The following is a 55,477-nucleotide window of genomic DNA, read 5'->3' as shown; positions in this document are numbered from 1 at the left end:
ACGGTCGGTTGACCCGCGCCCTGTGCCCCATTGCCCCCAACTCCCGCCCGAGGAAGGTGGATTCCGTGCACCCCACGAGACGGACCGCGATCGTCACCGCGACCTCGGTGCTGTCGGCCCCCAACTCGGCTCGTGTCGAGGGCAGTTCGACCCGCCCCGGCTCGCACTGGGTGAACACCTGGACTGCGATGCCCCAGCTCACCGAGCCCGGGAACCTGCCGCCCGCACCCTTCACCGGGACCAGATCGGTCCTGGTCGACACCACCGTGCGACAGACCCTCCGCGTCACCACGGGAGGCCGGACCCTGCGTCTGCGCTTCTCCAACGCCTACGGCGACACCCCGCTGCCGCTCACCGCGGTGACGGTGGCGCTCCCGCTCGACGGCAGGGCGGGTGCGAGCGCGATCGTGCCCGGCAGCGGCAGACCGGTCACCTTCGCCGGGCGAGCGTCGGCGACCGTCCCGGTCGGTGCCCAACTGGTCTCGGATCCCGTGGACCTGGACCTGCCCGCCGCATCCGTCCTGACCGTGACGGCCTACCTGGCGACGGGCCAGCCCTCACTCGCGCTCACCTCGCACCCGGGCTCGCGCACGACGTCGTACCTCCAGCTCGGAGACCACGCCCAGGACGAGGACCTGCCCGGTGCGACCCCGGTCGACCACTGGTATCTGCTGAGCGACGTCGAGGTGCTCGCCCCGCGCACCACCACGGCCGTGGCGATCCTGGGCGACTCGCTCACCGACGGCCGCGGCTCCACGACCAACGCCAACGACCGCTGGCCCGACCAGCTCTACGACCGCCTCCGGGCCCACCCAGCGACGGCCGCCGTGGCGATCCTGAACCAGGCGGCGGGCGGAAACCGGGTCCTCAACGACGGCCTCGGCCCCAACGTCCTCGCCCGTCTGGACCGGGACGTCCTCTCCCGCAGTGGAGTCACCCGCCTCGTCGTCTTCGAGGGCGTCAACGACATCGGCACCGCCGACCCGACCCCGGCCGCCCAACACCAGGTGACCGAGGACCTGTTGGCGGCCTACGACCAGATCGTCGTCCGCGCCCACGCCCAGGGCATCCGCGTCTACGGCGCGACCCTGCTCCCCTTCGGCGGCAACACCTACGACGACCCGGCGGGTGAACGCGAGCTCTCCCGCCGGGCGGTCAACACCTGGATCCGGACGGGCGGACACTTCGACGCGGTGCTCGACTTCGACCGTGCCGTACGCGATCCGGCCGATCCGCGCCGCCTGTTGGAGTCCCTTCAGGTGGGCGACTGGCTGCATCTCAATCCTGCGGGGTACGGCGTGCTGGCCGCGACGGTCCCCGTCGGCCTGCTGCGTTAGACGACCGGCTCCTTCGCGGCGGCGGGGGACGCGGCCGAACTGCCCTTCACCGAAAGGTGGTTGAAGACCAGGTTCAGCACGATCGCCGTCAGACAGCCCGCGCTGATACCGCTGTTCATCACCGTCTGGAACCAGTCCGGGAACTGCGCGTACACCGTCGGCACACCGACCGGCAGCATGCCCACGGCCACCGAGACGGCGACGACGGTGAGGTTGTGGTTGTCCTTGAAGTCGACCTGGGCCAGGGTGCGGATGCCGCTCGCGGCGACCGTGCCGAACATGACCAGACCCGCGCCGCCGAGCACCGGTGCCGGTATCGCCGCGACGACCGCGCCCAGTTTGGGCAGCAGACCGAGGACGACGAGGATGCCGCCGGCGACGGCGACGACCCAGCGGCTGCGCACCCGGGTCATGCCGACGAGGCCGACGTTCTGGGCGTACGCCGTGTAGGGGAAGGTGTTGAAGATCCCGCCGAGGACGGTGGAGAGACCGTCGGCGCGCAGACCGTCCGCGAGGGAGCGCGGCTCGATCCTGCGGTCGGTCATCTCGCCCACCGCGATCAGGTCACCGGTCGTCTCGGTCATCGTCACCAGCGCCACCACCAGCATCGACACGATCGCCGAGGCGTGGAAGGTGGGCGTGCCGAAGTGGAACGGGGTGCTGATGCCGACCCAGTCGGCGTCCCCGACCCCGCTGAAGTCCGTGAACCCGAACACCACCGCGGCCACCAGCCCCACGGCCATGCCGATCAGCACCGCGATCCGGCTCAGGAACGCGGGCGCGAACCGCTGCACACCCAGCACGACCACGAGGACGAAGGCCGCGAGCGCCAGGTTCTTCGGCTCACCGAAGTCCTTCGAACCCTGGCCGCCCGCCGCCCAGTTGCCCGCCGCCGGCAGCAGCGACAGACCGATGATGAGGATCACGGTGCCGGTCACGAGCGGCGGGAAGAAGCGCAGCAGCTTGCCGAAGACGGGTGCCAGGAGCGCGATGGCGAGCCCGGCGACGATCACGGAACCGTAGATCGCGGGCAGTCCGCCGCCCGTCGTACCGATCAGCACCATCGGCGACACGGCCGCGAACGTACAGCCCTGCATGATCGGCAGCCGTACCCCGAACCGCCAGAAGCCGATGCACTGGATGAGCGTCGCGATACCGCACACCAGCAGGTCGGCGGTGATCAGATACGCCAGATCCGCGGCCGACAGCTTCATCGCCCCGCCGACGATCAGCGGAACCGCGACCGCACCCGCGTACATCGCGAGCACGTGCTGCAGCCCGAAGGCGGCCAACTGCCGTACGGGTGGGACTTCGTCGACGGGATGCACGGGTGTGGTCGTTGCCATGGGCACTCCTGAGCGGCGGAGGGGGCGGGGGACGGGGAGGGGGAGAAACATGTGGACAGCACGAGACCGTAAGCGCCTTGAACAGTTTGTTGATTTCTGAGGTGTTGCCGCCGTGTGTCATGCCCATCCGTTATGCGCGCGACGCACGCACCGCTTCCCGAAGGGCCTCCCAGCCAGGCAGTTTCACCACACCGCCCCGCCCGAGCGAGGCCCCCAGCTCCGCCTCGGCCCGCTCGATGGCCTCCCACCCGGCCCACTCGACCGGCTCGATCCCCTCGGCGCGCAGCACGGTGAGCGGGTCCTCGGACGTTTCAAGCCGTACGAGTGTGGAGGCGTCCTCCAGCAGGGACGTCACCGTCTCCTTGGCGTCCGGGCGGTTGGTGCCGATGACGCCCGTGGGACCCCGCTTGATCCAGCCGGCCACGTACTCACCCGGTGCGGCCGTCCCCTCGTGCAGGACGCGGCCCGCCCGGTGCGGCACGACACCGAGCTCGGCGTCGAACGGCAGCCCGTCCAGCGGCACCCCGCGATAGCCCACCGAACGCAGCACCAACTGCGCCTCGATGTCCACCGGTTGACCTGTGCCCCGCACGCCGCCGTGCCCGTCCGGCGCGGTCCGCTCGAAGCGCACCGCGCCCACCCGCCCCGCGTCCGCGAGGAGTTCGACGGGGCGGAGGAAGAAGCGGAGATGGATACGGCGGGCGGCTCCCGAGGGAGGCAGGGCCGCCCAGGTGCGCAGCGTCTCCACGTTGCGGCGTTGCGCGGCGGGCAGGGCTGAGGGGTCCAGGGAGTCCGGGTCGAGCGCCAACTCGGCCGGATGCACCGTCACTTCGGTGTCCGGCAGACCGCCCAGCTCGCGCAGCTCCTTGGTGGTGAAGCGGGCCTGCGAGGGACCGCGCCGGCCCACCATGTGGATGTCCGTCACCCCGCTCGCGGCCAGTGCGGTGAGCGCCGCCTGCGGGATGTCGGTGCGGCTCAGCTCGACAGCACCGCGCGCCAGCATCCGCGCGACGTCCACCGCGACATTGCCCACGCCGATGACGACGGCCGAGCGCGCGCCGAGCACGAAACCGTCGCCGGTGGAGTCCGGGTGGGCGCTGTACCAGGACACGAACTCGGTGGCCGACCAGCTGCCCGGCAGCTCCTCGCCCGGAATCCCCAGGTGACGGTCGGTCGCCGCGCCCACGCAGTACACGACCGCGTCGTACAGCTCCCGCAGCCGCGCGACCGGCAGTCCGCCGGGTCCCACCGGCACCCCGCCGAGGAACCGCACCCGCTCGTGCTCCAGCACCGTCCGCAGGTTGTTCTGCAGCGACTTGATCTTCTCGTGGTCCGGCGCCACGCCGTAGCGCACCAGGCCGTACGGGCACGGGAGCCGGTCCAGGACGTCGACCAGCACCCCGGGCTCCCGCTGTACCAGGCTCTGGGCGGTGTAGACCCCGCTCGGCCCGGAACCGACGACGGCGACACGCAGCACGGCGGAACTCCTCACCCGTCGGACACACAGGAGATCGGCGAATCGTCAGACCGCTGGCAACTCCAGGGTCCCACCACCGGGGCTCCGCTGACAGGGTGCCGTGCGGACCCGTACACGACGGGGGCGCGCGTGTCCGTTCGTATGGAATGTGATCATGCGGTTACGTTGCGTATGTGCTAGAAGCATCCTTTGTTAATCTTTCCGATCGCTGCCCGGAGGACGGTGCGGTGTCCGTGTGGCCCGCGTGGGAAGTGCAGGAGCGCGACGGTGCCACCTCGTGGTTCCACGTCCGGCTCGCCTTCACCGACGGCGCCCGGGTCGACGCCCTCGCCGTGGTCTCCGGCCAGGGCGTCTCCGTCGAGGACGTGCGCGCCCAACCGGCCCTGTCCCTCGACGACTTGACGGTACTGGCCGACTGGATCGAGGGACCGCTCTTCGAGGCCTGCGGCCTGGAGCCGGGGCCCGTGTACGAAGGGGAGGAGGGAGTTGAACCCGATGGAGCGCGCCGGGCCCGGCCGCCGTGGCCGCGCGGCATCGAGGGGCGGTGGCTGGTCGCCCAGGAATACCGCGCCGCCCAGGAGGAGGGGGTCGATCCCGTCCTGGCGGTGATGTGCGCGACGGGACACAGCCGGCGCCGCTCTCTCCGGCTCATCTCGCAGGCGCGCGACGCGGGATACCTGACGCCTCGTCATGCGAGGCGCTGAGCGGGATGGTTGGTGCGGTCTAGGTGGCGGAGGGCTCGGTGGGGTGGTCGTCGGCCGGCTGGTCGTCCGTCGCGAAGAAACGTGAGAGGTCCGTGTCGGCCGCCGCGCGCGGTGTGCCGTCGTCGGGCGGAATCCCCAACTCCCAGTCGAGTCCGTACCGTTGGAACAACTCGGTACGCAGCACCGGTATCGGCATCGGTACCCCGGGCACGAGCGCAGCATAGACCGCGCCCATGAGGAGAGCCCGCAGCATCGGGTAGTCGGACGGGGTGCTCCCCGATCCGTACCGCGCGATCGTCTCCCCGAGCAGCTCGGCCAGGCGCCGCTGCTCCGGGCACTGCACGAAGCCCTCGCCCTGGAGCAGCCCCGCCATGTGCTGGCGCATCAGCACGGGCCGGTCGTGCGCGAGGCCCAGAATCGCGTCGATCGCCCGCGCCATGCGCTCCGGTCCGTCCGTGGTGCACGGCTCGCGCTCCAGCGCCTCCTCCAGCGTGCGGTGCATCAACCGGTGCACGGCGGACTGCACCAACTGGCGTTTTCCGGGGAAGTAGTACGACACCAGCCCACGCGCCGAGCCGGCCCGGTCCGCGATGTCGCCCAAGGTCGTGGCCTCGAAGCCGCGCTCGCTGACCAGTTCGACCGCCGCCTGCAGGAGCCGCTCCCGGGAACGCCGTCGCAACTCTTCATTGACCGAGGCGCTTCGCGGGGACATGCTGTAACTCCTGCGTTGACTGGCTATCAGCCAACTATACTCAGGACGTACGGGTCCCCGTCACGAGGGCCCGTCGAATGCTGCCGTCCGTCTGGGGCGACGCGGGGGATCGTCTCAGGCGGGCGGCTCCTTTTCACCCCAATGGTTACCTTGGGCGACCTTTGGTCCGGCGTCCGGCGCCGCCTTCTCGCACATCTGTCGCACGGCACGTGATCCGTCCCTAGAGTGGGCACCGGTGACGAGCCGAGGAGGCGCACGGGTATGGACCAGGACCAGCAGATTTTCGCGCGGATCAACGAGATGGTCGACGACGAGCGCAAGCTCCGGGAGGCCCTCGCCTCCGGCACGATCGACAGCACCACGGAGCACCAGCGCCTCGGCCGGCTGGAACGCGAACTCGACCAGTGCTGGGACCTGTTGAGGCAGCGCCGCGCCAAGGTGGAGTTCGGCGAGAACCCGGACGAGGCACGGGTGCGTCCCGAGTCCGAGGTGGAGGGGTATCAGGGGTGACTTCGGGGGCGGGGGTGGCTCCTGGGCTTGTGGAGCCGCCCCCGGCTCAGCCCTGACCGACCATGTCGAGCACGGGGCGCAGGGCGTCCGGTCGTTCGGTCACCGGGCGGTGGTCCACGAAGTGCACCCCGCAGCCCAGGGCCGCCGCCCCACTGTCCGAGTGCCGCTCGTCGCCGACCATCAGCACGTCCTTCGGGTCGGCCCCGAGCGCCTCGCAGGCGACCGCGAACAGCCGCGGGTCCGGCTTCTGGATGCCGTGTTCGTACGACAGCGCGTACGTGTCCACGTAGATGTCGAGGCCGTGCTCCCGGAACACCGGCCGCAGATCCCAGCCGATGTTGCTCACCACCCCCACCGGGATGCCACGCTCGCGCAGGGTCCGCAGTACGAATTCCGTGTCCGGGTACGGAGTCCAGGCGGCCGGCGTCATGTGCCGGTCGTACAGCGCGTCGTGCAACGCCGGGTCGGGGAGCGGGACTTGGCGGGAGACGCCGGTGAACGCGGCCCGGTGCTGTTCCGCACTCCGGTCCCGGACCGCCCACATCTCGTCGAACTCCGCCGGCAGCCGCTCCGGTCGCGCGCCACCCGGCTGCGCCCCGGCCGACTCCAGCGCCCGCGCCGCCTCGGCCAACTCCGGTTCGGGCAGCGCGACCCCGGTCTCCCGCAGTACGGCACGCAGCCAGGACTCGGTGGACTCGATACGGAAGAGGGTTCCGGAGAAGTCGAAGAGGACGGCATTCATGCGGTGATCTTACTCAGCCACTCACTCACCCCCACCGCCGTTCGTACACCCCGACAGCCACCGCCACCACGAACGCACCGAGCACCCAGCCGCCCAACACGTCCGACGGCCAGTGCACGCCGAGCCACACACGGGTCAGCCCCACGCCCACCACGGAGATCACGGCCAGAGCCATGGCCGTACGCCACACAGCACGTCTGGCGTCGTAACGGTGGAGCAGCCACAGCAGGAGGCCGCAGACCACCGTGGCCGTCATGGCGTGGCCCGAGGGGAAGGCCGCGTAGTGGGCGGAGTCGACGGGGTCGGGCCACACCGGGCGGGGGCGGTCGACCAGGGCCTTCAGGGTCTGCTGCAGCACTGTGCCGAGCGCACATGTGGCCGCCAGCCAGAGTGCCGTCCACCACGCGGAACGCCGCCACACCAGCCACACCATGGTCGCCGCGCATACGAGGCGCAGGGTGAGCGGGTCCCAGACCCAGTCCGTCAGGATGCGGCACATCTGCGTCACTCCGCGGTCCTCGACCGCCCAACGGTGCGTCCTTTCGGCGATCCGGACGTCGAGGTCGATCAGCGGACCCCACTCGACGGCGACCAGGGTGAGGAGCAGCGCGGAACACAGGGCCAGAGTCGGGGCCAGGACGACGCTGGTGTGCCGCTGAGCGGGGTGGGACGGACGGTGCATGGAACGATCCTCACCGATCTGTGCCGTTCCATGCCGGTCCACGTCGACCTCAGCCGAGCGCCCGCAGCCCCGGTACGAACGCCACCAGCACCGGAATCACGGGCACCAGCGCCGCCGTGGCGGTCAGCCCCAGACGGCGTGTCGTCGTGAGCCGGTCCTGGGGTGTGAGCAACCGGTGCACGCGCTGCGGGACATGGGCATGCGGGGTCGGACACGGCCCGAACACCCCACGGTCCTCGTTGAGTTCGACGAGTGCGAGCGCGGTGGTGAGGCGGCCGAAGCGGCGGGACGCCATGTCGTCGGCGGAGAGTTCGACCAGGCGGTGCATCTCGTCGCGGAACGCCGCGAACACCGGAACCTGCGGGAACCCGGTCGCGAGCGCGGCCGAACAGTGCAGCAGCCAGTCGTGCCGAGCCTGTGCGTGTCCCTGTTCGTGGGCGAGCAGGGAGTCCAACTGCCGCCCCTTGAGCCGGCGCAACGCGGCTGTGGTGATGACCAGTTGAGGTGCGGGACCGGACATCCACCACGCGTCCGGCCGCTCGCCCTCCAGCACGACCAGGGGCTCGGCGCCCGGCTCCTCGCCGGGCAACAGCGGTGCGCGCACGAGGAGTTCGGCCCTTCGTCGCCGACGCCGCGACCGGGCCCGCAGGACCTCACGGACCAGCATGGCCACCGTCCATGCGCCGCCGCACGCGAGGGCCACCGCGGTCGCCGCCGCCCAAGGCCCGGTCGTCACAAGGGGATAGGCGTCCAGAACGGCGTGCGGGGCGTTGGCGAAGACGTGGCCGCGCACCGCCTGCCAAGCGGCGGCGGCACTGAGCGTCATCGACAGGGCGCAGCACAGGAGGACGGCCGCCACGACGCACTGCCACACCCACAGCGCGAGCACCGGCTCATGGTCCGGCCAGTCGGCCCGGGCGAGCAGCCGTGGGGCGACGACGGCGGCCAGGGCGCCGAGCAGCAACAGTGCCGCGGGGACCATCATGGGAGCACCCTATGAGCGCCGCGGTGATCAGGGGTACGGCTTGTTACGGCAAAGTGACGCAGACCACGATTTCGTACAGTGCGCGGATCTCCGGCGCACTGGGCCCTCGGGTCCCCGGGCCCTCAGAGCGTCAACAGCATCGCGACCATGGCGATCCCCATCGACAGCCGGCACGCCCGGGCCAACTCCGGTCGGTCGCCCCACCCGACGCCCCGGGCAACGTCTCCGCCTCCGCCGACGGCCGCGCCGGTGACGGGCACCAGCCGTATGCCCGACAGCAGCACGTATCCCACGAAGTAGAGGAGCAGCACGCCTGTCACGAGCGGGACTCCGGAGCCTTCGTGCTCATGGTGGTGCGCGGGGGAGGTGCCCATCACGAGCGCCATGTAGACCATGGCGGCGGTGCCCAGCAGATGGTGCACATGATGCGGGCTTCTGCGCGCGGTCCACAGGGCGCGCAGCGCCGCCGCGCCGAAGACCGCCGCGTACCCGGGCCAGGCCCACGACGGCGGTGTGAACACCGCGGCGGGCACGGCCATCGCGGCCGTCCCGAAGCCCATCAGGGCCTCGCCGCCCGCGGCCCGCCGCTGTTCCTCGACGGGGCTGCGCATCCGCAGCAGGCAGTAGGCCCCGGTCGCCGCACACAGCGCGACCAGCAGCCAGCCGGGCGAAGCCGGTCCGTGCACGCGCATCCCCCCGTTCCGCCCTGACTCTCACTCTTCGTAGACGGTCGGTCACAGGTTGCCCGTGCCGCACGGGGCGCAATCGAGCGCAACGGTGTACATGGGGAGCACTCGGCGGAGTGCGGCAGGTCGGAGGCGTGTTCGCGCAACTAATTCACAAGTAAAACACCTGCTAAACTTGTTTTCCATGAGCAGTGCGACCCCCGCCCCACGGGCACCCCGAGTCCGACGCCTTCCGCTCGCCGGTGTGCTGCGCCTCGGCCGGCCCTCCGACATCTGGTTCAAGCCCGCGCTCAGCGTGGTCGCCTCGGTCGCCCCGCCCAACCTGACCCTGCTCGCCCTGGGCCGCCTCGACCTGGCGATGTACACGATGGCCGGCTCCCTGTGCGCGCTCTACGCCCACAACAAGCCCTACGCCGCCCGGGCCCGCGCCCTGTGCCTGGTGGTGCTCGGGATGATCGGCGGTCTCGCCGTCGCACTGGTCACCGCGGCCCTCACGACGAACGCCGTTGTGCTGGTCACGGTCGGCGCCGCCCTGGCCGCCGTACAGAAGGGACTGTGCGACGCGACCCGGATCGGCCCGCCCGGCAACGTCGTCCTCACCTTCATCAGCTCCGCCTCGCTCTTCGCACCGCAGACGCTCGCCCAGATCCCCGGCCACCTCGCGCTCGCCGCCGCGGCGGGCGTCTGGGCGTGGCTCGTGGGCATGGCACCCGGCCTGGTCCGGCCCCACGGCCCGGAGCGCCGCGCCACGGCCCAGGCGCTGGACGCCGCCGCCGTGTACGCGGCCACCCACGGCACCGGCGACCGCCACGGCACCGGCGACGGCCACGCACGCGCGCGTGCCGCCACGGCGGCGGCCGTCCAGGCGGCCTGGCAGTCCCTGCTCGCCACGGGTGCCCGCACCGAGCCCCGCCGCGCTCTCGAACGCCTCGTCGTCCGCGCCGAGGTCGCCCTCGCCGCGCCCGCGGACGCCGACCCGGAGTCGCTGCGCACCTGGGCCCGCGAACTGCGCGGCAGGGGACCGGTCCCGCGGACCGACGCCCCGGTGGACGCCGTAGCCGAACTGCTCGGAGTGGACGCCGAACTCGGCGCCCCTGCGCGCCCGTTGTGGACCAGGCTCGGCCCGCTCGCGCCCGTCGTGCTGCGTACGGCGACCGGCTGCGCCCTCGCCGGCTACGTCTCGCTGGCCCTCGGTGTCGGCCGCCCCTACTGGGCCCTGGTCACCGCCGCCTCCCTCTACCAGGCCAACCTCGCCCTCACCTGGAGCCGGGGAGTGCAGCGGATCGTCGGGAACCTCGTGGGCGTGCTCGTCTTCGCCGGGGTGGCGCCGCTCGCGCACGCGCATCCGGCGGCACTGGTGCTGTGCTGCCTCGCGTTCAACTTCGGCGCCGAGGCGCTGATCGGCCGCAACTACTGGCTCGGAAGCGTCTGTGTGACTCCGATGGCACTGCTCATCACCGAGTTCGCCCGGACCCAGCAGCCCGGGGAGCTGATCACCGAGCGGGTCGTGGACACCCTTGTCGGCGCTCTGGTCGGCCTCGTGGCCGCGGCCGTCGTCACCAACCGCCGTGCGACCGACCGAATCGAGGAGGCGCTCACCACGGTCGAAGGAGCGCGCGAGCAGGCCGCGCGCCTCCTGACCGAGTCCGCTCCCGCTCCCGGAGCCCTGGATTCCGCGCATCGCGCGCTCGCCGCCGCGCTGGTCGAACTGCGGGCCACCGTCGACGCCGCGTCCGGCGAGTGGTGGCAGCGCGCACTGCCCCAGGAGCGGGTCGTGCTCGCCGAACAGTCCGGACACCGTACGCTCGCCGCGACGGTACGACGCCGGGGACCGCACCCCCGGTCGACCGCGGATCGGCGCACGGGCAGGAAGACGGAGGGCGTACGGGGATGACGTCAAGGAACGGACGGCCGGCGGACGGAAACGGCGCGACCCGCTCAGCCGCTCCGGGCGCGGCCCACCACGACACGGTCGCCGCCGTCGTCGGGCAGTGGCAGGCCGTGCACCCCGGTCTCGACACCGGGCCGATGGAGATCATCGGCCGCATCAACCGGTGTGCCGCCCTGCTCCAGCAGGCCGAGGACGCGCCGCTGCGCCGGGCCGGGCTCAGCCGCCCCGAGTTCGACCTGCTCGGCGCGCTCCGCCGCACCGGGCACGAGCTGACGCCGAGCGAGCTGACCCGGGAGACCTTCTCCTCGGGGGCCGCCGTCACCAAGCGCCTCAAGCAGCTGACCGAACGCGGACTGGTCGAGCGGCGCGGCGACACCCGCGACCGCCGTGTCGCGCACGTCCGTCTGACGGACACCGGCCGCGAACTCGTCGACGCGATCCTGCCCGAGCAGCTCGCCTACGAGACCACCGTGCTCGCCGGTCTCGACACCCCCGGCCAGGGCGAACTCGCCACACTGCTCGGAGAGTTGCTGGTCCAGCTGGAAGGCCGGCTGGGCGTCCTGCGCGTCTGAAGCCGCCGCAGGTGGGTGGCGGCGGACCGTTGACGTGAGGCGCGTGATCTCCCTACGTTCGACCAGGTCGGTTCGGGACGCCGACTGTCGTACGACATGTCGAACAAGGGATTGATGCCGTGGCAGCCGAAGCCTCCGCCGCCCCCACCTCCGGGAAGCTCACCGTCGACCTCGGCACCGACACGGGCCCCTTCCACGGAGGCGCGAGCGGCACGCTCTACGGCCTCTACGGCGACGGCGTCCCCAGCCGCAACGTCGTCGAGGGCATGTACGTCCGCACGGTCGCCACCAAGGCCCAGGACGGCACCCAGCACCCGGGCGCCGACGCCCTGGAGATGCTGCGCCCCTTCGTCGAGGCGGGCGGCAAGGACGTCTACGTCTACCTGACCGACATCTATCGCGGTTTCCCCTACGAATGGCCCGGCGCCACCGGCCCCGAGCGCCTCGCCGACTTCACAGCACGCGTCCGCAGGCACGTCGAACAGGTCCTGGCGCTCGGCGAGTACCGCTCCCATGTCGTGTACGTCCCGTTCAACGAGCCCGAGGGCAACATGTTCGGCACGGGGGAGTGGAGCTACGACGGGACATCCTGGCGCACCGACCCGCGCGCCTACTTCGCCGCCTGGCGGGACATCCACCGCCTGATCAAGGACCTCGACCCCGACGCCCGCATCGCCGGCCCCAACACGTGCGAACTGTACGACGAGGTCAAGGGCTTCCTGGAGTTCGCGGCGGCCGAGGGCGTCCTGCCCGACATCGTCACCTGGCACGAGCTGTCCTCGCCGGACGAGATCCGCACGAACGTCGCCAAGTACCGTGCCATGGAGAGGGAGTTGGGCATCGGACCGCTCCCCGTCAACATCAACGAGTACGCCCACAACTACCACTTGTCCGTCCCGGGGCAGATGATCCAGTGGATCGCCGCGATCGAGGAGTCCAAGGTCGACGCCGACATGGCGTACTGGAACATCGACGGCAACCTCAACGACTCGGCGGTCGAGGCCAACAAGGGCAACGGACAGTGGTGGCTGTTCAACGCCTACGGCCAGTTCACGGGCCACACCGTCCAGGTCGCCGCGCCTCACCCGAACGTGCAGTACACGCTCCAGGGCGTCGCCGCGCTCGACCGGGACAAGCGGCAGGCGCGGGTCCTGTGCGGCGGCGCGGGCGGTTCGGCGGACGTCGTGTTCGAGCACGTCGACCCCGATGTCTTCGGTACGACCGTCCATGCGCGGCTCCTGGAGATCCCCTGGACGGGGCAGGTCGGCGCCTCCGCGCAGCCGTTGCGGCTCGCCGACAGTGAACTCCACGTCGTGGAGGGGAAAGTGACGCTCCGTCTGACGGACATGGAGGAGATGTCCGCGTACCAGGTGATCCTCTCCCCGGGCGGCGAAGGGGCCGTGGCGCTGCCGCCCTCGGTGGGTTGGCGGCGGACGTACCAGGCCGAGGACGCGACCTACCTCGGTGGCGGGCGTTCCCTGAACGGGCCCGAGGGGTCCCCGTCCGACGTCGACAAGTTCGCCACGTCGACCGGCCACCACGTGGGCGGACTCCGCACCGGCTCCGACGGCGTGCTCGCCTTCTCCGTCGAGGTCCCGCAGGACGGGACGTACGACGTGAGCGTCTTCGCCAACTCCTACAACCTGGCCGACGCGGTGCGGGAGCAGGGACCCACCAACGTCTTCCTCCGCGTCGACGGCCGCCGGCCGCGAGAACTCAGGCTGCCGCTCGGCTACAAGTGGGCGGTGTGGGGGCACACCGACACGCACGTCGAACTGACCGCCGGCGCCCACACCCTCACGCTCGCCGCCAAGGACCCCGACCTCGGTGTGACGCGGGGCGACGCGGTCGTGGACAAGCTCGACCTCGTCCTCCGCGACGACGAGGTGACCGGGTCCGCGGTGTACGACGCCGAGTTCGCCGCCCTGGGGGGCGGATCCCGCGTCGACTACACGATCCGAGGAGCCTCCGGCCCCGGTGTCGCCGTACTGCCGCGGGGTGGCACCGCCACCTTCTGGGTGCACGCTGCGGGCGACGGGGAGGCGACGGTGACCGTCGACCGGATCGGTTCCGGGGAGGGTGAGTTGACGATCAACGGTGAGAACGTGGGGATTGTTGAACGATCCCCTGTGCCCCTCTTCCTCATGTCGGGCATCAACAAGGTCACCATCACCGCCACTTCCGACGACCTCGTCCTGGACCGCCTCCGCACAGACCCGTCACGCGGCCTCCTCCCCACCTCGACGCACCCGGCCGAGGAGGGCACCACGACCGGCGGCGCGCGGGTCACAGGCGCCCACACGTTCGCCACGGGCGGCAAGGCGGTCGACGGCATCGGCGGCGGACCCGGGAATGCCCTCACCCTCACCGTGACGGCGGAGCGGGCCGGCCGACACGCGCTCACGATCCGCTACTCCAACGGCGAGCAGTCGCCCGCCACCCACTACAACCCGGACCCGGTGTGCCGCCACGCGGACATCGCGGTCAACGGGGCCGCCCCGCAGCGCGTCCTGTTCCCCACGACCTTCCACTTCAACAACTTCCACGACCTGACCGTCCCCGTCACCCTCGGCGAGGGCGCCAACACCCTCACCTTCACGGCCGACGAACTCCCCGACCACGACGGCCGGTCCAGGAACCAGTACGGCCAACGCTCCGCGTACGCCCCGGTGATCGACCAGGTGACGGTGACACCGCTGGCCTGACGGCGAGCGGCGGGCAGGGGACAGCGGCCGGCGGCAGGGCGCCCGGGTGAACGGGCTCAGCCCTCCCCGCTCGCCGCGTGCACCCCGAAGACCGCCCCCTGCGGATCCCGCAGCACCGCGATCCGCCGTACGTCGCCGACGGACCGGGGCTCCATGAGGACCGCGCCGCCCGCCGAGCTCGTGGCGGCGGCGGTCGCGTGGACGTCGGTCACCGCGAAGTACGGCAGCCAGTGCGCGGTCACCTGGGGCGGGAACTTGTCGTCCATCTTCATCATGCCGCCGAAGTCGGCGCCGTCGACGCACCACTGCGGGTAGTGCGCCGAGGGCCGGACGGTCCAGCCGAACACGCTCGTGTAGAAGGCCTCGGCCCGCTCGGGAGCCCGCGTCAGCAGCTCCACCCAGCCCAGCGCGCCGGGCGAGTTGAACAGCCCGGCGCCGGGGAAGGTCCGGGCCTGCCACATCTGGAACACGGCACCGCCCGGGTCCAGCGCGACCGCGAAGCGCCCGATGTCGAACACGTCGGCCGGCTCCATCAGCAGCGTCCCGCCCGCCGTACGCACCCGCTCCGCGGTGCTGTCGGCGTCCGTCACCGCGAACGACACGTTCCACGCCACCGGCTGCGACTCCTGGAACAGGGGCGCCAGGCCGGCGACCGCCGCGTCCCCGACGTGCGCGACCGTGTAGCCGCCCGCCTCCTGCCGGGGATCGGTCTCCGGACGCCAGCCGAACACGTCCGCGTAGAACCGCTTGGACGCGTCGAGGTCACTGGTCCCGAGTTCGACCCAACAGGGCCCGCCGGTCACCGGCCTGTCGAGCTTCATGGCGTTCCTTCCGCAGCAAGTACCCCTCCCAGCACGCTAAGCCCGGGCCACGACCCCGGCCAACCGACAACCGACACGGACGGGCCGCTGCCCGTCGTAGGCCTAGATCCCCGGCCGGTACCGCAGCGGATGATCCGCCGGCACCTCCACCAGCACGATCCGTGTCCCGTCCGGATCCGCCACCCACATCTCCACCAGCCCCCAGGGCTCCTTCACCGGCGGCCGTACGATCTCGACCCCCTTCGCCCGCAACTCCTCGTACGCGGCTCCCGCGTCCGCGACCTGCAGCCACAGCCGCACGGCGGGCGAGGGCCGGGTCTCGGAGCGCCCGGAAACCTCCAGGAACCCGCCGCCGAGGAAGTAGACGGTCCCGCGCTCCGCCCCCGTGCCGAACTCCCGGTAGACGGGCAGCCCCAACTGCTCGCCGTAGAAGGCGCGGGAACGGTCGGGATCGGTCGGGCGCAGCAGGATACGGCTGCTCAGTACGTGCACCATGCGGCCGGAGCCTAGCCTTCGGGCCGCGTTACTCTCGTCACTGCCGAGCCGCGCCCCTGATCGGAGTTGTGCACCATGGACACCGCCGCCACCGGACTCACCTTCCGCGACGCCACCGACGCCGACGTGGACGCCCTCGTCGTGCTGATCGAGTCGGCCTACCGGGGTGACGACAGCCGGGCCGGGTGGACCACCGAGGCGGACATCCTCGAAGGGCAGCGGACCGATCCCGAGGGTGTGCTCGCGGTCATCAAGTCGCCCGACAGCCGACTGCTCGTCGTCGAACGCGACGGCCGGGTCGTCGCCTGCTGCCAGCTCGAACACCGCGGCGACCACGCCTACTTCGGGATGTTCGCGGTCAGCCCGCAGCTCCAGGGCGGCGGTCTCGGCAAGGTCATCATCGCGGAGGCGGAGCGCGCTGCGGGGGAGAGCTGGGGAGTGGGGGAGATGCACATGACCGTGATCTCCGTACGAGACGACCTCATCGCCTGGTACGAGCGCCGCGGCTATCGCCGTACGGGCCGGATGACCCCGTTCCCGTACGGCGACGAGCGGTTCGGCATTCCGCAGCGCGACGACCTGCAGTTCGAGCTGCTGGTCAAGGAACTCGCGTAGGCCTCACGCGGTCCTCACGCGGTGAAGCGGCCGGTGCGTTTGATCTCCGGGTAGTCGGTGGTCGCGCCGTCCAGCTCCAGGGCACGGACGAGCCGCAGGTGGTCCTGGGTGTTCACCACCCAGCCGATGATCCTCAGGTCCGCCTTGCGCGCCGCCTCCACGACCTCCAGGGTCAGCCTGCGGATGTTCAGACAGACCGTTTCGGCACCGGCCTCGATGGCGCGCTCGACCACGTCGGGGCCGAAGCGGCTGGCGATCAGAGCGGTGCGTACGCCGGGCACCAGGCGGGCGATCTCGGTGATCGCCTCGTCGTGGAACGAGGACACCTCGACCCGTCCGACCAGGTCCCGCCGGTGCATGACCTCGGCCAGTGCCCGTGCCGCCGCCAGGTCCTTGATCTCGGCCTGGAGCGGTGACCGGACGGCGTCCAGCACCTCCTCGAAGGTCGGTACGCGCTCGCCCCGGCCCGCGTCCAGGGTGCGCAGCTCGTCGAGGGTCAGCTCGGCGATCGGACCGGTTCCGTCGGTCGTACGGTCCACGTCGGCGTCGTGCATGACGACGAGGGCGCCGTCCCTGCTCAGATGCAGATCGAGTTCGATGACATCGAGGCCGCCCTGCTCGGCGGCGACGAAGGAACGGAGAGTGTTCTCGGGTTCGAGACCCATGACTCCGCGGTGACCGATGGTAAGGAAGTTCAAGGTTCAACTCGCTTCCGTCGACGGCGGCTCGGCACGCGCGCGCGGGCGCGGCCGGACACCGGCGTCCACGCGGCAGAGCCGCAGCCTAACGGCCGGGCCCGGCGATGGACCCGCGCGTACACGGAGGATCGGGGAGACGCCAGGGGCCGACCTGCGCGCTGCCGGCCGGGACGGTCACCCCGGGGTGGGCGAGTCCCGGTGTGATTGACCGGTGGCCGGTTTCGGCGCCTCGGTCCCTGGGTAGCCGCGCGATGCCTCTTCGGTGGTCATCGGGGTTTCCAACAGGAAAAAGTTCGGTCACATGCAGGGGTCGGCAGGATAATCTCCCGAAGATCCTCTTGCTGGGAGAAACCACATATGTATACGGTTCCCATACGCTGGATTCTCCCGTGGAGGATGGGACATGACGGAAATTCTTGTGCAGGTGGGTTCGGAGGAGCGGGTTCCTCCCGTGACCAGGGTGGTGGAGCATCCGGCATGGCCCGTGCTCAAGGATGCCGTGGAACGGATCCGGCCATGGCAGACCAAGGACGGGTCGATCGACTTCGCGGCCGAGGGTGCCCCGGACCGTGCGGAGGCCGAGTACGCCGTACGCCGCGTGACGGGTGCCGTCGGGGAGCTCGCCGTGCTGCTCCCGCACGATGCCGCCTATCACGCCGCTCTGGTCCGGGACCTGGAGCGGTGGGCCGCGGACGGCTTCCAGGTGCCCGACTTCCTCGACTCGCTGCTGGCCTTCCAGCCCGCAGCGAACCGCCGGGACGGCCTTGAGCACCTGGTCGTGTTCCCGATGTACACGCAGAACGGCAACCCGGACCGCAACCTCGAAGCGGTCGTCCTGCGCATGGTCTGGCCCGACTGGCTGGCCGAGCTGGAGGCGACCCGTTACGACAACCCGCTGTTCTGCGGCATCACCTTTGAGGACTTCACGGCCGGCTACGACACGAACTCGGCCGTGCTCTTCCCGGAGACCATCGCCGTACGCCAGGCGCCTGAACGTTTCTCCTGGGGCGGCATCTTCTGCGACCGCGAGGCCGCCCGCTTCCGCCGGGTCACCGAGGCCGCCGTCGACATCCTGGGCATGGAACTGCCCGAGGACGTCGCCACGATGGTCCACGACCAGAAGCGCTGCGAGGAGGCCTTCGTCCTGTGGGACATGGTCCACGACCGCACCCACAGCCACGGCGACCTGCCCTTCGACCCGTTCATGATCAAGCAGCGCCAGCCGTTCTGGATGTACGGCCTCGAAGAGCTGCGCTGCGACCTCACCGCCTTCAAGGAGGCCGTGAAGCTGGAGGCCGACGGCGTCCCGCAGGCCCGTGACGTGCAGTACGCGGTCCTGTGCGACCGCATGTTCCGCTTCCCGGTCACCGGCGAGCGCGTCCGCAACTACGACGGACTCGGCGGCCAGCTCCTCTTCGCCTACCTCCACAAGCACGACGTCGTCCGCTGGACCGACAACAAGCTGCACATCGACTGGCAGCGCGCGCCCGAGGTCACCAACCAGCTGTGCGCCGAGATCGAGGACCTCTACCGCGCGGGCATCGACCGCCCCAAGCTCGTCCACTGGTTCAAGGCCTACGAGCTGGTCGCCACCTACCTCGCCCCGCACCCCGGCTCCAAGTGGGCCAAGGGTCCCGACGCCCTGGACCTGAGCCAGCCGCCGCGGAAACTCGTGGACGACGTGCTTCCGGACGAGTTTCCGCTGAGCATGTTCTATGAGGCACTCTCGAAGAAGCTGAAGAACGTGATCGCCTCGACCAAGGGCATCACGGCGGAGAGCGCCGAGCGGATCGCCGCGTGAGCGACCGCAGCACCGAAGTGGCTCAGGAGGCGAGGACCATGGGGAACGGGGCGCTCAACGGCGCGGTGATCGCGGTGGCCGGGGCGGGCGGACCGGCAGGCCATGCCGTGCTGCTGCGGCTGGCGGAGGCGGGCGCGACCGTCGTCGGCTCGGACGCGCATCCCGAACGCCTGGCGGAGGCCGTGGACGCGGCCCGCTACGCGCACGGCGGCGCCACCGTCGTGGGAGACACCGTCGACCTGCTCGACCCGCGGGCTACCCGTGACTGGGCCGCGCACATCGAGAAGGACTTCGGCCGCGTCGACGGCCTCGTCCACCTCGTCGGCGGCTGGCGCGGCAGCGCCACCTTCGCCGAGACCGACCTCGCCGACTGGGACCTGCTGGAGAAGCTGCTCATCCGCACCGTGCAGCACACCTCCCTGGCCTTCTACGACGGCCTGGCGCGCAGCGACCGCGGGCGCTATCTGCTGATCAGCGCGGCCGGCGCCAGCAAGCCCACGGCGGGCAACGCGGCGTACTCCGCCTCCAAGGCCGCCGCCGAGGCCTGGACGCTCGCCATGGCCGACGGCTACCGCAAGGCCGGCGGCGAGGACGGACCCACCTCCGCCGCCGCCGTCATGGTGGTCAAGGCGCTGGTGCACGACGCGATGCGCGCCGAACGCCCCAACGCGAAGTTCGCGGGCTTCACCGACGTCAAGGACCTCGCCGAGGCCATCGCCGGCGTCTGGGACAAGCCCGCCGCCGAAGTGAACGGACACCGTCTGTGGCTGACCGAGAAGCCGTGAACCCTCCGAAGACCGACGCACGGCGCCACCACGACCCGGAGATCCGCGGCTTCGCCAGCGACAACTACGCCGGCGCCCACCCCGAGGTCCTCGCCGCCCTCGCCCTCGCCAACGGCGGCCACCAGGTCGCCTATGGAGAGGACGACTACACCGAGAACCTCCAGGGCATCATCCGCAGCCACTTCGGCGCCACGGCCGAGGCCTTCCCGGTCTTCAACGGCACCGGTGCCAACGTCGTCGCGCTCCAGGCGGTCACCGACCGCTGGGGCGCGGTGATCTGCGCCGAGAGCGCCCACATCAACGTCGACGAGGGCGGCGCCCCCGAGCGCATGGGCGGCCTGAAGCTGCTCACCGTGCCCACCCCGGACGGCAAGCTCACGCCCGAACTGATCGACCGACAGGCCTACGGCTGGGACGACGAGCACCGCGCGATGCCGCAGGTCGTCTCGATCACCCAGAGCACCGAACTCGGCACCCTCTACACGCCCGACGAGATCCGCGCGATCTGCGACCACGCCCACGCGCACGGCATGAAGGTCCACCTCGACGGCTCCCGGATAGCCAACGCGGCGGCGTCCCTGGACGTCCCCATGCGGACGTTCACCAACGCGGTCGGCGTCGACATCCTCTCCCTGGGCGGGACGAAGAACGGCGCGATCTTCGGTGAGGCGGTCGTCGTCATCAACCAGGACGCCGTCAGCCACATGAAGCACCTGCGCAAGCTGTCCATGCAGCTCGCCTCCAAGATGCGCTTCGTCTCCGTGCAGTTGGAGGCGCTGCTCGCCAAGGACCTGTGGCTGCGCAACGCCCGCCACGCGAACGAGATGGCCCAGCGCCTCGCCGAGGGCGTGCGTGCGGTGCACGGGGTGGAGATCCTCTACCCGGTGCAGGCCAACGGCGTCTTCGCCCGCCTCCCGCACGACGTGAGCGTGCGCCTTCAGCAGCGCTTCCGGTTCTACTTCTGGGACGAGGCGGCCGGTGACGTCCGCTGGATGTGCGGCTTCGACACGACCGAGGACGACGTGGACGCGTTCGTGGCGGCGCTCAAGGAGGAGATGGCGCGCTAGTCAAGCTTGAAGAGTTGATGCATAGGTATGCGGTCGTCTGAAAAGTCATTGACTGTCGGGTGATCGCTTTCCTATGCTCTCCGTCCATGGAGCTGATCCAGAACACCCTCGACCTGTCCGCGTACTTGGCTGCCGACGAGGCCATCGATCACGGTCATCCCCTTGTGCGCGAGACGGCCGCGCGACTCGCCATGGGCGCCGAAGACTCGTATGGCTATGCACGACTGGCGTTCGAGTTCGTGCGGGACACCATTCCCCACTCGCAGGACGCGGGTGACCCGCGCGTCACCTGGCGGGCCTCGGACGTCCTGGAGCAGGGCACCGGCATCTGCTACGCCAAGGCGCACGCCCTGGCCGCGCTGCTGCGGGCCGAGGACATTCCGACGGCGCTGTGCTACCAGAAGTTCGACGTGGTGCACGGGCTGGTCGCCGTGCGGTTCAACGGGGCCTGGCATCGGCAGGACCCGCGCGGCAACAAGCCTGGCGTGGACGCGCAGTTCTCCCTCGACGGCGAGCGGCTGGCCTTCGTACCCGATCCGGAGTTCAATGAGCTGGACTATCCGGTCCTGTATGCTGAACCACACCCGGTCGTGCTCAGCGCCCTGAAGGCCGCCCCCGACCGGCCGTACCTCTGGCAGACACTCCCGACCGCACTCTGAGGCACCTCATGACGCTGACCCTGACCGTGTCCGACGAAGTCCGCGCCCTCGCGCCCGGTTTCACGCATGTCGCGATCGAGGCGACCGGACTGGTCAACGGGCCGAGCACCGATGCGAGTTCGGCGCTCCTGGACGACGCGGCCCGCCGGCTGGCCGTACGGCTGGACGGTCGTGCACCGCACGAGGACCCGCACATGGCGGCCTGGCGCGAGGTGTACACGGCGTTCGGGTCGAAACCCTCGCGCACCCGCAACTCGGCCGAGGCGCTCGCCAAGAGGGCGCTCACGGACGCCGGACTGCCCCGCATCAATGCGCTGGTCGACCTCTACAACGCCATCAGCGTCGCGTACCTGATCCCCGTGGGCGGTGAGGACGCCGACCGCATCCAGGGCGGGATGACCCTCCAACGGGCCACCGGGGACGAGGAGTTCGTGACCGTCGTGGGCGGCGAGGAGGCCGTCGAACACCCCGACGCGGGCGAGGTGGTGTGGGCCGACGCAGTCGGTGTCACCTGCCGCCGCTGGAACTGGCGACAGGGTCCGCGCACCAGGCTCACGGAGGAATCGACGTCCGCCGTCTTCCTGTTGGAGAGTCTGGCGCCGATGCCCGTCGCCGAGGTCGAGCGCGCGGGTGCCGAACTCGCCGAACTGCTGGCGAAGTTCAGCCCCGGGGCGCGGATCACGGTCCACGCCCCGGCGTGACGATTCAGCGAGCCTCGGACGCCTTGACCTCTTCGGCGGTGGGCGCGGTGCCGCCGAGATGGGCCGGCATCCACCAGGTGTCGTCCGGGCCCTTGGGGCGTACCGGATAGGCGCGCTGGGCGGCCTCAAGGAGCTCCTGGACGCGCTCGCGCAGGCGGCGGGTGATCGCGCCCGCGTACTGGTCCTGGGGGGCCTCCACCGGCTCGCCGACCCGGATGGTGATCGGGGTGTGGCTGCGCTTGAAGTTCTTCGGGTGGCCCTTGGTCCACAGCCGCTGCGTGCCCCACAGGGCCATCGGGATCAGCGGGACGCCGGCCTCCTGGGCCATGCGCGCGGCACCGGACTTGAAGCTCTTCAGGGTGAAGGACTGGGAGATCGTCGCCTCGGGGAAGACACCGACGATCTCACCGGACCGCAGCGACTCCAGCGCGTGCTGGTAGGCGGTCTCGCCCTGCTTGCGGTCCACCGGGATGTGCTTCATGCCGCGCATCAGCGGACCGGAGATCTTGTGCCGGAACACCGACTCCTTCGCCATGAAGCGCACCAGGCGCTTCTGCGGCAGGGCGGCCAGGCCGTCGAAGATGAAGTCCAGATAGCTGATGTGGTTGCTGACCAGCACAGCGCCGCCCGAGCGCGGAATGTTCTCCGATCCCTTGAGGTCGATCTTGAGGTCCCAGACCTTGAACAACGTTTGGGCGAGACCGACGACGGGGCGGTAGACAAGCTCAGCCATGGACGGGGTGGACCCTTCTCTCTGCCTGGAAGGGGTTCTCCGGGCGGGAAAGTTACGCAGCCGTAGGTTTACGGCATTGCGCAGATCGTGCCCGAAGAACGAACGACTGGCCAGTCCTCGTGCCGTAGAACGGCGAGATTCTCGTCACGTACATCACTTGATCCACCTCGGACTTTTAAATTCTCTTTACTCTGCGCGAACCGTCACCCTGCGTACGAGCAGGTACATCTCGCACCCCAGGCAGTACCCGAACGCGGCATTGAGGAACGCGGCGGCGAGCGCGGCACCGGTCGCCGCGAGCCCCAGCCAGGCCGGTCCCAGGCCCAAACCGACCAGGCCCACCCCGGCGAAGACCAGCCCGACCGCCTGCGCGAACCGCGGCGGCTCCGGCGACTCGAACTCGGTCGGCGGCCCGATCCGCGGCCGTACGGCCTTCCGGAACAGCCAGCCGTACGGCGAACGGCCCACGCCACCCGCCGCGCCCAGTGCGAACGCCAGGGTCTGCCAGGCCAGCAGCCAGAAGCTGCCGGTCACCAGTACGACCGCCAGTACTACGGTCGTCAGGGCCGCGCCGAAGCGCGGCCCTCGTACGTCGATGTCCATGAATCAAGGATTCCGCAGCGGAAACGATTCTGAGTGCCGGGAATCTTTGCAGTCTCGTGAACGCTAGAAGGGTCGATGAGCGGACTTGTGGTGTGCGTGGTGGTGCTCGCGGCGGCGAGCGCCTACGGAGTGCTGCATCGGCGGCGGAGCGGGAGAGTGCGCGTGCGTGGGCGCGACGGCGGAAAACGGCTCGGCGCCGCCGAGTTGGGCGGCGACCTGGGCGAGAAGGCCACCCTGGTGCAGTTCTCCAGCGCCTTCTGCGCGCCCTGCCGGGCCACGCGCCGGGTGCTGGGCGAGGTGGCCGGCATGGTCCCCGGAGTGCACCACATCGAGATCGACGCCGAGGACCATCTGGACCTCGTACGGGAACTCGACATCCTGAAGACCCCCACCGTGCTGGTGCTCGACGCGGACGGACGCGTCGTGCGGCGCGCCACCGGTCTCCCCCGCAAGGCGGATGTCATCGCGGCCCTGGGGGAGGCGGTTTGACGATTCGGGCGGAAGCGGTGAGTCATCTCCCATATGCCGGAACGTACTTGACTGCGCACACCACCTATCGTCAGCCTGACCGTATGCCTTCGGAACTCCTTCTTTTCGGGCGGGCGCACGTCGACCTCGCACGCACCGCGAGCGCGTGCTGTCCGGGCTGTTGAGCAGCCACGGTCCAGCTCGTCGCCTCCCCAAGAAGGACAGCCCCATGACGGCCACGCCCGATCTCGGCACCTCCCGGCTCGCCTCTCCCGACCTCCTGCGTTCCGTCTTCCGGCAGCACGCCGCCGGTGTGGCGGTGATCACCGCGCGTGGTGAGACCGGCCCGGTCGGCTTCACCGCCACCTCCCTCAGCTCCGTCTCGGCCCAGCCCCCGATGCTGTCCTTCGGGATCGGCACCGGCGCGTCCAGCTGGCCCGCGATATCCGGGGCCGACCATGTCGGCGTGCACATACTCGGCGAGCACCAGGAGCAGTTGGCCGCCACCTTCGCCCGCAGCGGCGCCGACCGGTTCGGGACGCCCACCGTCTGGCACGAGGGCCCCGAGGGCGTGCCGGTCCTCGACGGTGTGCTCGCCTGGCTGGTGTGCCGGGTCGTCGCGCGCGTGCCCGCAGGGGACCACCGCATCGTGATCGCCGAGGTCGTCCTCGGTGATCACGCGGGCTCCGGCCGCCCGCTCCTCTACCACCAGGGCCGCTTCAACGGGCTGCGTGACTGAGACCACTCCCGGTGGGTGACGGGCCACCCTGCGGAAGCGTCGAGTTCCGATTACGCTGCGTTGCACAGGTCACAGTTCAAAGCGCTTGCTTAGCGGGCACCTGCTGAGGGAGCGTAGTGCTGCGTACTGGCGAGTAATATTTCGCTCGGAGCACCGGCCGCCCGCACCGGGAACGGCCGTTCAAGGGGCCTATGCTGCCTGGAAGTAGGCAGCCGAAAAATGACGATGCAGTAGGAGAGCCGGCGTGAGCTTGAGGATCGTTGTCACTGTGAAGTACGTGCCCGACGCCACTGGCGACCGGCACTTCGCCGATGACCTGACCGTCGACCGGGACGACGTGGACGGTCTGCTCTCCGAGCTCGACGAGTACGCGGTCGAGCAGGCGCTGCAGATCTCCGAGAACTCGGACGACGACGTCGAGATCACCGTCCTGACGGTGGGCCCGGAGGACGCCAAGGACGCCCTGCGCAAGGCGCTGTCCATGGGCGCCGACAAGGCGATCCACGTCGAGGACGACGACCTGCACGGCACCGACGTCATCGGCACCTCCCTGGTGCTGGCCAAGGCGATCGAGAAGGCCGGCTTCGACCTGGTCGTCTCCGGCATGGCCTCCACCGACGGCACCGCCGGTGTGATCCCCGCCCTGCTGGCCGAGCGCCTGGGCGTCCCGCAGGTCACGCTGCTCTCCGAGGTCTCCGTCGCGGACGGCGTCGTCAAGGGCCGCCGGGACGGCGACACCGCCTCCGAGCAGCTTGAGGCCTCCCTGCCGGCCGTCGTGTCCGTCACCGACCAGTCGGGCGAGGCGCGTTACCCGTCCTTCAAGGGCATCATGGCCGCCAAGAAGAAGCCGGTTCAGGCCTGGGACCTCTCCGACCTGGAGATCGACACCGACGAGGTCGGCCTCGAAGGCGCCTGGACCGCCGTCGACTCCGCGGCCCAGCGCCCCGCGCGCACCGCCGGCACGATCGTCAAGGACGAGGGCGAGGGCGGCAAGCAGCTCGCCGAGTTCCTCGCGGGCCAGAAGTTCATCTAGGCCCCAAGGCTCAAGGCTCAACTCCCTCACCGCCCCTCAGACTTCGCAAGCACGCAGGAGACCATTCCCATGGCTGAAGTTCTCGTCTACGTCGACCACGTGGACGGCGCCGTCCGCAAGCCCACCCTGGAGCTGCTGACGCTGGCCCGCCGCATCGGCGAGCCCGTCGCGGTCGCCCTCGGCCCCGGTGCCGAGAACACCGCCGCCGCGCTCGCCGAGCACGGCGCGGTGAAGGTGCTCACGCACGACGCCGCCGAGTACGCCGACTACCTCGTCGTACCGAAGGTGGACGCCCTCCAGGCCGCCTACGCCGCCGTCTCCCCGGCCGCCGTCCTGGTGCCGTCCTCCGCCGAGGGCAAGGAGATCGCCGCCCGCCTCGCGGTGCGCATCGGCTCCGGCATCATCACCGACGCCACCGACCTGGAGGCCGGTGACGAGGGCCCGGTCGCCACGCAGTCGGTGTTCGCCGCCTCCTTCACCACCAAGACCCGTGTCTCCAAGGGCACCCCGGTCATCACCGTGAAGCCCAACTCGGCCGCCGTGGAGGCCGCCCCGGCCGCCGGTACGGTCGAGGCCCTCGCGGTCACCTTCTCGGACAAGGCCACCGGTACCAAGGTCACCGCGCGCACCCCGCGCGAGTCGACCGGTCGCCCGGAGCTGACCGAGGCCGCGATCGTCGTCTCCGGCGGCCGCGGTGTGAACGGCTCGGAGAACTTCGCGATCATCGAGGCCCTCGCCGACTCCCTCGGCGCGGCCGTCGGCGCCTCGCGCGCGGCCGTCGACGCCGGCTGGTACCCGCACTCCAACCAGGTCGGCCAGACCGGCAAGAGCGTCTCCCCGCAGCTCTACATCGCCAACGGCATCTCCGGCGCGATCCAGCACCGCGCGGGCATGCAGACCTCGAAGACGATCGTGGCCGTCAACAAGGACGCCGAGGCCCCGATCTTCGACCTCGTCGACTACGGCGTGGTCGGCGACCTCTTCGACGTCGTCCCGCAGCTCACCGAGGAGATCAACACCCGCAAGGGCTGATCCCGGACCGATGCCTTCGGGCTGTACGAGGCTCCTGCGACCCACATGGTCGCGGGAGCCTTCGTTCATCGCAGGCTGATCGTCGACTGCACGGGCAGATGGTCGCTGGGGAACTGGCTGTTCTCGGAGAACGTGTCGATGACCGTACGGCGCACGGTGACCCCCTCGCCGACCAGGATCCAGTCGATGCGGTTCCCGTCCGGGACGAGCGCGCGATAGCCGTGGAAGGTGCCGTAGAGCCGCCCGCGACCGGCCGCCGCGTCCCAGGTGTCCCTGAGACCCGCGCTCAGCATCGTGGTGTAGACCGAGGTGGTGTAGGCGGCGGTGTTGAAGTCGCCGGTCACCACGAGCGGCAGGGAGCGGTCGAGGCGGGCGAGGCGCTCGGCGATGAGCGTCGCGGCACGCTCGCGGGCGTACTGACTCGCGTTGTCCAGGTGGGTGTTGAGGACGTAGAACTGCCGTCCGTCGTCCCCGAGGTCGCGGAAGCGGATCCAGGTGGCGATGCGCGGGTGGGCGCCGCCCCAGGTGTTCGAGCCGATCACGGAGGGTGTGTCGGAGAGCCAGAACTGGTCGTACTCGACGGGGGCGAGCCGGCGGGTGTCGTAGAAGATCGCCGTCTCCTCGTCGTGGCTGCCCCCTTTGCGGCCGCTGCCGATCCAGTCGTAGTGCGGTGCGAGGTCCCGCTTGATGTCCTGGAGCTGCCCGTAGAGGCCCTCCTGGGTGCCGATGATGTCGGGGGCCGCGCGGAGCAGCAGGTCGCGCATCACCGGGCGGCGGACCTGCCAGCTGTTGGGTTCTGAGCTGCTCGCGTAGCGCAGGTTGAAGGTCATGACGTCCAGCAGTCGGGTCTCGTGCCGGACGGCGTCGGTGCGTACGGTTCCGATCAGTGGCACGGCGATGGCGGCCGCCACCAGCGTGGTCAGCCCCGCGCGGCGGGTCACCGTCCAGGCAGTCGACATGGGCATCCCTCCCCTTGCGAGTCAGGATGAAGGGGCGGGGCGTCGGGCGGAAGAGGGCCTCGGGGCGGGAGTGAACGGCGCGGGTTCACGCCGTGGACAGGGTGTTGACCGGCGGGAAGATCCACGGATAACTTCGTTCTACGGATTGTTGATTCCGTAGAGCGGAAACCTGGAGGGTGTGGGATGGGTCAGGGCGAGCAGGAGAAGGTGGCGACGAGCCTCGCGGGCGCGGTCGGCGAGGAGATCAGCGCCTCCCTGGCACCGGTCGACGCCGAACTGGAGCGCCGCTACCCCGGCGACCCCGGCACCCGCCAGCCCGTCCACACGGTCTACGTCCCCGGTGACGTCTTCGCCGCCGACACGATCCGCAGCTGGGGCGACCGCGCCCTCGCCGCCCTCGACGAACACGCCCCCGACGCCGCCTCCTTCGCCTCCGTCCTGGGCCTCTCGGACGAACTCGCCGAACCCGTCCACGCGCGCGTGCGGGCCAAGTTGGAGCGCGAGCCGATCGAAGACCTGCGGGTCGACTTCGAGGACGGCTACGGCCCCCGCCCCGACACCGAGGAGGACGAGGCCGCCGCCCGCGCGGCCCGGCTGATCGCCGAGGCGTACGAGAAGGGCACGGCCGCGCCGTACATGGGCATCCGGATGAAGTGCATGGAGGCGCCGGTGCGCGACCGCGGCATCCGCACCCTCGACATCTTCCTGACCGGACTGATGGCGGCCGGCGGACTGCCCGAGGGGCTGGTCCTGACCCTGCCCAAGGTCACCTACGCCGAGCAGGTCACCGCGATGGTGCGCCTCCTGGAGGCCTTCGAGAAGGCGCACGGGCTCGACGCCGGCCGGATCGGCTTCGAGATCCAGATCGAGACCAGCCAGTCCATCCTGGCCACGGACGGGACCGCCACGGTCGCCCGCATGATCCAGGCCGCCGAGGGCCGCGCCACCGGCCTGCACTACGGCACCTTCGACTACAGCGCCTGCCTCGGCGTCTCCGCCGCCTACCAGGCCAGCGACCACCCCGCCGCCGACCACGCGAAGGCGGTCATGCAGGTCGCGGCGGCGGGGACGGGCGTACGCGTCTCGGACGGTTCCACCAACGTGCTCCCGGTCGGTCCCACGGACCGGGTCCACGACGCCTGGCGGCTGCACTACGGCCTCACCAGGCGGGCGCTGGCCCGCGCGTACTACCAGGGCTGGGACATGCACCCCGGCCACATCCCCACCCGCTACGCGGCCGTCTTCGCCTTCTACCGCGAGGGCTTCGAACAGGCCGCGGCCCGCCTCGCCCGCTACGCCAACCGGGCCGGCGGCGACGTCATGGACGAGCCCGCGACCGCCAAGGCCCTCAGCGGCTATCTGCTGCGCGGCCTGGACTGCGGCGCGCTCGACCTCGCGGAGGTGGCCGGCGCGACCGGGCTGAACCGGACGGACCTGGAGGGCTTCGCGGCACCCCGCCGGGGCGACCTGACGGCGTCCGCGAAGTAGCGGACCGGTCACAGCCGTCGCCGCCCCCTCCCGTTGTCACTCTCGCCCCGTAGGCTGTACGGCGTTCATGGATGTGCCACAGGAACGGAGCGACGGTGTCTTCGGGGGAGAGCGAACGCGTGGACGGAGCCGGCCGGCTGCTGGCCGGACGCTATCGCGTCGTGGCCCGGCTCGGGCGGGGCGGCATGGGCGTGGTCTGGCGCGCCGTCGACGAGGTCCTCGGCCGCGAGGTCGCCGTCAAGGAACTGCGCACGTTCACCGACGACTACGCGCCCCAACTCGCCGATCTGCGGCTGCGGATGCAGCGCGAGGCACGGGCGGCGGCGCGGGTCCGCCACCCCGGTGTCGTCGCCGTGCACGACATCGCGGAGGTCGACGGACGCCCGCTGATCGTCATGGAGTTGATCGACGGTCCCTCCCTGGACGACGTGCTGGGGGAGCGGGGGCCCCTCGACCCGCGCGAGGCGGCCGGGATCGGCGCGAAGGTGACGGAGGCGCTGGCCGCCGCCCACGCCGCCGGTGTGCTGCACCGCGACGTGAAGCCCGGGAACATCCTCCTGGAGCGCTCGGGCCGGGTCGTCCTCACGGACTTCGGCATAGCGACCATGGACGACCCGGGCGACGGTTCGGCCACGCACCTCACGCGCAGCGGCGAACTCATCGGCTCCCTGGACTACTTGGCCCCCGAGCGGGCGCAGGGCGCGGACCCCGGCCCGGCCTCCGACGTGTGGGCGCTGGGTGCGACGCTGTACGCGGCCGTCGAGGGCGCCTCACCGTTCCGCCGCACCTCGACGTACTCCACCCTCACGGCGATCGTCGACGAGCCCCTGCCGGAACCCCACCGCGCCGGCCCGCTCACCCCTGTCCTGCGCCAACTCCTCGACAAACGCCCCGAGTCCCGCCCCGACGCCGACCAGGCGCGCAGACTGCTGGAAGCGGTGGCACAGGCGCCGGAGACGGACTCGCCGACGACCCTGTTGCGGGGGGCCGGGGGAGGGCTTGCCGCTGTCTCGGGGGCGGGAGAACAGGTCCCCGGTGCACAGGTCTCTGGTGCACAGGTCCCCGGTTCTTCGGTGCGGCCGACCGGATCGGATTCCCCTCCGCCCGATCCCGAACCCGATCCCGCTGCCGCACCTGCGCCGACGCCCCCTCCCACAGCTATACCCCAGGGCTTCGGCCCGCCCCTCGCTTCGGCACCCCACCCGACCCCACCGACCGGGCCCATGGCGCAGCCCGCCCACTCCCGCCGCAAGGCACGAGTCCTGATCGCCGCCGCTGCCGCGGCGGTCGTCCTCGCCGGTGCCGGAGTGGTCGTCGCCCACTACGTCAACTCCGTTAGCGAGTCGGTCACTTCGCAGGGCGACTCACCCCCGGCCCAGGACGCCGGCGCCACCTCGCCCACCGCACGCGCGGACGCCGAGCGCTCGGACTCCGCCAGGCCCACGGGACAGGGCGCCGACGGGACTCGGGCACCGACGCAGCAGCACACAGGCAAAGGTGGGGACACGACAGCCGGGCAGTCTCCGACCGCCTCGCCGAGCAGGTCCACGTCCTCCGGCGGCGGAGGCGCGGACGGCAACAGCACTCCCACCAGCGGAACCAGCCCCAGTTCCAGCCCCGCCACCGCCTGCCAGTCCATCGGCGGCGGCAAATACAACTGCCAGGTGTGGCGCACCGCCAAGTCCTACACCGCGTCCGGCACCGAGGCCGGCGTCCTCGGCGCGGGCACCAACTACTTCTACTGCCAGCAGAACCTGGGCCGCCGCGAGACATACGGCCAGTGGACCAACGTCTGGTGGGCGAAGACGGACGACGACAGCGGCAACACGAACGTCTATGTCAGCGACGTCTACATCAAGGGCGGGGGCAACGACGAACCGGTCCCGGGGCTGCCGGTCTGCTGAGGCCGTACGAGGTGCTCCAGGCCGGACACCGTCACCAACCCCTCCTCCCGGAACAGTCGCGTACCCCGCTCGCACAACTCCCGGTCGGCGCGCGCCCGTGCGCAGAACTCCTCCGGCGTCCGCCCGAACAGGGTTCTCAACTCCGGTGAGGCAGCGAGAAGTTCGGTGAGAAGCGTCCGCTGACCCGGATGCCGGCGCGGCGCACCCGTGCCGTTACGCAGCACCCCGTGCCGGTTGACGTAGACATACGCGCCCCGCAGCGACTCCCCGGAGTCCGACGACGTGAAACGGAACCCGGGCCCGGTCAACCACGCCCGGTCGTAGGCCTCTTCACTCGCGTCCACCACGGCGAGCTGCTGCGCGTCGAACCACGTCACGAACAACTCCCGTACGACTCCTGGTGAGTTGACCGGCGACGCGGACACATAGCCCACGCGGCTCACATGCGCGGAGACGCCGACGCCGACACCGGTGACCCGTACCTTCACCATCGGGACGGGGGAGTCGATCCCGCACTCCGCCATCTTGTGCCGCAGTTGGGCGGGGGAGGCGTTGGAACCGATGGCGAGGACAGGGGTGCGGCCCTCGTACGTGACGTGGCTGTCCAGGGGCAACAGCCGGTCCCCGACGAGGAGTCCGGAGGCGGTGGGCCATACGCCCGGGTAGTCGAGCGGGAACTCGCGCGGTGCCCGGGCCAGCCCCAGAGTCTCCAGCGTGCCGTCGTTCACGGTTCGGCTCAGTCCGACGGCGGCAGTTCGCCCGAGCCCCGGGTGATCAGCCGGGTCGGCAACTCGATGCGTTCCGGGGCGATGAGCGTGCCGTCCAGCTGGCGGAAGAGACGCTCGGCGGCGGTACGGCCGAGGGCCGCCGCGTCCTGGGCGACGACGGTCACGCCGGGTTGGAGCAGATCGGCGAGTTCGAAGTCGTCGAAGCCCACGAGGGCGATCCGGCGGGACTGTTCGGCGAGGACCCGGACGACGGTGACCGTCACGCGGTTGTTGCCGGCGAAGATCGCGGTGACCGGGGAGGGGCCGGACAGCATCTCCTCGGCGGCCCGGCGTACCCGGACGGGGTCGGTCACGCCGAGGGACATCCAGGCGTCCTCGACCGTTATGCCGGCGTCCTCCATGGCGGCCCGGTAGCCGCGCAACCGCTCGGCGGCCGTGTGGATGCGGGGCATGTCGCCGATGAAGCCGATGCGCCGGTGGCCGTGGGAGATGAGGTGGGTGACGCCCTCGTGCGAGCCGCCGTAGCTGTCGGACAGGACGACATCGGCGTCGATCCTCCCGGCCGGACGGTCCACGAACACGGTCGCGACGCCCGCCTTGATCTCCGGCTCCAGATAGCGGTGGTCGTCCCCGGCCGGGATCACCACCAGACCGTCCACCCGCCGGGCGCACAGCGCGAGCACCAACTCCTGCTCGCGGTCCGGGTCTTCGGCGCTGGAGCCGTTGATCAGCAGGGCGCCGTGGGCGCGGGCGACCTCCTCGACCGCGCGGCTGAGCGGGCCGTAGAAGGGGTCGGCGAGGTCCTCCAGGACGAGGCCGATGCTGGCCGTGCTGCCCTTGCGCAGGACGCGCGCGCTGTCGTTGCGGCGGAAGCCGAGGGCGTCGATGGCCTCCTGGACGCGGCGCTCGGTGTCGGGGGTGACACCCGGTTCGCCGTTGACCACCCGTGACACCGTTTTCAGGCCGACACCGGCGCGTGCGGCCACGTCCTTCATGGTCGGACGGTTGCCGTAGCGGTTCTCGGGGCGGCGGGCGGTCTCTGGCACGATGCGCTGTCCTGTCCTGTCGTCCACGGGGGATGCATAGGTCCATGGGTTTGTATGAGGATGTGGCGTCGAGCATAGAGCCTGGACAACGTTGTCATGTGCGAGAGAGACTGTCCACCGATATCTCCGGCCTGCGCCCCCACCGCGAGACCGGCCCAACTCACCTTCTGGTGGTTCTCATGTTTGACGGGGAGATCTGACACTGATGCACACCGACCTCGTGGCCGCGCTCGACATCGGCGGCACCAAGATCGCCGGGGCGCTGGTGGACGGCCACGGCAAGATCCTGGTGCGCGCGCAGCGCCCGACGCCCTCGCAGGACGACGGCGACACCGTGATGCGGGCCGTGGAGGAGGTGCTCGCGGAACTCACCGCATCGCCCTCGTGGTCCCGCGCGAGCGCCCTCGGCATCGGCAGCGCGGGTCCCGTGGACGCCTCCGCGGGCACCGTGAGCCCCGTCAACGTGCCCGGCTGGCGCGACTATCCGCTCGTCGAGCGGGTGCGTGCGGCGGCCGGTGACCTGCCCGTGGAGCTGATCGGCGACGGCGTGGCGATCACGGCCGCCGAGCACTGGCAGGGCGCGGCGCGCGGGCACGCCAACGCGCTGTGCATGGTGGTCTCCACCGGAGTCGGGGGCGGTCTCGTCCTCAACGGCCAGCTGCACCCCGGGCCGACGGGCAACGCGGGCCACATCGGCCACATCAGCGTGGACCTGGACGGCGACGCCTGTCCGTGCGGTTCGCGCGGCTGTGTGGAGCGGATCGCCAGCGGTCCCAACATCGCCCGGCGGGCGGTCGAGGGCGGCTGGCGGCCGGGCCCGGACGGCGACACCTCGGCCGCCGCGGTGGCGGCCGCCGCCCGCGCGGGCGACCCGGTCGCCGTCGCCTCCTTCGAGCGGGCCGCGCAGGCCCTCGCGGCCGGCATCGCGGCCACCGCGACCCTCGTCGAGATCGACATCGCCGTGATCGGCGGGGGCGTCGGCAAGGCGGGCGACGTGCTCTTCACGCCGCTGCGCAAGGCGTTGAGCGACTACGCGACGCTGTCCTTCGTACGGCGTCTGACGGTGACGCCGGCTCAGATGGGCACGGACGCCGGACTGGTGGGAGCGGCCGCGGCCGCGCTCGCCCGCCAGGCGAACAACGCGACCGCGGCCGGGGTGTGAGGCACTGACCGGACGAAACGTTCGGTCAGTGGCCTACGCCCCTGCTCAGCACGTGAGTTGAGCGTCCGCCCAGTCCGCGTGGTCCGAGTCGATCCCGTCGCCGCCGTCGGTGACGACGAGTCGGACCACCTGGGCGCCGGTCACGTCCGCCGTGACCGGCTGGGCGGGCATCGCGTTGGTGAGGACGCCGGTCGAGGCGACCTTCGTGCCGTCCGCCCAGATCTCGAAGGCGACGGTTCCGTTGGCCCCCTTCTCGTCGTCCACACCGACGTCCGCGGTGACCTTCTCGCACGCCTTCCCGGTGTAGTACGTCACCTCGCTCTCGGCGTGCACACCGAGCCCCTTGGCGTAGACGACTCCGCCGAGAGTGATCGGATTGCCGTCCCCCGCCGCGCTCTCCCCGTTGCTGGTGTCGCGCTCAACGGGCCCCCATCCATTGGCCGTCGACATCCAGGGAAGGTCACCGAGGTACGAGGTGCCCGCCGGCGGAGCGACCACCACGGACGCGGTGAACGGCAGGGTGCCGGTGACGCGCGTGCCGCTCGGCGAGCGGTAACTCGCCTTCAGCGCAAGGTCGTACGACCCCGTCGGCGTCCCGGCCGGAGCCGTCACCGTCCACTTCGTGCGCAGCGCCCGGCCCGTCCGTAGGGCCTTGGCTGTCGTCGACGACGTGGCCCGCACCTTCCAGCCGGCCGGCCCTGTCAGGCTCACCGAGACGCGTTCGGCGGTGGTACGGCCGAGGTCGGTCACGGTCGTCGTGAGTGGGGTCGGCTTCGCCGCCTGGACCAACGGGGCGCCGTCCAGGCCGAGTTCGACGGCGGGCGGGTTCTTGACCGCGTGCCCGTCGGCGGAGACCCGTACGAGGACCGTGCCGTGGGCCGGGACGGTCGCCGAGATCGTGCCCGCGGTGTTGTAGCTCTTGTGCTGCCACAGGTCGCGCAGGGTGTAGGCACGGGCGCTCGGGAGGCCGACGGCCGTCGCGGTGGTGGCGATGCGCTGGGCGCTGCCGGACTCGTTGAAGAGCGCGACCGTACGGCTGCCGTCCTTCATCTCCTTGGCGACGACCCAGCGTCCGCCCTCGGAGGTGACAACGTTGCCCTGCTTGCCCAGCGGGTCCTGGTCGACCGCGATGACCTCCTTGTTGTCGAGGATGTCGAAGGTCGCGGGGGTCGCCGTGCGCAGGTCGGAGCCGATGAGGAGCGGGGCGGCCATGATCGACCACATCGAGAAGTGCGAGCGGTATTCGGTGTCCGTCATGCCGCCGTTGCCGACCTCCAGCATGTCGGGGTCGTTCCAGTGCCCGGGTCCGGCGTACGGCGCGAGAGGGAGGTTCTGCTTGAGGATCGACAGCATCGAGCCCCAGTTGTCGCTGATGTCGCCGGTGGTGCGCCACAGGTGCCCGACGTCCGAGGCCCACTCCCAGGGCTTGTTCTCGCCCCATTCGCAGATGCTGAAGACGATGGGGCGGCCGGTCGCCTTCAGGGCGTCGCGCATGGTGGTGTAGCGCAACTTGGCGTCCACACCCTGGTTGTTGCAGTTGTCGTACTTGAGGTAGTCCACACCCCAGTCGGCGAACTGCCGCGCGTCGCTGTACTCGTGGCCCAGTCCGCCCGGGAATCCCGCGTCGTTGCAGGTCTTGGTGCCCGCGCTGGTGTAGATGCCGAGCTTGAGTCCCTTGGAGTGCACATAGTCCGCGACGGCCTTGATGCCGTGCGGGAAGCGGACCGGGTCGGGGACGAGCTTGCCGTCGGCGTCGCGGTTCGGCAGGGCCCAGCAGTCGTCGAGGTTGACGTACTGGTAGCCGGCCGCCTTGAGGCCCTTGGAGACGAAGAGGTCGGCGATTCCCTCGACCATGGACTCGTTGAACTCGGCACGGCAGTTGGTGGAGTTCCAGTTGTTGAAACCCATCGGAGGCGTGAGCGCCTGGCCGTCGGCCAGGGCGGGGGAGACGGGGTCCTGCGCGGGGGTGGCGACGGCGGGCGCGGCGAGGCCTGCCGTGCACAACAGCCCTGCTGCGACCGTTCCTGCCAATCTTCGGCGGGTCGTGCGGGTGTGGGGGTGACGCATGGTGACCTTCCTCCGGACTTGCGAGAGATGGGATCACTTCCTGTGCATGCCATGTGCGCGATTACGTTAGGACGTGTCCAACTCTGTTGGAAGAGTTGCGTATTGATTGTTCGACTTTTCATCGCGTGACTTTTGAACACGTTCAACTTTCTGCGCTAGGCTCACTCCGGAACGGAAGGGGGAGCCCTGTGAAGATCGTCATTCCCGGTGGTACGGGACAGGTGGGCGCGATCCTCGACCGCGCCCTGACCGAGGCCGGCCACGAGGTCGTCGTCCTCACCAGGCGGCCGAAGCGCGAGGGCGAGGTGTGGTGGGACGGCGAGACCCTGGGCTCCTGGGCCCGGGAGATCGACGGCAGTGACGTCGTGATCAACCTGGCGGGCCGCAGCGTCAGTTGCCGCTACACCCCCGCCAACCTGAAGGCCATGATGGACTCGCGCGTGCGCTCCACCCGGGTCGTCGGCGAGGCGATCGCCGCCGCCGCGCACCCGCCGCGCGTCTGGTTGCAGATGAGCACCGCCACCGTCTACGCCCACCGCTACGACGCCCCCAACGACGAGGCCACCGGCCTGATCGGCGGCGCCGAACCGGGCGTACCCGACTACTGGTCGTACAGCGTCGAGATCGCCAGGAACTGGGAGCGCGAGCAGGAGCGCGCCGACACCCCGCACACCCGCAAGGTGGCCCTGCGCGCCGCCATGGTGATGAGCCCCGACCGGGGCGGCGTCTTCGACGTGCTGCTCGGGCTGGTCCGGCTCGGGCTCGGCGGTCCGGTCGCGGGCGGCGCCCAGTACGTCTCCTGGATCCACGACCAGGACTTCGTCCGCGCGGTCGAGTTCCTGGTCGCGCGCGACGACATCGCCGGGCCGGTCAACCTCGCCGCTCCGGGCCCGCTCCCGCAACGCGCCTTCATGCGCGTCCTGCGCGCCGCCCGGGGCATCCCCGTGGGCCTGCCCGCCACGAAGTGGATGGCCGAGCTGGGCGCCTTCGTGCTGCGCTCGGACACCGAACTCCTCCTGAAGAGCCGCCGGGTCGTCCCGGGGCGGCTGCTGGCGGAGGGGTTCACCTTCGACCATCCGCAGTGGCCCGAGGCGGCCGTGGACCTCGTGCGACGGTCGCGCGGCGGAGCGGTTTCCACCCGGCGGCCGGTCCGGGCGTGACCCCCGCGCGCTTCGTCAGTTGAACGGGGCATGAAGAAGCGCAGCATGCTGGCCATCGCCTCCCTCGCCACCGGTTTCGTCGTCGCCGCGATCACTCCGTCGCACTCCCACGACCACGACGTACTCGGCGATCTCAACGTCAAGGACACCGTGGGTTCCATGGACCACCTCGTCAGCGACGGCAGCCTCGCCGTCGACGAGGGCGCCCTGGGAGAGAACAGCTGATACCTGTCGAAAGCGCGCGGCGCCGGTGCCCCGTCGGAGGGGGTACCGGCGCCGTCGTATGCGCGCTCTCAACTGGGGCTGGTTTCCGTGGCAGGGTGGAACGGGCAAGCCTCAGGGGGCCAACAGAAGAGGGGGACCTGTGACCGTCGTCTGGATCAACGGCGCGTTCGGTGCAGGAAAGACCACCACCGCACGGGAACTGATCGACCTGATCCCGAACAGCACGTTCTTCGACCCCGAGATCATCGGCGGGGCACTTCCGAACCTGCTCCCGCCCAAGCACCTCGCGGAGGTCGGCGACTTCCAGGACCTGCAGATCTGGCGACGGCTCGTGATCGACACGGCCGCCGCCATGCTCGCCGAGCTCGGCGGGACCCTCGTGGTCCCGATGACCCTGCTGCGCCAGGAGTACCGCGACGAGATCTTCGGCGGCCTCGCGGCCCGCCGGGTCGCGGTCCGGCATGTTCTCCTGGCGCCGGCGGAAACGATCCTGCGCGAGCGAATAGCCGGCCGGGAGATCCCGCCGGACCTCCCCGACGGCGAGCTGCGGGTGCAGCAGTGGGCGTACGACCACATCGAGCCGTACCGCGCCGCGCTCGCCTCCTGGCTCACCGCCGACGCTCATCTCGTCGACACCAGTGCCCTCACCCCGCACGAGACGGCCTGCCGGATCGCCGACGCGGTCGGCAGCGGCACCGTCCCGGTCTGCGACATCGTGCAGACCCCCGAGCCCACCTCCGAGACCGTCGCGGCCGGAGTGCTCCTCTTCGACGAACAGGACCGGGTCCTGCTCGTCGACCCCACCTACAAGGCCGGCTGGGAGTTCCCCGGCGGGGTCGTCGAACGCGGCGAGGCACCCGCCCGGGCCGGCATGCGCGAGGTCACCGAGGAGACCGGCCTGGTCCTCGACGACGTACCCCGGCTGCTCGTCGTCGACTGGGAACCGCCCGCACCACCCGGCTACGGCGGGCTGCGGCTCCTCTTCGACGGCGGCCGGCTGGGTGCTGCCGAGGCGGACCGACTGCTGTTGCCCGGACCGGAGTTGCGCGGGTGGTGCTTCGCCAGCGAACAGGAGGCGGCGGATCTGTTGCCGCCGATCCGCTACGAGCGGTTGCGGTGGGCGCTGCGGGCCCGGGAGCGCGGGGCCGCGCTCTATCTGGAGGCGGGCGTACCGGTTGGCTGACGACATGTCAATTTGCGGTCTGATCAACGATGTTGAACGGGACTTTGCCTTTTCGGGGACGCGACCTGGTGATTTTGCGGGGCATGGGTCATTCCGATAACAAAGCGAGGGTGAATTGTCGCCTTCCCGGTATGAACAAGAACGTGAAGAAGGTACATCGGAGCTCTAACGTCTTTGCGCAGCTCAGTTCTCTCGCGGCCGCCGGCCGCCTCGACGGGACCGGACATTTCGCCGGTCGAAGGAGAGGAACATGCGCGCGCCATCCTCGGCTCTCACCCGAGCCCTCACCCTCGCCGCCGGGCTCACCCTGGTGCTCACCGCCTGCAGCAGCGGCGGTGGGGGCGGTGGCTCCAGCAAGGGCAGCTCGGCCGGGCTCACGTCCTGCAACACCGTGGGCAAGGCCAACACCTGCAACTCGGCCGCCACCAAGTCCGGCGGAACGTTCACCTATGTGCTGGAGAAGAACATCCAGCAGTGGAACGTCCAGGACGTCAACGGCAACACCTTCGAGAACGCCGAGGCGATGGAAGTCGTCCTGCCTCAGGTGTTCGTACCCCAGCCGGACTTCACCGTCACTCTCAACACCGACCTGGTGACCTCGGCGACGCAGACCAGCACCAGCCCGCAGACCATCGTCTACAAGATCAACCCCAAGGCGGCGTGGAACGACGGCACACCCATCACCGCCGACGACTTCGTCTACTACTGGCGCACCAACGACGGCAAGGACTGTCCGCCGCCGCCCGCCAGCGACTCCACGCAGACCAAGGGCTGCCTGCCCCAGAGCACCGCGGGCTACGACCGGATCAAGTCCCTCACGCCTTCCGACAACGGCAAGACCTTCACCATGGTGATGTCCAAGTCGTACTCGGACTGGAAGTCGCTGTTCGGCGGGGGCTATCCGCTCTATCCGGCCCACACCGCCGAGAAGATCTCCGGCGCCAAGGCCGGTGACGCCGCCGCCATGACGGCCACGCAGATGGCGCAGGCCTGGCAGTACTTCCTGAAGACGCCGCCCACCAAGTACCCCACGGCGGGCGCCTACAAGATGCAGCAGTGGGTCGACAACGATCACGCCACCTACGTGCCCGACCCCAAGTGGACCGGTGCGAAGAAGGCGACCCTCCAGCGGCTGATCTTCAAGGTGATCTCGGACGCCACCCAAGAGCCGACAGCGTTGAAGAACAACGAGGTTCAGGGCATCTACCCGCAGCCCGAGGTGGACCTGGTCAACCAGGTCAAGGACATCCCCGGCGTCACCTACACCATCGGCAACGGGCTGACCTGGGAGCACTTCGACCTGAACCTTCACAACCCGGTGATCGGCAAGTATCTGGCGCTGCGGCAGGCGATGTTCACCGCGATCAACATCAAGGACATCATCGCCAAGACGGTCGGTCAGTTCGACCCGGCCGTGAAGCCGCTCGGCAGCCACAACTTCGTTCCCGGGCAGGCCGGTTACAAGGACTTGGTCACCAGCACCGGCCAGGGGTCGGGTGATCTGACCAAGGCCAAGAAGTACCTCACGGACGCCAAGTTCACCGGGGTGGGCACAGCGTTGAAGACGCCGGACGGCAAGGCCGTCGGACCCTTCAACTGCCGTTACACCACCGGCAACCAGATCCGGCAGAGCGAGTGCCAGATTCTGCAGAGCAACCTGGCGAGCCTCGGTATCAAGGTCACCATCAAGCCGATCGGCGCCGCCGACCTCGGCACGGTCCTCGCGGGGCACCAGTACGACATCATCGTGTTCGCCTGGGTCGCGGCACCGTTCCCGACCAGCAACGCCCAGCAGAACTGGTTCACCGGCGGTGGCGGCAACTTCGGTGGCTACAGCAACAAGACGGCCGACTCCATGATCTCCCAGGCCGTGGGCGAGACCGACGCGACGAAGGCCGCGTCCCTGCTCAACCAGGCCGACCAGCTCATGGTGAACGACGCCTACGTCCTGCCGCTGTACCAGAAGCCGACGTTCCTCGCCGTGCAGACGCGGTTCGTGAACATGCGGAACAACGCCACGAACGTGGGCCCGGCGTACAACACCGGCGAGTGGGGCCTGAAGAAGTAGCCCCACGGCCTGAGAGAACAGCTCCACCGGCACACCCGTCGAGCCCGGCCCCGGCGACACCGGGGCCGGGCCCGGCCCACGGACGGTATCCCCACCCCGTCGGCCTCCGAGAGAAGACCGCATGCTCGCCTACACCGTGCGCCGCATCCTCGTCTCCATACCCGTCCTCATCGCCTCGACGTTCATCGTGTTCCTCGTCGTCATCAACTCCGGTGACCCGGTGGCCAATTTCGCCACCTCACGCCAACCTGCCCCCAGCAAGGCCGCGGTGGCCGCCTTCGCCCGGCACATCCGCGCCAACCAGCCGGTGATGGAACGCTATTGGAACTGGATCACCGGCGTCCTGCACGGCGACTTCGGCCCGTCCGTGCAGGCCAACCTGGACATCGGGCACGACCTGTTCACCCGCTTCAAGGTGACCATCACCCTGGTCGCCGCGGCGATGATCCTCGCGCTGATCATGGCCGTCGTCTTCGGCGTGTTCAGCGCCATCCGCCAGTACTCCGCCGCCGACTACACCATCACCTTCTTCGGCTTCCTCTTCCTCGCCATGCCGGTGTTCTGGTTCGCGGTGCTGCTCAAGCAGGCCGGAATCTGGTTCAACGAGAAGACCGGCAGCCAGTTCCTCGGCACCATCGGCGAGAAGTCCCCGTACCTCGAAGTCGACACCACCTGGAACCAGTTCACCGATCACGTGGGCCACCTCATCCTGCCCACCATCACCCTCGCCCTGGTCTCCTTCGCGTCCTGGACCCGCTACACCCGTGCCTCCATGCTGGAGGTCCTCAACAGCGACTACGTACGGCTCGCCCGCGCCAAGGGACTTCGGCGCGGCAAGGTGATGACCCGGCACGCGCTGCGCACCGCCCTCATCCCGCTGGCCACCGTCACCGCCCTGGACATCGCGATCATCCTGGGCGGCGCGGTGATCACGGAGACGATCTTCCAGTGGCACGGCATGGGCGAGATGCTGGTGCAGGCGGCGACCACGCTCGACGTCTACCGCACCATGGCCTGGCTGTTGCTCTCCGCCGTCGTCGTCATCGGGTTCAACCTCATCGCCGATCTCCTCTACGCCGTACTCGACCCGAGGATCCGCTATGACTGACATCGAGGCACCGGGGTCCGCGGGCACTCAACTGCCGCCCAGCGACCGTGAGTTCACCGTACGGCAGCGCACCCAGACCCAACTTGTGCTACGCCGCTTCGTGCGCCACCGGGCCGCGATGGTCAGTCTGGTGGTGTTCGTGCTGATCCTGCTGTGGGCGTTCATCGGCCCGCACCTGTGGCACTACTCGTACCAGAAGTACACCGAGGACAACTCCAAACCGCCGTCCTGGAAACACCCGTTCGGCACCAACTCCTCGGGATACGACGCCTACGCACAGGTCATGCGCGGCACCCAGACCTCACTCAAGATCGCCATCATGATCGCTCTCGGGTCCACCCTGGTGGGCGCGATCTGGGGCGCCATCGCCGGCTTCTACCGGGGCGTCGTCGACGCGGTCATGATGCGCATCGCCGATCTGGTGCTGACCCTGCCCCTGTTCGCGATCGCCCTGGTCATCTCCTCCCGCACCGGCGGCTCCTGGTACTGGATCGCCATCGTGATCGCCGGGCTGACCTGGGCGTACGTGGCCCGGGTCGTGCGCTCCTCGGTGCTGTCGCTGCGCGAGAAGGAGTTCATCGAGGCGGCGCGGGCGCTCGGCGCCTCCGATGCGCGGATCATCTTCCGGCATCTGCTGCCCAACGCCCTCGGCCCGATCATCGTCAACGCGACGATCCTGGTGGCGACCGGCATCCTCACCGAGACCGCGCTCTCCTTCCTCGGCTTCGGCGTCCAACCGCCCGACACCTCCCTGGGGTTGCTGGTCTCCCAGGCGCAGACGGCGGTCGACACCCGGCCCTGGCTCTTCTACATCCCCGGCGCGTTCATCATCGCCATCGCGCTGACCATCAACTTCATCGGCGACGGCCTGCGCGACGCCTTCGACCCCCGGCAGCAAAGGGTGCGACAGTGACGACCACGAGTCATGGAGTGCGCGAGGTCCCCGTGACGTCGGCCGTGCTCGAAGTCGAGGACCTCAGTGTGGAGTTCGGCACGGAGGACGGGACGGTACGGGCCGTACGCGGGGTCGGCTACCGGCTCGACCGCGGTGAATCGCTGGGCATCGTCGGCGAGTCGGGGTCCGGGAAGTCGGTGACCGCCCTCGCCGTGATGGGGCTGCTGCCGACCGGCGCCAAGGTGCGCGGCTCGGTCCGCTTCGAGGGCACCGAACTCCTCGGCCTGTCCGACGCACGCCTGTCCGACCTGCGCGGCAGCGGTATCGCGATGATCTTCCAGGACCCGATGACCTCGCTCAACCCCGTCTACAACGTGGGCTACCAGATCAGCGAGACCCTGCTGCGCCACAACCCCGACATGAAACAGCGGGACGCCCGCAAACGGGCCGTCGACCTGCTCGGCACGGTCGGCATCCCCAGCCCCGAACGGCGCGTCGACAGCTACCCGCACGAGATGTCCGGCGGCATGCGCCAGCGTGTCGTCATCGCGATCGCCATGGCCAACGACCCGGACGTCATCATCGCCGACGAGCCGACCACCGCCCTCGACGTCACCGTGCAGGCGCAGATCCTCGAAGCCCTGGAGACCGCCCGCGCCGAGACCGGCGCTGCGCTCGTCCTCATCACCCACGACCTGGGGGTGGTGGCCGGCCACACCGACCGGGTCGCGGTCATGTACGCCGGCCGGATAGTGGAGACGGGGTCGGTCGAGGACATCTTCTACACCCCGCGCATGCCCTACACCCTGGGCCTGCTCGGCTCCCTGCCCCGCCTCGACCGCGAGGAGGCACGCCTCACCCCCATCACCGGCTCACCGCCGAGCCTGCTCAACCTGCCGCCCGGCTGCCCCTTCTCGCCCCGCTGCCCGATGCGCCGGGACGTGTGCGACACCGACGAACCCGCCCTGCGCAGGGCCGGCGGAGACCTGCACCTCAGCGCCTGCCACTTCGCCGACGAACTCGTCGACACGGGCGCGGATCAGGTCTTCGACGCGGTCGGCGCGGACACCGAGGCCCTGGCCCGCTTCGCCGACGCGGCTCCCGCCACGAACCCCGAGGAGGACCCCGTATGACCGCGCCCGCGCAGGCCGCCACCCCCCTGCCGCCGCTGCCCGGCCACGGCGGCACCGGCGAACCGGTCCTGCAGGTGCGGGACCTGGTCAAGCACTTCCCGGTCATGTCCAAGGGCGTCGTCCGGCGCCGCGTCGGCGATGTGCACGCCGTCTGCGGAGTCTCCTTCGACCTCCACGGGAACGAAACCCTGGGCCTGGTGGGGGAGTCGGGCTCCGGAAAGACCACGATCTCCCGCACCGTCCTCGGTCTTGAACGGGCCACCTCGGGCCAGGTCCGCTATCAGGGGCATGAGCTCACCGAACTGAGCAGACGTCAGATGCGGCCCCTGCGGCGGGAGTTGCAGATCGTCTTCCAGGACCCGTACGCCTCGCTCGACCCCCGGATGACCGTCCACGAGATCGTCGCCGAACCGCTGCGCATCCACGGGCGGTACGGGTCCGGGGCGGGCGCCGAGGTGAGCGAACTCCTCCGTCTGGTCGGACTCAACCCCGAGCACGGCAACCGTTTCGCCCACGAGTTCTCCGGCGGACAGCGCCAACGCATCGGCATCGCGAGGGCGTTGGCGCTGCGCCCGAAGGTCGTCATCCTCGACGAACCGGTGTCGGCCCTGGACGTGTCGATCCAGGCGGGCGTCCTCAACCTGCTGATGGACCTGCAGAGCGAACTGAGCCTGTCCTTCCTGTTCGTGGCCCACGACCTGTCGGTGATGCGGCATGTGGCGGGGCGGGTGGCCGTCATGTATCTGGGCCGCCTGGTGGAGATAGCCCCCGCCCGCCAGCTGTTCGCCCGACCGGCGCACCCGTACACCCAGGCCCTGGTCTCCGCCATCCCGCTGCCCGACCCGCGCAAGGAACGCGCCCGGAAACGGATCACCATCCAGGGCGACGTCCCGAGCCCGGTCCGGCCGCCCAGTGGTTGCCGGTTCCGCACGCGGTGCCCGAAGTTCGCGGACCAACTCACCGACAGCGAACGGACGTCGTGCGTTGAGGAGGCGCCGGCGTTGGTGGACCGGGGTGGTGGGAACCCGGTCGCCTGTCACTATGCGGAGAGCGTGGAGCTGTTGTAGCCGAGTTCCTCGGCGGACGGGTAGGGGGTCAGCCTGCTCCCTTCCAGGAATCGCCGGTTGAAGTGGCCCACCGTCAAGGCGAGTTGGGCGTACCGGGAGATGAGTTCGGCGGCGGCCTCGGGGATGCCCTCGGGGCGCTTGCCGTCGTCTGCGCACGCGCGGATGAACTCCAGGCGTTCGTCCCGGCCGTAGCCGTACTGGTCCACGACGAGCCAGTGGACCAGGTACGAGAAGGCGTAGGCGTGGTCGTAGTGGAGGTGGCGGTCGTAGAAGTCGCGTTCGTCCGCGGCGAGCCGGAAACGCGGGGAAAGAGCGAGGCCGTAGTCGGCGAGGTAGAGCTGCTGCCCGTCGGTGAGGATGTTCCTGAAGTGGACGTCGAAGTGCAGGAGTTGCTGTTCGCGGAGGAATCCGGTGACGGCTTCGAGACCGTGCTCCGCGAGAGCGCAGGCGGTCTCGGCGTCGTCGGTGCGGAGTTGTTCGGAGAGCCAGTCGTGGAGGGTGTACGGCAGGTGCTCCATGAACAGCGTCAGGCTCGCGGACGCCGTGCGCAGGGCCTCGATGTGCTCATGTCCGGCGCCCCAGTAGGCCACGGTCCGCTCCACGTCGGCGAGTTCCTCGGGAAGTGACTGCTCCGGGTCGGGCAGCACCCGCCAGTGGTGCAGCAGCGGGAAGCCCGGGAACCGGTCGGACAGCACCCAGTTGGTCGTCATCTCGTGGACGGCCAGCTCACGCCAGACGCCGAAGCCGGGGCTGGGGAGCGCGCCGATGCCGTAGTGGCAGTAGGCCGGCGCCCCGAAAACGTTGGCCGTCGACCGCACGTTCTCCGCCCGCCGCTCCACGTCGGTCAGCGGCATCCGCTTCACGAACACCCTTCTGCCGTCCACCTCGATCAGCGCCGAGCGGCCGCCGATCCCGGACCCCAACGGCGTGCCCGCGTCGACCAGTTCGGCGAGTTCGTGGTCGGAGAGGAGGGCGAGGGTGGTGGCGATGTCGCTGTGGGCGGTGATGCGCTCGGTGCGGGACATGGGCCCCCTCCTCGTTCAGGCGGCGCCCAGCCGGACGGTCATTTCCACGGTCACCTCGTCGTCCGCGCCGAGACCGCACGGCTTCCGCACGACGGTCTTGAGCGGCAGCAAGTATCCGCCGTCCTTGGGGAAGAGCGACGTCGTGAACGCGGTCTCGCCGATCCGCGCCTGGACGGGGATCACTCCCCAGCCGTACGAGGCCATGGTGGCGACCGCGCGGATGTCCGCCGACTCCTCGCCCGGCACGGGGACGAAGTAGTACGGCGATGGGCCACGCCACTCGACCACCCGGCCGGTGAAGACGAACCGCATGCCGTTGATCCCCCAACACCCCTCAGGACGCGGTCAGTTGCCCGCGTAGTTCTGCAGGAACAGCGCCTCCGTCACCGACAGGCGTTCCAACTCCTCAGGTGACACGCTCTCGTTGACCGCGTGGATCTGCGCCTCCGGCTCGCTGAGGCCGATGAGGAGGATCTCGGCCTGCGGGTAGAGGGCGGCGAGGGTGTTGCACAGGGGGATGGAGCCGCCCTGGCCGGCGTACTGCATCTCCTGGCCGGGGTAGGCGACCGCCATCGCCTCGGCCATGGCCGTGTACGCGGGGCTGGTGGTGTCGGCGCTGAAGGGCTGGCCCTGGCCGATCTGTTCGGTGCGGACGCGGGCGCCCCACGGGGTGTGGGCCTCCAGGTGGGACTGGAGCATCTTGGTGGCCTCGGCCGCGTCGACGCCCGGCGGGACGCGGAGGCTGACCAGTGCGCGGGCGCCGGCCTGCACGGACGGGGTCGCGCCGACGACCGGCGGGCAGTCGATGCCGAGGACCGTGACGGCCGGGCGTGCCCAGATGCGGTCGGCGACCGTGTCGGAACCGATCAGCTCGACGCCGTCCAGCACCTTGGCGTCCTGGCGGAACTGCTCCTCGTCGTACGCCAGCCCGTCCCAGGTCGCGTGGGCGGCGAGTCCGTCGACGGTCGTCGAGCCGTCCTTGGCCCGCAGCGAGTCCAGTACGCGGATCAGCGCGGCCAGTGCGTCGGGCGCGGCGCCGCCGAACTGGCCCGAGTGCAGGTTGCCCTCAAGGGTGTCGATCTGGATCCGCACCAGGGTCATGCCGCGCAGGGTCGAGGTGACCGTGGGCAGGCCGACGCGGAAGTTTCCTGTGTCGCCGATCACGATCGTGTCGGCGGCGAGGAGTTCGGGGTGTGCCTCGGCGTACCGCTCCAGGCCGCCGGTGCCCTGCTCCTCCGAGCCCTCGGCGATCACCTTGACGTGCACCGGGATGCCGCCGTTGGCCTTGAGGGCGCGCAGCGCGAGCAGGTGCATGATCACGCCGCCCTTGCAGTCGGCCGCGCCGCGCCCGTACCAGCGGCCGTCGCGCTCGGTCAGCTCGAAGGGAGGGGTGGTCCAGGAGGCCTCGTCGAGCGGCGGCTGTACGTCGTAGTGGGCGTACAGGAGCACGGTCTTCGCACCCTCGGGGCCGGGCAGGTAGCCGTAGACCGACTGTGTGCCGTCCGGGGTGTCCAGCAGGGCCACGTCCTGGAAATCCTCGGCGCGCAGCGCGTCGGCGACCCAGTTCGCGGCGCCCTCGCTCTCGCTCTTCGGGAACTGGTCGAAGTCCGCCACCGACTTGAAGGCCACCAGCTCGCCGAGCTCAGTTCTTGCCCTGGGCATCAGCGAGGCGACGGTCTCGGCGACCGGATTCGACGACATGGGCACGCTCCTTGTGGGTGCGACGTTGTACGAATGATGCCGTCGATCCTCCCACAACAGCCTGGGGCGATGTCCGCCGTAGGATGCGGGGGACAGGTGCGGCAGCGGCTTGATCGGGAGCAGTAGACCATCGTGAGCAGCGAGAACTCTTCGGCGGACGACGTGCAGCGGGTGTGGGACGTCGTCGTGGTGGGCGCGGGACCCGCGGGGGCCTCGGCCGCCTATGCGGCGGCCGTCGCGGGACGGCGTGTGCTGTTGCTGGAGAAAGCCGAGTTGCCGCGCTACAAGACGTGCGGCGGCGGCATCATCGGACCTTCGCGCGACTCGCTCCCGCCCGGCTTCGACCTGCCGTTGAAGGACCGGGTGCACGCCATAACGTTCTCGAACAACGGGCGTTTCACCCGCACCCGCCGGTCCCGGCAGATGCTGTTCGGGCTGATCAACCGGCCCGAGTTCGACCAGCAGCTCGTCGAGCACGCGCAGAAGGCGGGCGCCGAGCTGCGCACCGGCGTCACCGTGACACGAGTCGAGCAGCACGGCTCCGCGGTGCCGGACCGCCGTACGGTCGCCGTCGTCCTCCAAGGTGGCGAGACGGTCCTCGCGCGGGCCGTCGTCGGCGCGGACGGCAGTGCCAGCCGCATAGGGGCGCACGTCGGGGTCAAGACCGACCAGGTGGACCTGGGCCTGGAGGCGGAGATCCCGGTGCCGGAGACCGTCGCCGAGGACTGGAAGGGACGGGTCCTCATCGACTGGGGCCCGATGCCCGGGAGTTACGGCTGGGTCTTCCCGAAGGGGGACACGCTCACGGTCGGCGTGATCTCCGCGCGCGGTGAAGGCGCCGCCACCAAGCGGTACTTGGAGGACTTCATCGCCAGGCTCGGCCTCGCCGGCTTCGAACCGAGCATCTCCTCAGGGCACTTGACCCGGTGCCGGGCGGACGACTCGCCGCTCTCGCGCGGGCGGGTGCTGGTCTGCGGGGACGCGGCGGGACTGCTGGAGCCGTGGACCCGGGAGGGCATCTCGTTCGCGCTGCGCTCGGGGCGGCTCGCGGGGGAGTGGGCGGTGCGGATCGCCGAGGCGCACGACGCCGTGGACACCCGCCGCCAGGCGCTGAACTACGCGTTCGCGATCAAGGCGGGGCTCGGCGTGGAGATGAGCGTCGGCAAGACCATGCTGGCGGTCTTCGAGCGGCGCCCCGGACTGTTCCACGCCGCCCTCACCGGCTTCCGGCCGGCCTGGAAGGCCTTCATGGACATCACCCGGGGGTCGACCACCCTGGGCGAGCTGGTGCGCAGCCACCCCATGGCACAGCGCGCGCTCACCGCCTTCGACCGCAGGACCGCGGAACCAGCGGCGCCCGTGGAGGCGGTGGAGTCCGCGGAGGGCGAGGCCGGCTCCTGACCGTCAGGTCAGCTCCTGACCGTGACGTGGAAGACGGGGTGGTCGGGAGCGATCCGCCGCAGCTCGTCGTCGGAGGAGTCGGGGCCGACTCCTCCGAAGAACACGCCGACCTCGGCCTTCCAGCGCTTGAGGTAGGCGCGCAGCAGCGGCACCTTGTCGTCGCCGGTGACCTCGGTCGCGGTGAACACGTCCACCTTCTTGCCGAGCCGCAGCTCGCCGCCGCCCGCCGCCCGCATGTTGTGCGTCCACTGGACGTGCCCGCGCGGGGCGACGAGGTACTGCTGCCCGTCCACCGTCAGCAGGTTCACCGGGGTGGTCCGCCACTCGCCGCTCTTACGGCCGCGGACCGCGAGCACCCGTGAACCCCAGACGCTGAGGCCGCGGCGGGTGAACCAGGCGACGGCGCGGTTGAAGACGTTGACCGTGAACCAGCCGGGCTTCTGGACGTGCGTGCTCATGACGACTCCTGGGTTCTGGAGAGCGCGGCTCCCTTTTGTGAGCACTGCTCTCGCTCTCGGGAACAGTCTGCACCGGCTCACCGATCCATTGCAAGAGCGGTGCTCTCTTTTTTGTTCGCCGCTCTCGTTTGTGTGCACTGCTCTGATTCCGTGCCACACTTGCCCGTATGAGCACCACACAAGGCGCCCGCGCCCGAGCCAGGATCGAGGTCACCGCGGCCATCAAGGACGAGGCACGCAGACAGCTCGCCGCCGAGGGCGCCGCGAAGCTCTCGCTGCGCGCCGTGGCCCGTGAACTGGGCATGGTCTCCTCCGCCCTGTACCGGTACTTCCCCAGCCGCGACGACCTGCTGACCGCTCTCATCATCGATGCGTACGACTCCCTGGGCGAGGCCGCGGAGACGGCGCACTCCGAAGTCGCCGACGCCGCGCCGCTGCACCGCTGGACGACCGTGTGCGAGGCGGTGCGCACCTGGGCGCTGGCGAACCCGCACGAGTACGCGCTGATCTACGGCTCACCGGTCCCCGGTTATGTCGCCCCCGAGACGACCGTCCCGTCCGCCGCCCGCGTCGCCCTCCTGCTGATTGGCGTCGCACAGGATGCCCAGCGGGCCGGCATCCTCACCGAGCCCCCGCTCCCGGTCGGCCTGCGGCCTGAGGCGGACCGTATGATCGCGGACTTCGCCGGCGGCCTTCCGCGCGGGTCGGCCCTCGCCCTCGTCGCCGCGCTGGCCGAGACGTACGGGCTGGTGAGCTTCGAGCTGTTCGGACAGTTCCGCCGGGTGGTGGAGGACCGTGAGCCGTTCTTCCGTCATTCGGTACGACGGCTCGCGCTCGGGGTGGGTTTCGACGACGCGTGATTGCTCCGCCGGGTGCGTGGTTCTTTGTCCGCGGCCCGGTGGGGGCTGGTCGCGCAGTTCTCCGCGCCCCTTTCGGGGGCGCTTTGGTGGACCGGAGTTCATGGGGCACGGTTTGGACGTACTCCCGGGGAAGTACACGTGATCACCCCGCCCGGCTGACGCCTCCGACCTCGTCCGCCGTCTAGCGTGACGTGCATGGACGAGGAGCGCGTACGTGGCGGGGGACCGCCCCAGCGGTGGCGCCACGGACCGCCGTGGGGTGGGGAGACGGCCCCGGCCCGGTGGCCGTGGCGTTCCACGCTGCTGGTCACCGTGTTCGTGCTGGGCGGCAGCAACTTCGCCTCGCACAGCCAGCCCGACCGCGTCCCGCTCGACCTCTACGCGCGCGTGCTGCTCGTCGCCGGCTCGGCGCTGCTCCTGTGGCGCCACCGCTACCCCGTAGGGGTGGCCTTCGGAACCGTGCTGGCCGCCGTGCTCTACTTCGGCGCCGGATACCCGTACGGCCCCGTCTTCCTGCCCGTCGCGCTCGGCTGCTTCAGCGCGGTCGTCGCCGGGCGGCGGCGGGCGGCCTGGGCCGCGCTCGGCACGCTCTGGGCGGCGCACCTCCTGATCGCCCACTGGCTGTACCGGTGGCTGCCCCCGCAGCACGACCACGCGATGCCCTGGGGCCGTGAACTGGCCGTCGCCACCTGGCTGGTGGCCGTCGCCGCGGTCTCCGAACTGGCCCGCACCCGCCGTGACCAGTGGGTCCGCGAGCGCGCCGAGCGTGCCCAGGCGGCCCGTCGCCGCGCCGACGAGGAGCGGCTGCGGATGGCCCGTGAACTGCACGACGTCCTCGCGCACAGCATCTCCGTCATCAACGTCCAGGCGGGCGTCGGCCTCGCGCTCCTCGACTCCGACCCCGAGCAGGCCCGTACGGCCCTCACCACGATCAAGGCCGCCAGCAAGGAGGCGCTGGGCGAGGTCCGTCAGGTCCTCGACAGCCTGCGCGCCCCGGGCGACGTGCCCCGAGCCCCGGCCCCCGGCCTCGACCGGCTGCCCGAACTGGTGCAGCAGGCGGCGAGCGCGGGCCTCACGGTGGAGGTCGAGGGAACCCCGCCCCGCCTCCCGCCCGGCACCGACCTCGCCGCCTTCCGCGTCGTCCAGGAGGCCCTCACCAATGTCGTACGGCACTCGGGTTCACGGCACGCGCGTGTGCACGTCGAGCACGATGCCCGGGCGCTGCGGCTGCGCGTCGACGACGACGGGCCCGCGACCGGCGCGGAGGCCGGGGGCAGTGGCAACGGGCTGGCCGGGATGCGGGAGCGGGCCGCGGCGCTCGGTGGCACCATCGAGGCGGGCCCTCGTCCGGACGGCGGCTTCCGGGTGCTCGCCGTACTGCCGTTGAAGGTCACACCGAAGGAGGACGACCGGTGATCCGGGTAGTGCTCGCCGACGACCAGTCGCTGGTCCGCGCCGGGTTCAAGGCGCTGCTGGACGCGCAGCCGGACATCGAGGTCGCGGGCGAGGCCTCCGACGGCGAGGAGGCCGTGCGCAAGGTGGGCGAACTGCGCCCCGACGTCGTGCTGATGGACATCCGCATGCCGCTGCTCGACGGCCTCGCGGCGACCCGACGCATCACCGGGAACGGCGACCTGGAAGACGTGAAGGTCGTCATGCTGACCACCTTCGAACTCGACGAGTACGTCTTCGAGGCGATCCGCTCCGGTGCCTCCGGCTTCCTGGTCAAGGACACCGAACCGGACGAACTCCTGCGCGCCGTAAGGGCGGTGGTCGACGGCGACGCGCTGCTGTCTCCCGGGGTGACCCGCCGGCTGATCGCCGAGTTCGCGGCCCGCTCCAAGGAACCGGCGACGGCCGACGCCCTCACTCGACTCACCGAGCGGGAGCGGGAGGTGATGGCCCTGGTCGGTATCGGCCTCTCGAACGAGGAGATCGCCCGCCGTCTCGTCGTCAGCCCGCTCACCGCGAAGACCCATGTCAGCCGCACGATGGTGAAGCTGGGCGCCCGGGATCGGGCCCAACTGGTCGTGCTGGCCTACGAGTCGGGGTTGGTACGCCCCGGCTGGCTGGGCTGACCCGCCGTCCGCCGATACCGGTACAGCACGCTCGCCACACGTACGAAGAACACGACGGGCAGCAGCACGAGCCCCGCCCACGTCAGCACCGTCTCGACCGTGCCCGGCAGTTCGAACAGCCACACCGGACCGGCGACCGCCCCGAACACGACGACGGCCGCGAACACCGCGCTGACCAGCGCGTACCCGATCTCGACGGTCATCGCGTCCCGCTCGGCCTGTGTGCGCCGTCCCCCGGTCATGCTCATCCCGCGAGTCTCACACGTGTGCGCCCGGCGGGGCAATCGGCTCCGCCGGGCGCACACTCGGGGAGGCGTCCCCCTAGTCACGGACCGCCACGCGCTCCGCTTCCGCCTCCTTCACGGTGGACTTGGCGACCACGAGGGTCTTCTGGTCGTGACGGCCGCGCAGCCCCGGCAGGGTGATCAGCAGCCCGGCGACCGCGATGAACGTCACCACGATCAGCCCGGGCCGGTAACTGTCCAGCACCGCCTGCGGGGTGGCGTGCGCCGGGGCGTGGGCGGTGACCACGGCCGTGACGACGGCGAGGAAGATCGCGCCGCCGACCTGCACCGAGGTGTTCAACAGCCCGGAGACCATGCCCTGTTCGTGGTCCTCGACCCCGTTGGTGGCCTGGATGTTGAGCGAGGGGAAGACCAGCGCGCAGGCCGCGCCGATCAGCAGCATCGACGGCAGGATCACCGCCGCGTACACGGGATCGAGGCTGACCCGCAGGAACAGCGCGTATCCGACGACCATCAGCGCGAAGCCCGTCGCGATCAGCCGCTGGGTGCCGAACCGGTCGACGATCGAGCCGACCTTCGTGGAGGACACCGCCACCAGCGCACCGGCCGGCAGGAAGGCGAGCGCCGTGTGCAGCGCGGACCAGCCGAGCAGCGACTGCATGTACAGCGTGACGAGGAACTGGAAGCCGACGTACGAACCGAAGAAGGCCATCGCGCCGAGCTGGGCGCGGATCTGGTTGCCGGAGCGCAGCACACCGAGCCGGATCAACGGCCCGGCGGAGCGTCGCTCGACGTACACGAAGACGGTCAGCAGGACGGCAACGGCCAGGAAGGACAGCAGAGTTCGGGCCGATGCCCATCCGGCTTCGGGAGCCTGTACGACGGTGAAGACCAGCAGCAGCATCGACGCGGTGCCGAGGACGGCGCCGGGGACGTCGTAGCCGTTGTGGTCCTTCTCGCGTTCGCTGCGCGGCAGCAGCTTCAGGCCGGCCAGCAGGGCGATGAGCGCGATGGGCGCGGGCAGCAGCATGGTGAGCCGCCAACTGGCCTCCGTGAGCAGGCCGGAGAGCACCAGGCCCATCGAGAAGCCGGTGGCCGCGCAGGTGGTGTAGATGGACAGGGCGCGGTTGCGCAGCGGGCCCTCGGCGAAGGTCGTCGTGATGATCGAGAGGCCGGCCGGTGCGGTGAAGGCCGCGCTGAGGCCCTTGATGAAGCGGCTGGCGATCAGCAGCGGACCCGAGTCGACGAGCCCGCCGAGCAGCGAGGCCACCGCGAAGACTCCCAGGGCGACCAGGAAGACCTGGCGCCGGCCCAGCAGGTCGGCGGTCCGGCCACCGAGGAGGAGCAGCCCGCCGTATCCCAGGATGTAGCCGCTGACGATCCATTGGAGCGTCGAGGTGGAGAGGTCGAGTTCGGAGCCGATGGAGGGCAGGGCGACGCCGACCATCGACACGTCCAGCGCGTCCAGGAACATCGCGGCGCAGAGCACCAGCAGGGTGCCCCACAGCCGTGGGGTCCAGCGAACCGCCGACGACGGTGCCGCGGGAGGGGAGAGCGGAGAGGTCATGCGACAGAGACTACATGCGCATGCATCGAATGCAAGCGCATTTAATTACGGTGCAATAAATCCGCTTCTCTGCTACGGTGCGCTCTCATGGCGGCGAAGAAGGCCGAGCAGGCGCTCGTGGACCAGTGGCGGGAGATGCTGGCGCTGCACGCCCGCACCCAGTGCGAACTCGACCGCACCCTGCACCAACACGGCCTGTGCGGCAGCGATTTCGAGGTGCTGGACGTGCTGGCCGGCGACGCTTGCGCCTATCGCGTCCAGGAGATCTCCGAACGCGTCCACCTCAGCCAGAGCGCCCTGTCCCGGCTGATCGCCCGGCTGGAGAAGGACGGTCTCGTCGAGCGCGGCATGTGCGCGGAGGACCGCCGGGGCGTGCGCGTGACCCTCACGGACAAGGGGCGCGACCTGCACGGCGAGGTACTCCCGCTGCAGCGCGCGGTGTTGACGCGGATGCTGTCCGGCTGACGGACCGTCAACTCCAGGTGATCGCCGACCTCTCCCGCCACAACGCGGCGAGCGACGCGTCCCCGGAGACGTCCGGGAACGGCCTCCGGTTCCACAGGGCGAGGTACAACTGCTCGGCGGTACCGGCCAGTTCGCAGTCGGCTTCCCCGGTGCCGCCCCGCTCGGCGGCGGGCGGCTCCTGAGACACTCGTACGGTCCACACCGCGTCGTCCAGGTCCGTGGCGCGCACCCGCAGCACCCGAGGCTCCGCGCTGCGCACCCGGCTGCGGCCGCGGGCGTGGAAGCCGCGCAGCAACTCGTCGATGCCGTCGGCCGCGAAGTCCGGGGCGATCGCGGTGGAGGTGCCGCCGCGTGCCGACTCCGCGTCCAGCCGGTGCACGGTCGTCTCGTGCGCCTGCCGTCTGGCCCAGAACGCGAGCGGCGAGGGAGCCGGCAGGAAGGACCAGCACGCCACGTCCGGCGGGGCGGCGGCGAGGGTGTCCACGAGTCGCCGATGCCCCTCCCGGAACCAGGCCGTCAACTCGGCGCCGTCCAGGTCTGGTTGACCGCCGTCGGGGTGGTAGGCGGTGTGCCCCTCGGCGACGAACGCGGTCGCCCAGCGATGCACCATCCCCGTGTGCCGCAGCAGGTCCCGCACCCGCCACTCCGGGCAGGTCGGCACCTCGGCGTCGACGCCCGCCTCCTCGGCGGCCGAGACCAGCAGGCCGCCCTCCCGGTCGAGGATCCCCACGAACGCATCGGTGTCCATGCGACCGAGTGTGCCGTATGGAGCGCGGTCGAAAGCGGGGGAGGGCGGCTGGGCGGGGCGGATCAGCCGGTGGCGAGCGCCTTGCGCAGGGTGTCGACGGCCAGGGTGATGGCGGCTTCGGCGGCGTGGGTCTCGCG

General features: G+C 70.4%; 55 protein-coding genes and 1 pseudogene (1 of these 56 cut by a window edge). 33 read left to right on the top strand and 23 right to left on the bottom strand.

The window, feature by feature from the left end:
• Positions 1–12 (top strand): annotated as a pseudogene (locus ACWDEW_RS15205) (extracellular catalytic domain type 1 short-chain-length polyhydroxyalkanoate depolymerase) (it extends 1,259 nt beyond the left edge of the window).
• A 95-nt stretch (positions 13–107) separates the two neighbouring features.
• Positions 108–1,337 (top strand): SGNH/GDSL hydrolase family protein, encoded by a 1,230-nt coding sequence (locus ACWDEW_RS15200; protein ID WP_450513368.1) that lies wholly within the window; start codon positions 108–110, stop codon positions 1,335–1,337.
• Here the strand turns inward: ACWDEW_RS15200 and ACWDEW_RS15195 are convergent.
• The gene (locus ACWDEW_RS15195; protein WP_450513021.1) at positions 1,334–2,683 is read right to left on the bottom strand and encodes a nucleobase:cation symporter-2 family protein; all 1,350 of its coding nucleotides are present in this window, start codon (positions 2,681–2,683) and stop codon (positions 1,334–1,336) included. The two genes, ACWDEW_RS15200 and ACWDEW_RS15195, sit on opposite strands and share 4 nt — an antisense overlap.
• Before the next feature lie 130 nt (positions 2,684–2,813).
• Positions 2,814–4,160, bottom strand: a complete 1,347-nt coding sequence (locus ACWDEW_RS15190) for an FAD-dependent oxidoreductase (RefSeq protein WP_450513019.1) — start codon at positions 4,158–4,160, stop codon at positions 2,814–2,816.
• 227 nt (positions 4,161–4,387) lie between these two features.
• Here ACWDEW_RS15190 and ACWDEW_RS15185 point away from each other — a divergent pair, with 227 nt between their 5' ends.
• Complete coding sequence (locus ACWDEW_RS15185) at positions 4,388–4,864, top strand: DUF6214 family protein (RefSeq protein ID WP_450513017.1); 477 nt, start codon at positions 4,388–4,390, stop codon at positions 4,862–4,864.
• 19 nt (positions 4,865–4,883) lie between these two features.
• Here the strand turns inward: ACWDEW_RS15185 and ACWDEW_RS15180 are convergent, their stop codons facing one another.
• A complete protein-coding gene (locus ACWDEW_RS15180) occupies positions 4,884–5,576 on the bottom strand; it encodes a TetR/AcrR family transcriptional regulator (RefSeq protein WP_450513015.1) in 693 nt (230 codons plus the stop codon).
• Positions 5,577–5,837: 261 nt separating this feature from the next.
• Between ACWDEW_RS15180 and ACWDEW_RS15175 the strand changes: the two genes are divergently transcribed.
• The gene (locus ACWDEW_RS15175; protein ID WP_362976627.1) at positions 5,838–6,086 is read left to right on the top strand and encodes a DUF2630 family protein; all 249 of its coding nucleotides are present in this window, start codon (positions 5,838–5,840) and stop codon (positions 6,084–6,086) included.
• A gap of 46 nt (positions 6,087–6,132) precedes the next feature.
• Here the strand turns inward: ACWDEW_RS15175 and ACWDEW_RS15170 are convergent, their stop codons facing one another.
• From ACWDEW_RS15170 to ACWDEW_RS15155, 4 genes are all read right to left on the bottom strand, one after another.
• Positions 6,133–6,828 carry an HAD family hydrolase gene (locus ACWDEW_RS15170; RefSeq protein WP_450513013.1) on the bottom strand — a complete coding sequence of 232 codons (696 nt, stop codon included), beginning with the start codon at positions 6,826–6,828 and terminating at the stop codon, positions 6,133–6,135.
• A gap of 25 nt (positions 6,829–6,853) precedes the next feature.
• Positions 6,854–7,510 carry a phosphatase PAP2 family protein gene (locus tag ACWDEW_RS15165; protein WP_450513011.1) on the bottom strand — a complete coding sequence of 219 codons (657 nt, stop codon included), beginning with the start codon at positions 7,508–7,510 and terminating at the stop codon, positions 6,854–6,856.
• Positions 7,511–7,559: 49 nt separating this feature from the next.
• Positions 7,560–8,495: a M56 family metallopeptidase gene (locus ACWDEW_RS15160; protein ID WP_450513009.1), complete on the bottom strand. Its 936-nt coding sequence runs from the start codon at positions 8,493–8,495 to the stop codon at positions 7,560–7,562.
• A gap of 122 nt (positions 8,496–8,617) precedes the next feature.
• Positions 8,618–9,181, bottom strand: coding sequence for a DUF5134 domain-containing protein (locus tag ACWDEW_RS15155; protein ID WP_450513007.1), 564 nt, complete (start codon positions 9,179–9,181; stop codon positions 8,618–8,620).
• Between the two features lie 184 nt (positions 9,182–9,365).
• Here ACWDEW_RS15155 and ACWDEW_RS15150 point away from each other — a divergent pair, with 184 nt between their 5' ends.
• From ACWDEW_RS15150 to ACWDEW_RS15140, 3 genes are all read left to right on the top strand, one after another.
• Complete coding sequence (locus ACWDEW_RS15150; RefSeq protein WP_450513005.1) at positions 9,366–11,075, top strand: FUSC family protein; 1,710 nt, start codon at positions 9,366–9,368, stop codon at positions 11,073–11,075.
• Positions 11,072–11,644 carry a MarR family winged helix-turn-helix transcriptional regulator gene (locus ACWDEW_RS15145; protein WP_450513003.1) on the top strand — a complete coding sequence of 191 codons (573 nt, stop codon included), beginning with the start codon at positions 11,072–11,074 and terminating at the stop codon, positions 11,642–11,644. The genes ACWDEW_RS15150 and ACWDEW_RS15145 overlap by 4 nt, the downstream gene beginning before the upstream one ends.
• 119 nt (positions 11,645–11,763) lie before the next feature.
• Positions 11,764–14,349, top strand: coding sequence for a cellulosome protein (locus tag ACWDEW_RS15140; protein WP_450513002.1), 2,586 nt, complete (start codon positions 11,764–11,766; stop codon positions 14,347–14,349).
• Between the two features lie 56 nt (positions 14,350–14,405).
• Here ACWDEW_RS15140 and ACWDEW_RS15135 read toward each other — a convergent pair whose 3' ends face one another.
• Both ACWDEW_RS15135 and ACWDEW_RS15130 read right to left on the bottom strand, forming a co-directional pair.
• Positions 14,406–15,170 carry a VOC family protein gene (locus ACWDEW_RS15135; protein WP_450513000.1) on the bottom strand — a complete coding sequence of 255 codons (765 nt, stop codon included), beginning with the start codon at positions 15,168–15,170 and terminating at the stop codon, positions 14,406–14,408.
• A gap of 102 nt (positions 15,171–15,272) precedes the next feature.
• Positions 15,273–15,665 (bottom strand): VOC family protein, encoded by a 393-nt coding sequence (locus ACWDEW_RS15130; RefSeq protein ID WP_450512998.1) that lies wholly within the window; start codon positions 15,663–15,665, stop codon positions 15,273–15,275.
• 75 nt (positions 15,666–15,740) lie between these two features.
• Between ACWDEW_RS15130 and ACWDEW_RS15125 the strand changes: the two genes are divergently transcribed.
• Positions 15,741–16,280 carry a GNAT family N-acetyltransferase gene (locus ACWDEW_RS15125; RefSeq protein WP_450512996.1) on the top strand — a complete coding sequence of 180 codons (540 nt, stop codon included), beginning with the start codon at positions 15,741–15,743 and terminating at the stop codon, positions 16,278–16,280.
• A gap of 14 nt (positions 16,281–16,294) precedes the next feature.
• On the opposite strand, the gene ACWDEW_RS15120 is transcribed toward ACWDEW_RS15125, so the two are convergent.
• The gene (locus ACWDEW_RS15120; RefSeq protein WP_450512994.1) at positions 16,295–16,978 is read right to left on the bottom strand and encodes a glycerophosphodiester phosphodiesterase; all 684 of its coding nucleotides are present in this window, start codon (positions 16,976–16,978) and stop codon (positions 16,295–16,297) included.
• Between the two features lie 403 nt (positions 16,979–17,381).
• Between ACWDEW_RS15120 and ACWDEW_RS15115 the strand changes: the two genes are divergently transcribed.
• From ACWDEW_RS15115 to ACWDEW_RS15095, 5 genes are all read left to right on the top strand, one after another.
• Complete coding sequence (locus ACWDEW_RS15115) at positions 17,382–18,779, top strand: DUF6421 family protein (RefSeq protein ID WP_450512992.1); 1,398 nt, start codon at positions 17,382–17,384, stop codon at positions 18,777–18,779.
• A 38-nt stretch (positions 18,780–18,817) separates the two neighbouring features.
• On the top strand, positions 18,818–19,564 hold the full coding sequence (locus ACWDEW_RS15110) for an SDR family NAD(P)-dependent oxidoreductase (RefSeq protein WP_450512990.1): 747 nt from the start codon (positions 18,818–18,820) through the stop codon (positions 19,562–19,564).
• A complete protein-coding gene (locus tag ACWDEW_RS15105; RefSeq protein WP_450512989.1) occupies positions 19,561–20,631 on the top strand; it encodes a threonine aldolase family protein in 1,071 nt (356 codons plus the stop codon). The genes ACWDEW_RS15110 and ACWDEW_RS15105 overlap by 4 nt, the downstream gene beginning before the upstream one ends.
• 86 nt (positions 20,632–20,717) lie before the next feature.
• Complete coding sequence (locus ACWDEW_RS15100; protein ID WP_450512987.1) at positions 20,718–21,290, top strand: transglutaminase domain-containing protein; 573 nt, start codon at positions 20,718–20,720, stop codon at positions 21,288–21,290.
• Positions 21,291–21,298: 8 nt separating this feature from the next.
• Positions 21,299–21,991, top strand: coding sequence for a B3/B4 domain-containing protein (locus tag ACWDEW_RS15095; RefSeq protein WP_450512985.1), 693 nt, complete (start codon positions 21,299–21,301; stop codon positions 21,989–21,991).
• Between the two features lie 4 nt (positions 21,992–21,995).
• Here ACWDEW_RS15095 and ACWDEW_RS15090 read toward each other — a convergent pair whose 3' ends face one another.
• Positions 21,996–22,724, bottom strand: a complete 729-nt coding sequence (locus ACWDEW_RS15090) for a lysophospholipid acyltransferase family protein (RefSeq protein ID WP_450512983.1) — start codon at positions 22,722–22,724, stop codon at positions 21,996–21,998.
• A gap of 186 nt (positions 22,725–22,910) precedes the next feature.
• A complete protein-coding gene (locus ACWDEW_RS15085; RefSeq protein ID WP_450512981.1) occupies positions 22,911–23,327 on the bottom strand; it encodes a DUF4395 domain-containing protein in 417 nt (138 codons plus the stop codon).
• A gap of 75 nt (positions 23,328–23,402) precedes the next feature.
• Here ACWDEW_RS15085 and ACWDEW_RS15080 point away from each other — a divergent pair, with 75 nt between their 5' ends.
• The 4 genes from ACWDEW_RS15080 (at position 23,403) to ACWDEW_RS15065 (ending at position 26,599) form a co-directional block, all read left to right on the top strand.
• Entirely contained in the window at positions 23,403–23,816 is a 414-nt protein-coding gene (locus tag ACWDEW_RS15080) for a TlpA family protein disulfide reductase (protein WP_416955589.1), read from the top strand.
• Between the two features lie 208 nt (positions 23,817–24,024).
• Positions 24,025–24,534: a flavin reductase family protein gene (locus ACWDEW_RS15075; protein ID WP_450512978.1), complete on the top strand. Its 510-nt coding sequence runs from the start codon at positions 24,025–24,027 to the stop codon at positions 24,532–24,534.
• A 244-nt stretch (positions 24,535–24,778) separates the two neighbouring features.
• A complete protein-coding gene (locus ACWDEW_RS15070) occupies positions 24,779–25,567 on the top strand; it encodes an electron transfer flavoprotein subunit beta/FixA family protein (protein ID WP_262062823.1) in 789 nt (262 codons plus the stop codon).
• A gap of 69 nt (positions 25,568–25,636) precedes the next feature.
• Positions 25,637–26,599: an electron transfer flavoprotein subunit alpha/FixB family protein gene (locus ACWDEW_RS15065; protein WP_450512977.1), complete on the top strand. Its 963-nt coding sequence runs from the start codon at positions 25,637–25,639 to the stop codon at positions 26,597–26,599.
• A gap of 65 nt (positions 26,600–26,664) precedes the next feature.
• Here ACWDEW_RS15065 and ACWDEW_RS15060 read toward each other — a convergent pair whose 3' ends face one another.
• The gene (locus tag ACWDEW_RS15060) at positions 26,665–27,558 is read right to left on the bottom strand and encodes an endonuclease/exonuclease/phosphatase family protein (protein ID WP_450512975.1); all 894 of its coding nucleotides are present in this window, start codon (positions 27,556–27,558) and stop codon (positions 26,665–26,667) included.
• Between the two features lie 183 nt (positions 27,559–27,741).
• Here ACWDEW_RS15060 and ACWDEW_RS15055 point away from each other — a divergent pair, with 183 nt between their 5' ends.
• Both ACWDEW_RS15055 and ACWDEW_RS15050 read left to right on the top strand, forming a co-directional pair.
• Positions 27,742–29,046 carry a DUF6986 family protein gene (locus ACWDEW_RS15055; protein WP_450512973.1) on the top strand — a complete coding sequence of 435 codons (1,305 nt, stop codon included), beginning with the start codon at positions 27,742–27,744 and terminating at the stop codon, positions 29,044–29,046.
• A 95-nt stretch (positions 29,047–29,141) separates the two neighbouring features.
• A complete protein-coding gene (locus ACWDEW_RS15050; protein ID WP_450512971.1) occupies positions 29,142–30,950 on the top strand; it encodes a serine/threonine-protein kinase in 1,809 nt (602 codons plus the stop codon).
• Here ACWDEW_RS15050 and ACWDEW_RS15045 read toward each other — a convergent pair.
• Together ACWDEW_RS15045 and ACWDEW_RS15040 are read right to left on the bottom strand one after the other, a co-directional pair.
• Positions 30,896–31,678 (bottom strand): hypothetical protein, encoded by a 783-nt coding sequence (locus ACWDEW_RS15045; RefSeq protein ID WP_450512969.1) that lies wholly within the window; start codon positions 31,676–31,678, stop codon positions 30,896–30,898. The genes ACWDEW_RS15050 and ACWDEW_RS15045 overlap by 55 nt on opposite strands.
• Before the next feature lie 8 nt (positions 31,679–31,686).
• Entirely contained in the window at positions 31,687–32,724 is a 1,038-nt protein-coding gene (locus ACWDEW_RS15040) for a LacI family DNA-binding transcriptional regulator (protein ID WP_450512967.1), read from the bottom strand.
• Between the two features lie 205 nt (positions 32,725–32,929).
• Here ACWDEW_RS15040 and ACWDEW_RS15035 point away from each other — a divergent pair, with 205 nt between their 5' ends.
• Positions 32,930–33,886 (top strand): ROK family protein, encoded by a 957-nt coding sequence (locus tag ACWDEW_RS15035; protein ID WP_093630573.1) that lies wholly within the window; start codon positions 32,930–32,932, stop codon positions 33,884–33,886.
• A gap of 45 nt (positions 33,887–33,931) precedes the next feature.
• Here ACWDEW_RS15035 and ACWDEW_RS15030 read toward each other — a convergent pair whose 3' ends face one another.
• Positions 33,932–35,953, bottom strand: coding sequence for an NPCBM/NEW2 domain-containing protein (locus tag ACWDEW_RS15030; RefSeq protein ID WP_450512964.1), 2,022 nt, complete (start codon positions 35,951–35,953; stop codon positions 33,932–33,934).
• A gap of 188 nt (positions 35,954–36,141) precedes the next feature.
• On the opposite strand from ACWDEW_RS15030, the gene ACWDEW_RS15025 reads away from it, so the two are divergent.
• From ACWDEW_RS15025 to ACWDEW_RS14990, 8 genes are all read left to right on the top strand, one after another.
• Positions 36,142–37,113 (top strand): TIGR01777 family oxidoreductase, encoded by a 972-nt coding sequence (locus ACWDEW_RS15025; RefSeq protein WP_450512962.1) that lies wholly within the window; start codon positions 36,142–36,144, stop codon positions 37,111–37,113.
• A gap of 30 nt (positions 37,114–37,143) precedes the next feature.
• A complete protein-coding gene (locus ACWDEW_RS15020) occupies positions 37,144–37,338 on the top strand; it encodes a hypothetical protein (protein WP_019069460.1) in 195 nt (64 codons plus the stop codon).
• Between the two features lie 139 nt (positions 37,339–37,477).
• Complete coding sequence (locus tag ACWDEW_RS15015) at positions 37,478–38,521, top strand: NUDIX hydrolase (protein ID WP_450512960.1); 1,044 nt, start codon at positions 37,478–37,480, stop codon at positions 38,519–38,521.
• 250 nt (positions 38,522–38,771) lie between these two features.
• Positions 38,772–40,589, top strand: coding sequence for an ABC transporter family substrate-binding protein (locus ACWDEW_RS15010; RefSeq protein WP_450512958.1), 1,818 nt, complete (start codon positions 38,772–38,774; stop codon positions 40,587–40,589).
• 121 nt (positions 40,590–40,710) lie between these two features.
• Complete coding sequence (locus ACWDEW_RS15005; RefSeq protein ID WP_450512956.1) at positions 40,711–41,697, top strand: ABC transporter permease; 987 nt, start codon at positions 40,711–40,713, stop codon at positions 41,695–41,697.
• Positions 41,690–42,610 carry an ABC transporter permease gene (locus ACWDEW_RS15000; RefSeq protein WP_450512954.1) on the top strand — a complete coding sequence of 307 codons (921 nt, stop codon included), beginning with the start codon at positions 41,690–41,692 and terminating at the stop codon, positions 42,608–42,610. The genes ACWDEW_RS15005 and ACWDEW_RS15000 overlap by 8 nt, the downstream gene beginning before the upstream one ends.
• Positions 42,607–43,725: an ABC transporter ATP-binding protein gene (locus ACWDEW_RS14995; protein WP_450512952.1), complete on the top strand. Its 1,119-nt coding sequence runs from the start codon at positions 42,607–42,609 to the stop codon at positions 43,723–43,725. The genes ACWDEW_RS15000 and ACWDEW_RS14995 overlap by 4 nt, the downstream gene beginning before the upstream one ends.
• Complete coding sequence (locus ACWDEW_RS14990; RefSeq protein ID WP_450512950.1) at positions 43,722–44,792, top strand: ABC transporter ATP-binding protein; 1,071 nt, start codon at positions 43,722–43,724, stop codon at positions 44,790–44,792. The genes ACWDEW_RS14995 and ACWDEW_RS14990 overlap by 4 nt, the downstream gene beginning before the upstream one ends.
• Here the strand turns inward: ACWDEW_RS14990 and ACWDEW_RS14985 are convergent.
• Genes ACWDEW_RS14985 through ACWDEW_RS14975 form a run of 3 tightly spaced genes read right to left on the bottom strand, consistent with a single transcriptional unit; the run spans position 44,765 to position 47,518 of the window.
• On the bottom strand, positions 44,765–45,817 hold the full coding sequence (locus tag ACWDEW_RS14985) for a protein kinase family protein (RefSeq protein ID WP_450512949.1): 1,053 nt from the start codon (positions 45,815–45,817) through the stop codon (positions 44,765–44,767). The genes ACWDEW_RS14990 and ACWDEW_RS14985 overlap by 28 nt on opposite strands.
• A 15-nt stretch (positions 45,818–45,832) precedes the next feature.
• On the bottom strand, positions 45,833–46,129 hold the full coding sequence (locus tag ACWDEW_RS14980; protein WP_450512948.1) for a DUF1905 domain-containing protein: 297 nt from the start codon (positions 46,127–46,129) through the stop codon (positions 45,833–45,835).
• Between the two features lie 33 nt (positions 46,130–46,162).
• Complete coding sequence (locus ACWDEW_RS14975) at positions 46,163–47,518, bottom strand: M20/M25/M40 family metallo-hydrolase (protein ID WP_450512946.1); 1,356 nt, start codon at positions 47,516–47,518, stop codon at positions 46,163–46,165.
• Positions 47,519–47,650: 132 nt separating this feature from the next.
• Here ACWDEW_RS14975 and ACWDEW_RS14970 point away from each other — a divergent pair, with 132 nt between their 5' ends.
• The gene (locus ACWDEW_RS14970) at positions 47,651–48,919 is read left to right on the top strand and encodes a geranylgeranyl reductase family protein (protein WP_450512945.1); all 1,269 of its coding nucleotides are present in this window, start codon (positions 47,651–47,653) and stop codon (positions 48,917–48,919) included.
• Positions 48,920–48,927: 8 nt separating this feature from the next.
• Here ACWDEW_RS14970 and ACWDEW_RS14965 read toward each other — a convergent pair whose 3' ends face one another.
• The gene (locus ACWDEW_RS14965; protein WP_019069471.1) at positions 48,928–49,377 is read right to left on the bottom strand and encodes a nitroreductase family deazaflavin-dependent oxidoreductase; all 450 of its coding nucleotides are present in this window, start codon (positions 49,375–49,377) and stop codon (positions 48,928–48,930) included.
• Positions 49,378–49,544: 167 nt separating this feature from the next.
• On the opposite strand from ACWDEW_RS14965, the gene ACWDEW_RS14960 reads away from it, so the two are divergent.
• From ACWDEW_RS14960 to ACWDEW_RS14950, 3 genes are all read left to right on the top strand, one after another.
• Positions 49,545–50,237, top strand: a complete 693-nt coding sequence (locus ACWDEW_RS14960; protein ID WP_450512943.1) for a TetR/AcrR family transcriptional regulator — start codon at positions 49,545–49,547, stop codon at positions 50,235–50,237.
• A gap of 195 nt (positions 50,238–50,432) precedes the next feature.
• A complete protein-coding gene (locus tag ACWDEW_RS14955) occupies positions 50,433–51,653 on the top strand; it encodes a sensor histidine kinase (protein ID WP_450512941.1) in 1,221 nt (406 codons plus the stop codon).
• Positions 51,650–52,315 (top strand): response regulator, encoded by a 666-nt coding sequence (locus ACWDEW_RS14950; protein WP_450512939.1) that lies wholly within the window; start codon positions 51,650–51,652, stop codon positions 52,313–52,315. The genes ACWDEW_RS14955 and ACWDEW_RS14950 overlap by 4 nt, the downstream gene beginning before the upstream one ends.
• Here the strand turns inward: ACWDEW_RS14950 and ACWDEW_RS14945 are convergent.
• Positions 52,276–52,563 carry a DUF6332 family protein gene (locus tag ACWDEW_RS14945; RefSeq protein ID WP_450512937.1) on the bottom strand — a complete coding sequence of 96 codons (288 nt, stop codon included), beginning with the start codon at positions 52,561–52,563 and terminating at the stop codon, positions 52,276–52,278. The two genes, ACWDEW_RS14950 and ACWDEW_RS14945, sit on opposite strands and share 40 nt — an antisense overlap.
• A gap of 73 nt (positions 52,564–52,636) precedes the next feature.
• Complete coding sequence (locus tag ACWDEW_RS14940; protein ID WP_450512935.1) at positions 52,637–54,127, bottom strand: MFS transporter; 1,491 nt, start codon at positions 54,125–54,127, stop codon at positions 52,637–52,639.
• Between the two features lie 87 nt (positions 54,128–54,214).
• On the opposite strand from ACWDEW_RS14940, the gene ACWDEW_RS14935 reads away from it, so the two are divergent.
• Complete coding sequence (locus tag ACWDEW_RS14935) at positions 54,215–54,592, top strand: MarR family winged helix-turn-helix transcriptional regulator (protein ID WP_019069477.1); 378 nt, start codon at positions 54,215–54,217, stop codon at positions 54,590–54,592.
• A 7-nt stretch (positions 54,593–54,599) separates the two neighbouring features.
• On the opposite strand, the gene ACWDEW_RS14930 is transcribed toward ACWDEW_RS14935, so the two are convergent.
• On the bottom strand, positions 54,600–55,340 hold the full coding sequence (locus tag ACWDEW_RS14930; protein WP_450512933.1) for a maleylpyruvate isomerase family mycothiol-dependent enzyme: 741 nt from the start codon (positions 55,338–55,340) through the stop codon (positions 54,600–54,602).
• Positions 55,341–55,477 lie beyond the last annotated feature (137 nt).

The sequence above is a fragment of the Streptomyces sp. NPDC001100 genome, assembly GCF_053598575.1.
The sequence above is the reverse complement of the archived record's forward strand: the minus strand, read 5'-3'. Positions and strand labels throughout refer to the sequence as shown.

Excerpts from the sequence above, each read along its gene's own strand:
- ACWDEW_RS15100 (WP_450512987.1), top strand. The coding sequence starts at position 20,718 with ATGGAGCTGATCCAGAACACCCTCGACCTGTCCGCGTACTTGGCTGCC.
- ACWDEW_RS15035 (WP_093630573.1), top strand. The coding sequence starts at position 32,930 with ATGCACACCGACCTCGTGGCCGCGCTCGACATCGGCGGCACCAAGATC.
- ACWDEW_RS14930 (WP_450512933.1), bottom strand. The coding sequence starts at position 55,340 with ATGGACACCGATGCGTTCGTGGGGATCCTCGACCGGGAGGGCGGCCTG.
- ACWDEW_RS15170 (WP_450513013.1), bottom strand. The coding sequence starts at position 6,828 with ATGAATGCCGTCCTCTTCGACTTCTCCGGAACCCTCTTCCGTATCGAG.
- ACWDEW_RS15075 (WP_450512978.1), top strand. The coding sequence starts at position 24,025 with ATGACGGCCACGCCCGATCTCGGCACCTCCCGGCTCGCCTCTCCCGAC.
- ACWDEW_RS15135 (WP_450513000.1), bottom strand. The coding sequence starts at position 15,170 with ATGAAGCTCGACAGGCCGGTGACCGGCGGGCCCTGTTGGGTCGAACTC.
- ACWDEW_RS15055 (WP_450512973.1), top strand. The coding sequence starts at position 27,742 with ATGGGTCAGGGCGAGCAGGAGAAGGTGGCGACGAGCCTCGCGGGCGCG.
- ACWDEW_RS15160 (WP_450513009.1), bottom strand. The coding sequence starts at position 8,495 with ATGATGGTCCCCGCGGCACTGTTGCTGCTCGGCGCCCTGGCCGCCGTC.
- ACWDEW_RS15085 (WP_450512981.1), bottom strand. The coding sequence starts at position 23,327 with ATGGACATCGACGTACGAGGGCCGCGCTTCGGCGCGGCCCTGACGACC.
- ACWDEW_RS15145 (WP_450513003.1), top strand. The coding sequence starts at position 11,072 with ATGACGTCAAGGAACGGACGGCCGGCGGACGGAAACGGCGCGACCCGC.
- ACWDEW_RS15030 (WP_450512964.1), bottom strand. The coding sequence starts at position 35,953 with ATGCGTCACCCCCACACCCGCACGACCCGCCGAAGATTGGCAGGAACG.
- ACWDEW_RS14960 (WP_450512943.1), top strand. The coding sequence starts at position 49,545 with ATGAGCACCACACAAGGCGCCCGCGCCCGAGCCAGGATCGAGGTCACC.
- ACWDEW_RS15020 (WP_019069460.1), top strand. The coding sequence starts at position 37,144 with ATGAAGAAGCGCAGCATGCTGGCCATCGCCTCCCTCGCCACCGGTTTC.
- ACWDEW_RS15010 (WP_450512958.1), top strand. The coding sequence starts at position 38,772 with ATGCGCGCGCCATCCTCGGCTCTCACCCGAGCCCTCACCCTCGCCGCC.
- ACWDEW_RS15125 (WP_450512996.1), top strand. The coding sequence starts at position 15,741 with ATGGACACCGCCGCCACCGGACTCACCTTCCGCGACGCCACCGACGCC.
- ACWDEW_RS15180 (WP_450513015.1), bottom strand. The coding sequence starts at position 5,576 with ATGTCCCCGCGAAGCGCCTCGGTCAATGAAGAGTTGCGACGGCGTTCC.
- ACWDEW_RS15005 (WP_450512956.1), top strand. The coding sequence starts at position 40,711 with ATGCTCGCCTACACCGTGCGCCGCATCCTCGTCTCCATACCCGTCCTC.
- ACWDEW_RS14990 (WP_450512950.1), top strand. The coding sequence starts at position 43,722 with ATGACCGCGCCCGCGCAGGCCGCCACCCCCCTGCCGCCGCTGCCCGGC.
- ACWDEW_RS15175 (WP_362976627.1), top strand. The coding sequence starts at position 5,838 with ATGGACCAGGACCAGCAGATTTTCGCGCGGATCAACGAGATGGTCGAC.
- ACWDEW_RS15090 (WP_450512983.1), bottom strand. The coding sequence starts at position 22,724 with ATGGCTGAGCTTGTCTACCGCCCCGTCGTCGGTCTCGCCCAAACGTTG.
- ACWDEW_RS14980 (WP_450512948.1), bottom strand. The coding sequence starts at position 46,129 with ATGCGGTTCGTCTTCACCGGCCGGGTGGTCGAGTGGCGTGGCCCATCG.
- ACWDEW_RS14965 (WP_019069471.1), bottom strand. The coding sequence starts at position 49,377 with ATGAGCACGCACGTCCAGAAGCCCGGCTGGTTCACGGTCAACGTCTTC.
- ACWDEW_RS14985 (WP_450512949.1), bottom strand. The coding sequence starts at position 45,817 with ATGTCCCGCACCGAGCGCATCACCGCCCACAGCGACATCGCCACCACC.
- ACWDEW_RS15110 (WP_450512990.1), top strand. The coding sequence starts at position 18,818 with ATGGGGAACGGGGCGCTCAACGGCGCGGTGATCGCGGTGGCCGGGGCG.
- ACWDEW_RS14975 (WP_450512946.1), bottom strand. The coding sequence starts at position 47,518 with ATGTCGTCGAATCCGGTCGCCGAGACCGTCGCCTCGCTGATGCCCAGG.
- ACWDEW_RS15060 (WP_450512975.1), bottom strand. The coding sequence starts at position 27,558 with ATGTCGACTGCCTGGACGGTGACCCGCCGCGCGGGGCTGACCACGCTG.
- ACWDEW_RS14955 (WP_450512941.1), top strand. The coding sequence starts at position 50,433 with ATGGACGAGGAGCGCGTACGTGGCGGGGGACCGCCCCAGCGGTGGCGC.
- ACWDEW_RS15165 (WP_450513011.1), bottom strand. The coding sequence starts at position 7,510 with ATGCACCGTCCGTCCCACCCCGCTCAGCGGCACACCAGCGTCGTCCTG.
- ACWDEW_RS15195 (WP_450513021.1), bottom strand. The coding sequence starts at position 2,683 with ATGGCAACGACCACACCCGTGCATCCCGTCGACGAAGTCCCACCCGTA.
- ACWDEW_RS15130 (WP_450512998.1), bottom strand. The coding sequence starts at position 15,665 with ATGGTGCACGTACTGAGCAGCCGTATCCTGCTGCGCCCGACCGATCCC.
- ACWDEW_RS15095 (WP_450512985.1), top strand. The coding sequence starts at position 21,299 with ATGACGCTGACCCTGACCGTGTCCGACGAAGTCCGCGCCCTCGCGCCC.
- ACWDEW_RS14945 (WP_450512937.1), bottom strand. The coding sequence starts at position 52,563 with ATGAGCATGACCGGGGGACGGCGCACACAGGCCGAGCGGGACGCGATG.
- ACWDEW_RS14940 (WP_450512935.1), bottom strand. The coding sequence starts at position 54,127 with ATGACCTCTCCGCTCTCCCCTCCCGCGGCACCGTCGTCGGCGGTTCGC.
- ACWDEW_RS15150 (WP_450513005.1), top strand. The coding sequence starts at position 9,366 with ATGAGCAGTGCGACCCCCGCCCCACGGGCACCCCGAGTCCGACGCCTT.
- ACWDEW_RS15115 (WP_450512992.1), top strand. The coding sequence starts at position 17,382 with ATGACGGAAATTCTTGTGCAGGTGGGTTCGGAGGAGCGGGTTCCTCCC.
- ACWDEW_RS14935 (WP_019069477.1), top strand. The coding sequence starts at position 54,215 with ATGGCGGCGAAGAAGGCCGAGCAGGCGCTCGTGGACCAGTGGCGGGAG.
- ACWDEW_RS15080 (WP_416955589.1), top strand. The coding sequence starts at position 23,403 with ATGAGCGGACTTGTGGTGTGCGTGGTGGTGCTCGCGGCGGCGAGCGCC.
- ACWDEW_RS15000 (WP_450512954.1), top strand. The coding sequence starts at position 41,690 with ATGACTGACATCGAGGCACCGGGGTCCGCGGGCACTCAACTGCCGCCC.
- ACWDEW_RS15065 (WP_450512977.1), top strand. The coding sequence starts at position 25,637 with ATGGCTGAAGTTCTCGTCTACGTCGACCACGTGGACGGCGCCGTCCGC.